The organism is Mycobacterium sp. RTGN5 (assembly GCF_033804465.1).
Classification (GTDB): Bacteria; Actinomycetota; Actinomycetes; order Mycobacteriales; family Mycobacteriaceae; genus Mycobacterium.
The window spans coordinates 1-57,023 of the sequence record NZ_JAPZLA010000008.1; the positions used below are offsets into that span (position 1 = coordinate 1).

A 57,023-nucleotide genomic window follows, 5' to 3' on the forward strand; every position below is an offset into this window, starting at 1 on the left:
ATCAAGGGCGCACCCACTCCGGACGACCTGGACGCGTTGATCACCAAGGTGTGGAAGACGCCGGCGTTCATCTTGACCCACCCGCTCGGGGTGGCCGCCTTCGGCCGCGAGGCCACCTACCGTGGTGTGCCGCCGGTGGTGGTGAACCTCTTCGGCGCCCAGTTCATCACCTGGCGCGGCATCCCGATCATTCCGAGCGACAAGGTGCCGGTGGAGAAGGGCAAGACCAAGTTCATCCTGGTGCGCACCGGCGAGGAACGCCAAGGCGTGGTCGGACTGTTCCAGCCCGGCCTGGTCGGCGAGCAGGCACCCGGCCTATCGGTGCGCTTCACCGGCATCAACCGCTCCGGAATCGCCTCCTACCTGGTGACCCAGTACTCCTCGTTGGCCGTGCTGACCGACGATGCACTTGCCGTGCTCGAGGGCGCTGCGGTGGACCAGTTCCATGAGTACAAGTGAGTACCGGTCGGTAGACGCCGAGGGCGAGCTTCCGATCAGCGAGGCCGAACTGGCGGCGCTGGCCAACCAGCTCTTCGCTGCGAGTTTCCGGCCCGGTAATGACAGTCCGCCGCAAACGGTTCCACCGGCCCCGCGCGGCAACGTGCCCGACACGACGTCCGCGGCCTCCTACGGTGCCGCCGGCGCCGGAGCTGCGCCGGTAGCGCCGCCCGCGGTGTTCACCGAGGCACCCGGGGTGACGCTGCCACCGCCGAGTTCACCTGGGCCCGAACCGATCCCGCCGCAAGCGGTACCGGTGGCTCCACGTGGCAACGCCCCCGGTCTCACCACCCCGCCGCACCTGGGTGAATTCGCCGTGCCCAACGGCATCGTGCCGACGGTTCCGGGAGTCTTGGCCGGACCGGCGCCCAGCGCGCCGGTCGCGCCACGCGGTTCGGCACCGGGGTGGCCGACGGCTACTCCTGCGATTCCCGATATTCCGCTCGGCGTTCTCGCTCCAAGCGATGACGGGGCGAACTACTACTTCATCTCCGGTGCACCAGCGCTGTCCGAACCGGTACCGAAGATCCCGGACCGTCACGAGATCTTCGACGTCAACGCGATCCGTGCCGATTTCCCGATCCTGGGCGAGACCGTCAACGGCAAACCGCTGATCTGGTTCGACAACGCCGCCACCACCCAGAAGCCGCAGGCGGTGATCGATCGGCTGGCGTACTTCTACGCGCACGAGAACTCCAACATCCACCGTGCCGCACACGAATTGGCCGCCCGAGCAACCGATGCCTACGAAGAGGCCCGCGAAGCCGTTCGGCGGTTCATCGGTGCATCCAAGACCGAACAGATCATCTTCGTGCGCGGCACCACCGAGGCGATCAACCTGGTGGCGTACTCGTGGGGTGGCAAGCATCTAGGCCCCGGCGACGAGATCGTCATCACCAACCTCGAGCACCACGCCAATATCGTTCCGTGGCAGATTATTTCGCAGAAGACCGGCGCGATCCTCAAGGTGGCGCCGGTCGATGACGCCGGCAATCTGTTGCTCAGCGAGTTTGAGGACCTGCTGGGGCCGCGGACCAAACTGGTTGCCGCAACGCAGGTTTCCAATGCGCTGGGCACGGTCACCCCGGTGGACAAGATCGTCGAACTCGGCCACCGCTACGGCGCCCGGGTGCTCATCGACGGCGCCCAGTCCATCCCCCACATCCCGATCGATGTCAGCAAGACCGGGGCGGATTTCTTCGTGTTCTCCGGGCACAAGATCTTCGGCCCGACCGGGATCGGGGTGCTGTATGGCACCGAGGAGGCACTCGCCGAGACACCGCCGTGGCAGGGCGGCGGCAACATGATCGCCGACGTCACCATCGAGCGCTCGCTGTATCAGGGTCCGCCGAACAAGTTCGAAGCCGGCACCGGCAACATCGCCGACGCCGTCGGACTCGGTGAAGCCATCCGCTACGTCGAGCGGGTGGGCATCGACCGGATCGCCTCCTACGAGCATGCGCTGCTGGAATACGCGACACCGCGACTGGCCGACATCGACGGGGTGCGCCTGATCGGCACCGCAGACGAGAAGGCCAGCGTGCTGTCCTTCGTGCTGGCCGGCCACGAGCCGCTCGAGGTCGGCAAGGCGCTCAACGCCGAGGGGATCGCAGTCCGCGCCGGACACCACTGCGCCCAGCCGATCCTGCGGCGGATGGGCGTGGAGACCACGGTTCGCCCGTCGTTCGCGTTCTACAACACCTTCGACGAGATCGACGTCTTCCTCAAAGCGGTCCGCCGGATCGCAGAAGGCGGCGCGAACAGCGGTTAGAGGAGAACGGCGTTACCTAACTCACGCGCACCCCCCGCCGTCTGGTATGACTGTCTAAGTAAATTGCCGTCACGGGGAGGACTTGGGCTGGTGAGCGCCCCGACCGAACAACGCGTGGTCTCCGCCGAACAGCCGCATCGACCGGCTTTGGCGAAGTGGATCCGTCGGCTGGCGGTGCCGATCATCCTTGGCTGGGTCGGCCTGATCATCGTCTTGAACACGGTCGTCCCGCAGCTGGACGAAGTCGGCAGGCTGCGCGCGGTCTCGATGTCCCCCAAGGACGCGCCGTCGGTGATCGCGATGATGCGTTCGGGCAAAGTCTTCGAGGAATCCGACTCGGACAGCTCGGCCATGATCGTCCTGGAGGGCGACGAGCCCCTTGGCGACGCCGCGCACCAGTTCTACAACGAGATGGTCACCAAGCTGCGTGCCGACACCACCCACGTGCAGCACATCCAGGATTTCTGGGGTGATCCGCTCACCGAAGCCGGTGCGCTGAGCGCCGACTCCAAAGCCGTCTACGTGCAGGTGGCCTTGGCCGGGAACATGGGCGAGACGCTCGGCAACGATTCAGTCGAAGCGGTCCAGAAGATCGTCAGAGGCCTGTCACCGCCGCCGGGTGTGAAGGTCTTCGTGACCGGTGGTCCGGCACTGCAGGCTGACCAGCAGCTTGCCGGCGACAAGAGCATTCGGATCATCGAGTTCACCACCATCGGTGTCATCCTCATCATGCTGTTGTTCTTCTACCGGTCTTTCGTCACCGTGGGGCTCGTTCTGGTGATGCTGATCCTTGGCCTCATGGTGACCCGCGGCGCGGTGGCGTTCCTGGGTTATCACAACCTGATCGGCCTGTCGCCGTTCGCTACCCAATTGCTGGTAACCCTGGCGATAGCCGCGACGACCGACTACGCGATCTTCCTGATCGGGCGATATCAGGAGGCCAGATCGATCGGCGAGGACCGAGAACAGGCCTACTACACGATGTATCACGGCACCGCGCATGTGGTGCTGGCCTCGGGCATGACGATCGCCGGGGCGACGTTCTGCCTGTCGTTCACGCGGTTGCCGTATTTCAAGTCGCTGGGTGTCCCGCTCGCCGTCGGCATGGTGGTCGCGGTGATCTCGGCGTTGACGTTGGGCGCCGCGATCGTCACGGTGGCCAGCCGCTTCGGGCTGCTGGAACCCAAGCGCGCGATGCGGATTCGGTTCTGGCGGAAGCTGGGCGCGCTTGTGGTGCGCTGGCCCGCAGGCGTTCTGTTCGCGACGATCATGATCGCCTTGATCGGCCTGATCACCCTGCCGGGCTATCAACCGAACTACAACGACCGCAAGTACCTGCCGGCCGACCTGCCGGCCAACGAGGGTTTCGCGGCGGCCGAGCGGCACTTCCCCATCGCCCGGATGAACCCCGAGATGGTGTTGGTCGAGACCGATCAGGACGTGCGCAATTCGGCGGACTTCCTGGTGATCGAGCGGATCAGTAAGGCCATCTCCAAGGTTCCCGGCATCGGCCGGGTGCAGTCGATCACCCGTCCTGCGGGAAAGCCGTTGAAGTACAGCACGATTCCGGCCCAGATCAGCATGGGCGGCACTGGGCAGACGATGAACCGCTCCTACCTGGAAGACCGCATGGCCGACATGCTGGTTCAGGGCAATCAAATGCAAGACACCATCAACACGATGACGCAGATGATCGACTTGATGCAGAGGATGAGCGGCACCCTGCACGACATGGTGACCAAGACCGACCAGACGGCAATCGACATCGCCGACCTGCGCAACCACATCTCCGACTTCGACGACTTCCTGCGCCCGATCCGCAGTTACCTGTACTGGGAACCGCACTGCTACGACATTCCGCTGTGCGCGGCGACGCGGTCGGTGTTCGACACACTCGACGGGGTCGACACCATGGTCGACGACATCCAGTCGCTGCTGCCGGACATGCATCGGCTCGATGCCATGATGCCCCAGATGGTTTCGCTGATGCGGCCGACGATTGAGTCGATGAAGCGGATGCGAATCATGATGCTCACCCAGCAGGCGACCCAGGCCGGCCAGCAGGATCAGCAGGCCGCGCTGAGCCAAAACCAGGCGGCAATGGGGTCTGCGTTCAATGATGCGCTCAACGACGACACGTTCTACCTGCCGCCGGAGATCTTCGACAACGACGAATTCAAGCGCGGCATAAAGAATTTCATCTCACCCAACGGCCACGCGATCCGCTTCATCATCTCCCACGAGGATGACCCGCTGTCGGCCGACGGCATCAACCGCATCGACGCGATCAAGAACGCCGTCTTCGAGGCCATCAAGGGCACGCCACTGGAGGGCTCGAAGGTCTACATGGGCGGCACCGCGTCGACCTTCAAGGACATGCAGGAAGGCAATGAGTACGACCTCTTGATCGCCGGGGTCGCCGCGTTGTCGCTGATTTTCATCATCATGCTCATCATCACCCGCGCGATCGTGGCTGCCGCGGTGATCGTCGGTACCGTCGTGCTCTCGCTTGGTGCGTCGTTCGGGCTGTCAGTACTGCTCTGGCAACACATCTTGGGCATGGAATTGCAGTTCATGGTGATGGCGATGGCGGTCATCATCCTGCTGGCGGTGGGCGCCGACTACAACCTGCTCCTGGTCGCCCGAATGAAGGAAGAGATACCGGCGGGCATCAATACCGGCATCATCCGCGCGATGGGTGGCAGCGGTTCGGTGGTGACGGCGGCCGGCATGGTGTTCGCGTTCACGATGATCTCGATGTCGGTCAGCGCGATGGTGGTGGTCGCCCAAGTCGGCACGACGATCGGGCTCGGTCTGTTGTTCGACACCCTGGTGGTGCGGGCGTTCATGACGCCGGCGATCGCCGCGATGATGGGACCGTGGTTCTGGTGGCCGCAGGCCGTGCGACCCAAACCGCTGTCTAAGCGGCCCCACGGCGCGTTGCTCAGGTAGTCCCCAGTTTCGCTGAGATCAGCGTCGCCAGATCACGTCCCGCCCGTTGCAGCGGCAGTGCCGAGCGCGCCGCCATCGACATGATCACAGCCCCTTCGATTGTCGCGACGACCGTCGTCGCGAGGTCCTCGGCAGCCGTTGGATCAAGTCCGGCCTCCGTGAGCGGCCGCGCAATGAGTCGCACCCACTGCGTGAAGGCATTCGCGGCAGCCTGGGCCGCCGCCGGCGCCTCCGAATCACCCAGTGTCGCAGCGACAATCGGACATCCCGCGCTGTAATCGCTGTCGGCCAATGCAATCTCCCAGGCCCGCACGAATGCCGTTACCGACGCGATCGGATCGCCTTCTTGGACGATTCCTTCGAGCATCGACGAGAAACCCGCGGCAGCGGATTCAGTTGCCGCGGCGATCAATTCGGGCTTTCCCTCCGGAAAGTTCAGGTAGAGCGTCCGGCGCGCCAAACCGCTGTGTTCGAGAATTTGCGAAACGCTCGCGCTACCCACGCCGCGCCGCCGGACCAGTTCGATCGTGGTGTCGATCAAGCGTTGCCGAGCGGACATCGTGGCCTCCAACGGTTGCGGTAGACCAATCAGTCTACTATGGTCCACATTGGTAGATCGATCGGTCTACTTGATCGACGAAAGCAGCCGTCATGACTACGACCAATCAAGCATTACGAAAGTTCCGCCGCGAACGCCTCGTCGGCCGGTACGTCGTGAATCCCACCGTGGCATTGCTGGGGCGCCTCGGCGTACGCACCACATTCGCAACGGAACTCCAGACGATGGGCCGCAAGTCGGGGGGCTGGCGCTCGGTGCCCGTTTCCGCGCGGTTCGACGCGACGGGCGCGTGGGTGATTTCTCAGCACGGCTACCGGTCCGGGTGGGCGCTCAATGTCGCCGACGATCCGCAGGTCCGCATCCGGCAAGGCCAGCGATGGCGCAGCGGTACTGCGCGCTTCGTCCCCGATGACGACCCGATTGCGCGGGTGCGAACCTTCGCGACGTCGCGACTGCTATCGCCCCTTGTGACAGCCACTTTCCGGGCGTTGCAGTCCGACCCCGTCAGCGTCCGCATCGACTTCGTGGACTGACGAGGCGGTCCTCGTGTGGCCCGCGTGGCCTCTGAGACACCTGTGACGGACCTTTTTGAACACGCTCCCGACACCCGCTCGCGGGCGTCGTCGGATGTCCCCGCGGTGGCCTATCTTGGACCGTCCGACCAACTACATCGAGGAGGAAACGGCGTGGACGACGACACCACCTTGTCGGCCGCTGACCTCCTCGAAATCAATCGCGAAATCCAGGGCTCCCCCACCATCCGGCTGCTGGCCACACTCAACCTGAGCGGCTACGCCACCCTGATGGAGCGCCACCTCAGCGCTGGCGTGATGCCAGAAACCGATCTCGTGGTCCGCCTGGAACGCGACCTCGACGAGGTCGGCCGGCCCGGCGGCGAACAGTCCGGCCTTGGCCTGATCAAGAGCTGGGCCAGCCAGGGCTGGCTGCACCGGGTGGCCGACCAGCGCACCGGTGTCGAACGCAACCTCTGTTACCTGACCCAGGACGCTCGTCGCGCCCTGGACTTCCTGCGCGGGCTGCGCCGCCAGGACACCATCGCCACCGGCGGATCGATCAACGGCATCGCCGCCCGCCTCAAGCAGATCGCCCTGCGCGTGGGCAACGACCCGGTCCGGATCCGCGCAGGCATCCAGGCCGAGATCGCCGCACTGCAGACCGAACTCGACGCGCTGGAACGGGGCGAGGACCTCGAAGACCGCTCCGCCGACGTCGATATGACCGATATGTACGACGAGGCCCACGCCATCGCCCTGCAGATGGAACGGCTGATCACCGACATCGGCCAGTACGGCACCATGATCGAGCGGGCCACCGCCGCGCTCGACGAGCCGATCGACAGCAACCTGGAATACCGCGACCGGCAGCGACAGATGTACGCCGACTACCAGACCGCGTGGGATTCCCAGGGCCGCGACAGCCACCGCGCCTTTCTGCGGATGATCAACGACCCCGACCAGCGCGCCGAGTTCGAGGAAGACGTCGCCGCCGTCGCCCATGCGCTGCCCGCCCTTGACCCGGCGCTGCGCAAGGTGATGGCGGGCTTCTTCGAGCTTGTCGGCCAGCAGATCGACGAGGTGGAACGCATCCAGCAGCGCTGCGCGCAGCGGGTGAAGCGGTTCACCGCGTTCGGGACCCTGGAGCAGAGCCGCGGGGTGGCCCGTCAGCTCAACGACGCGATCGGCTCCGCCCGCGCGCTGCTGAAGAGCTCGCTGACCGACTCCCGCCTCGATATCGAACTCCCCCTGGCCCGGCACGCCATCAGTTCGGTTGGCGCACTGAGCTTCCGGATCGGTGACCTGTCCAACCCGAAACCCGCCCAGACCGCTGAGGGCGAGCTCGACCTGTCCAGCTTCTCGGCGCTGACCACCCAGGTCGATGCGCCCGCCATGTCGGAGATGATCAACACCGCGGTCGACGCCGGCGGGCGGCTGTCCCTGCCCGAGGCCGTGGAGATGCTGGATGCGGCCTATCTGGGGCATGTCATCGTGTTGTGGTCCTGGGCGCTCAAACAACCCGACACCGCTCAGCCAGTCGAGACGGTCACCGTGCGGTTCCAGTCGCTGGACGGACGCGACCGCGAGATGGAGGTCCCACACCTGGTGTTCACCGAACCGATCTCCAGCCTGTTGGGAGCCAGCGCATGACCACCGACGCCGACATCGACTTCAGCTCCCTGCCGCAGGTCGACCAGGCCTCCCGCACGCCGCATCAGCGCCGGCCGCGCTTCGACGGCGACGTCAGCGAGCTGCCCGACCGGGCCTGCTGGGCTTTGCAGCAGCTGTTGACCCGCCGCTACATCAGCGCCGAAGCCGATCAGGACCTGTACAGCTGGGTGCTCGAGTACCGCGCGCAGCTGTCGGTACGCCTGTCCGAACTCGACCTGATGCTGCGCATCGTCGACGGCACCGACATCGCCTTCATCGAGCAAGCCCGCTACGAATCAGCCAGGGGCGTCAAGCTTTTGCGCCGCGAGCCGTTGGGCACCTACGACTCCATCCTGGCCCTGCACCTGGCGCAGATGATGCGTGCCGCCGGCGGGCAGGCCGTGCTGATCAGCCGCGAGGAGGTACACGGCCTGTTCTCCGGGGTGCTCAACGACGTCGACCGCGACACCGTCACCTTCACCTCCCGCATCGACGCGGCGATCGCGCGCCTGGCCGGCTTGGACATCTTGCGCAAGACCCGCGACGACGACGACAGCTACACCATCAGCCCGGTGATCAACGCCGTGATGACCGCATCGGTGATCGCCGAGTTGCAGCAGCAGTTCGAGCTGCTACTCAGCGGCGGTGCCGCACCGGAACGCGACGACCAGGAGGCCGGCCAGGATGGCTGAACAGTTCCATTTGTCGCGGCTGCAGATCATCAACTGGGGTGTGTTCGACGGCTACCACGACATCCCGTTCAGTGACGGCGGCGCGCTGATCGCCGGCGCCTCAGGAAGCGGCAAATCCTCACTGCTCGACGCGATTTCGCTCGGCTTCCTGCCGTTCAACCGGCGCAACTTCAACGCCTCCGGCGACAATTCGGCGGCGGGGTCCAACGCGGGTCGGCGCACCGTCGACAAATATGTGCGCGGCGCCTGGGGCCAGCGCAGCGATGCCGGCGCCAGCAAGGTGATGTATCTGCGCGGCGATGGCACCGCATGGTCCGCGGTGGCCGTCAGCTACACCAGCAACACCGGCCGCACCGTCACCGGCTTGGTATTGAAATGGTTGACCGGCGAGTCGCGCTCGGACTCCTCGAGCCGGTTCGTGCTGGCCGACGGCGACCGCGACATCGAGGATGTCTGCAACCGTTGGGCCGCTGGGCGTTTCGACTCCGGGGTGTTCAAGGACGACGAGTGGCGGTTCTCCACCAAGGTCGAGTCGCAGTACCTGGCCCAGCTGTACGCCACCATCGGCATCCGCGCCTCCGACGCCGCCCAGCAGCTGCTCGGCAAGGCTAAGTCACTGAAAAGCGTTGGTGGACTGGAGCAGTTCGTTCGCGAGTTCATGCTCGACGAGCCGAGCAGCCTGACCCGGCTGCCCGACGCGCTCAAGCAAATCGACCCCCTGGTGGAGGCCCGCGAGCTGCTGGCCGTCGCGCAGCGCAAGCGCAAGATCCTCGGCGATATCGAGAAGATCCAGCAGCGTTACGCCTCGGAGTCCTCCGACCTTGGCATCATCGACCTGGTCGACCCGCCGATGGTGCGCGCCTACACCGACCATGTCCGGCTGGCACAGTGCGCGCCGCAGATCCAGTCGCTGGACGCGACCATCGACCAGCTCGGCAATGAGTACGAGGACGTCACCCGTCAGCTCAATCTCGCTAAGGCCGAAGGGGATTCGCTCAACGCACAGATCAGCGGATCCAGCGCCAACCTGGGGCCGCTGCAGTCGCAGGTGGCCGGCGCCGAGGCGCAGGCCGAGCAGGTGTCGCGCCGGCGCGTGGCCTACGAAACGATGCTGAACGCGCAGGACCTCGACGTCCCCGACAGTGCCGACGAATTCTGGAACCTGCGTGAGGAACTCACCACCGGAGTCACCGAGCTGCTGGCCAAACTCGACCGGGGCCGCGAAGCCTCCACCGATGCCGAGTACGCGCAGAAGGCGGCGCGCATCGCCCGCGATGACGCCGCCAAGGAACTCAAGCGCGTCGAGCACGTCGGCTCGGCACTACCCGAATTCGCGATCACCATGCGCGAACACATCTGCGCCGCAGTCGGTGTCGATCCCAGCCAGCTGCCGTATATCGCCGAGCTGATGGACCTGCGGCCCGATCAGAGCCGCTGGCGGGTGGCGGTGGAGAAGGTGCTGCGTGGCGTGGGCCTGCGGCTGCTGGTGCCCGATGAGCAGTATTCCGCGGTGCTGCGGTTCGTCAACGAGACCAACATGGGTGGACGGCTGCAGCTGCACCACGTCCGCGCCAGTTTCGTCGGCGCCGAGGTGAAAGAGGCCGAGTCGAATACGTTGGCCGGCAAGCTGTTCGTCGTCGACCCGACCCACCCGTGCGCCGCCGAAGCCGCCGACGTCATCGCCGCGGCGGGCGACCATATCTGCGTGGACACCCCGGATGTGTTCTCCCGCTTCCGGCGCGCGGTCACCGACGCCGGCCTGTACAAGGATTCCGACCGGCTGGCCATCAAGGACGACCGGCGACCGCTGCGGCAGTCCGACTACATCTTCCAGGGTGAGGTCGCCGCCAAGATCGACGCGTTGACCGTCGACCTCGCCAATGCCGAAGAGGCCTACCAGCAGGCACGTCGTGCCGCCGATGAAATTGCCGCACAACGCCAGCAGTGGCGCGATCGCTCCGCGGCATGCAAGGCGATCTGCGATCAGTTCCCGCAGTGGAATCAGGTCGACATCGACACCGCCGACGGCCACGCCGACCGGCTGCGTGAGCAGTACGAACTGCTGCTGGCCGACAATCCCGACATCGAAGCGCTCAACGCCCGCGCCGACGAGGTGTGGGAGCAGATCCAGACACTGATGACGCGCCGCGGCGCCAGCCAGACCCGCCGCGACGATCTGGACGGCCGGCGCACGCAGCTGCTCGAGCTGCAGGACCGGCTGGCGCCCGCGTTCGTGTCGGAGCCGCTGACCGAGTTGCTGGATCGCTATGCCGCCGATGTGCCGGTGTCGTTGGAGGTGCTCAATCCCGAGCCGCACCGCGAAGCGGTGTTCAACGCGATCCGCCGCGAACGCGAGCAGCTGCGCGAAAGCCGCAGGCGCTCTTACGATGAGCTGGCCCGCATCCTCAACACCTTTGACACCGCTTTCCCCGATGCGATCCCCAACGACAGCGACGTCTTCGACGAGCGGGTGCACGACTACGTGGCGTTGTGCCGGCACATCGACGAACGCGAGCTGCCCGAGGCTTACGAGCGGATGATGCGGCTCGTCACCGAGCAGGCGCCCGACGCCATCCTGACGCTGCACCGGGTGGCCGAGCAGGAAACCCGGCGGATCAGCGAGCAGATCGACCGGGTCAACACCGGCCTGGGTGCCGTCGCGTTCAACAACGGCACCCGGTTGACGCTGCGCGCCACTCCCCGCAGCCTGACCGCGGTGGCCGAACTGACCGAGATCGTGCGGGCCATCTCCCGGCGCATCGCCGAGGTCGGCCTCGGCGACAAGCAGGCGATCCTGGACCAGTACGCCGACATCCTCCGGTTGCGCAACCGGCTGGCGTCGACCGCGCCGGAGGACAAGGCGTGGACGCGTGATGCACTCGATGTCCGCAACCGGTTCACCTTCGACTGCGCCGAATGGGACACCGGCAGCGAGGAACTGATCCGTACGCATAGCAACGCGGGCGACAACTCCGGTGGCGAGCAGGAGAAGTTGATGGCGTTCTGCCTCGCGGGCGCCCTGAGCTTCAACCTGGCGAATCCCGAAAGTTCGGACAACAAGCCGGTTTTCGCGCAGTTGATGCTCGACGAGGCGTTCTCCAAGTCGGATCCGCAGTTCGCCCAGCAGGCGCTGCAGGCGTTCCGCAAGTTCGGCTTCCAGCTCGTGATCGTGGCCACCGTGCAGAACGCCACCACGATTCAGCCCTACATCGACAGCGTGATCATGGTGTCGAAGACCGAAGCCACCAGCCGCAACGCCCGCCCGGTGGCCACTGTGGCGGCCAAGACGATCTCGGACTTCACCACGCTGCGGGCCGAGATGCGCAACTCGGCGGCGCGGGAGCGTGTGCCGGCGACGGTGTGACTCTCCTTCCGACTTCTACTGCGGCGCGGGAGCCGTCGTACGTAATATTCGCAAATGCCGGCCAAGCGGCTCCCCCCGACGGATGTGGTGATCGAGCTCGACAATGTGGACGAGCTGTTCTCCGTCGATCCCCGCGATCTACTCGCTGGCGCGCATCGCATCGACAGCGGGATGGACGAGCTCGTGGAGCGGTTCCTAGCGCAGCGAAAGATCACGCCCGAGCAGCGCATCGTGCTGAACATCGCGGCCGAATGCTCTGACGAAACCGCCGCGACCGTAGCGCTGGCCGTGCGTCGCTACCTTCAGCTGCGGATTCGACGGGCCATCCGCGAACACAACCTGATCTGGCGGCAGGGCAAGCGGTCGCTGTTCAGTGGCTCAATGCTGTTCTTCATCGGCATCGCGCTGTCCTACGCCTTCACCCGGCCGATCATGGGCGACGTGGTGGACGGCCTGCTCGGCAACGGGGTGTTCCTCGTCGTCGCGTGGGTCGGCCTGTGGTATCCGCTCGACTTGTTGTTCATCGCCCGGGAGCAGGCAAAACGGGAGATCCGCGTGCTCGGCGGGATGCTCGACGTGCCGGTCGTCGTCCGTGCCCGCGACCGGACCATGCCGATTCCCGTGACGCCCCATCCCCCGTTCAACCAGGCGTTGCCGCTCAGCCTGAATGCGCGGTTCCGCAAGTTCCGCGGGCCGTCCAAATCGGGGCTTTAGACGCGAAAAGGCCGGGGGCACAACGCCCCCGGCCTTCTTCGCGAAAAGTTACTTCAGACCGGGCAGAGCTGCCTGGATTGCCGCGACCTGGGCCTTGCCGACGGTCTCGGTGTAGTCCTGCGGGACCGGGCTGAGGTCGCCGGGTCCGCTACCGAAGACGATCACCGTGACGGTGCGGTCGACGGTGAACAGCAGAGCTGCCATCGCGGACTTGCCGTCGGGCGACGTTCCGATGGTGACGGTCGCGTCGGGGCTGACCGCGGGCAGCGGCACCGGGGTGCCGGTCACCTGCGACGGAACGCTGTTCGCGGCGCCGGTCAGTGCCGTCGCGGCCTGCTCGGGCGTGTCGGCGATGATGATCGACACGTTGATGGCGTTGGTCCCCGACGTGAAGGTCTGGGTGACGTCCGGCGGCGCGGGATCAAGGGTGGTCTTCGGCGTATCGCCGACCCACGGTGCGCCGATCTCGGGAATGGCTGCGGCCTTGATCAGCAGGGTGTCGTAGTTGTGCTCGCCCGCGGGCGCTGCGACAGCGCTGGTGGTGGTCGACGTCGAGGTGGACGTCGAGGTCGATGTTGAGGTGCTCGTCGACGTTGAGGACGACTTTTCCTCATCCTTACCGCAGCCGGCGACGACCAACCCGAGTGCCACGGCGACTACGCCGACTCGGACGATTCCTCGCGTGCGTACAGGATCCATAACGGCGCGCTCCATTCTGGCCACCCCCCTGTGGAGGGCCAGGTGCAGCCTAAACGACAAGGTGGCACGCCCGCGTTGTTTCACAGATTCGTGCTTTGGAGAACTATCCGAACGCTGCGGTGTGACGTAACTGCCTGCGTGACGTGATACCGAGCTTGGCGAAGACCTTGCGCAGATGCCATTCCACGGTGTGTGCACTGATGAACAACTGGGCGCCGATCTCGGAGTTGGTGTGCCCTTGGGCGGCCAACCGCGCGATCTGTGCCTCCTGAGCCGTGAGCTCAGTACCAGAGCTCACCGTCTGCTTGCGCACCTTCTCGCCCGTGACGACGAGCTCGCGGCGGGCCCGCTCGGCGAATGCCTGTGCACCCATGCGGGTGAACGACGCGTAGGCCTCGCTCAGCTGCGCGCGTGCATCGGTACGACGGTTCACGCGGCGCAACCACTCGCCGTACGAGAGCCGGACCCGCGCGACGTGCGGTCTGATACGCGCCGCTTCGAGGCGTTCAAGCGCCTCGACGAAGAGCCGCTCGGCGTCGTCATCGGCCGCCAGCAACGCGCGGGCGGCAGCCACCACACCTAACCCCCATTCGGTCCCGCTGGTTCCGGGCCGCTGCTCGAGCCGCGGCAGTGCCGCTTGCGCGGACCCTCGGTCCCCGACATGCACCGCGGCTTCGATGAGTTCGAACAGGCACCAGCCGTGAAACCCGAGATCTTCATATTCGCAACATCTTTGAGCAGCTTCTAACGCTTCCTGATAGCGGCTCAGACCGTTGTACAGCACCGCCGCGGTGAATCCGCTGACGCCGATCAGCCGCCCCTCTCCCTTCGCCAGGCCGTCGGCGGCAGCCGCCTCGATCCGTTCGACCGCGTCGGCGGGCACACCCCGCCAGGCGGCCAGAGTCAGAGAGTGATACTTCATCGGCATGTGGCCGGTCGCAGCGGTGATCGCGTCGGCCTCCTCCAGAACCGCAGCAGCTTCGGCGAATTCACCGGTGTAGACGTGAACGCCCGCGCGATACACCAGCGCCGAGGGCAGCACGGCCAGCGCGCCGCCATCGCGGGCACGGCGAACCATATCTGTGGCGATCTGCTGGAGCACCGCATCGTCCCACAGCTCGTGCGCGGCAGACTCCTGCGCAATAGGGAACGGCCAGTGCTGGACGGCGCCGGTTTCGTTCTGCGCGTTCGTATTCCACGACTTGAGCGCGGCGCTCAAATGAACCGAGCCAGCACCTGGGCCGTCGAGGATGCGGTGGGTCATCCCGCTGAGCAGCAGGTCGATCGGGCGGCTCGGCGCTGCGAAGCCCGCAACGGCGTCGCGGCCGGCCTTTGCGACCTCGACCAGTAGCCCGGGCTCCGCCAGCCGGCCGGCGTACATGGCGGCGGTCAGCGCCTCGAGGTAAGTCTCGCGGGCCAGTTCGTCGTCGAGGCCGTCGAGCCCTCGTGCCGCGGTGAGCAACAACGCCGCGGCCTCGCCGGTTTGGGGAGCTCCCGCCTCGCCCGCCCGGCTGCCCATGAACTCCAGTTGCGCCTGCATCCGGACAACCTGCGCCCGTTGCAGGTCGGACAGCGGCGCGAGTTCTGCGATGGCGAGCAACTCTCGGGCGGCCTCGGGTGCGGCCGCTTCCCTCTTGGCATGGGCGGAAGCGATGGCGCGCGTGCCGCGCAAATGCGGATCGGCGGTCAGAGCAGTCGCCCGCTCAAGGAAGGCGGCCGCCGCGGCCACTCCGCCACGGCTCGCAGCTCGACTGGCCGACGCCTCCAGTTCGGCGGCCACCGCGTCGTCTGGGCCGAGAGACGCGTTGGCGCGATGCCACGCCCGGCGATCGGGGTCGGCTTGGGGGTTGGTCGCCTCGGCGAGGGCCCGATGGATTGTGCGACGGTCAGTCACGTCCGCGGCGCGGTAGGCCGCGGACCGCATCAACGGGTGGTGGAAGTGCATGTGCCCACCGAATTTAATGATCCCTGCGGCCTCGGCGGGGCCTAGCGCATCGACGGCGATAGCGAGAGCTGCGGCCGTGCGCAGGAACAACGCCGCATCTCCGGTCGGCTCGGCAGCCGCGACGAGCAGCAGCCGCTGAGTGTCGGGGGGCAGCGCCCGGATCCTGCGTACGAAATCTTCTTCGATCGCAGCGGTCGATGACCGCTTGCCGGATATCCAGAATCCGCCGGCGAGCTCGGTCGGCGTCGCGCTGCGCGGCACCTCCAAGATGGCCAGCGGAATCCCGCGGGTCTCGGCGACGACGCGGTCGCGCACGCGCGGATCGATGCCGCCCAGCGTGACGGCGTCGAACAGGTCCCGAGCGTCGCCGTCGGACAGTCCCTCGACCCGCAGTTCGGGAAGGCCAGCCAGGACGTCCGGACGGTCCCGGACCGCGAAGATGAGTGCAAGGGGTTCAGCCAGCAGACGCCGTGCCACGAACCCGAGGGTTTGCACCGAGACCTGGTCGAGCCACTGCGCGTCGTCGATCACACACAGCAGAGGTTGGGTTCCGGCGGCGGTGGCCAGCAGGCTGAGCACGGCCAGTCCGACCAGGAAGCGATCGGGGGTGACACCCAGCCCGCGCCCGAAGGCGACGTTGAGCGCCGCGCGCTGCGGCTCGGGTAGGACATCGAGGTAGTCGAGCAGCGGTGCGCACAATTGCTGGAGCCCGGCGAAGGCCAGCTCCATGTCGGATTCGACGCCGACGACCCGCAGGACCCGGACGCCGTCCGCGCGCGCCGCCGCGTAATCGAGGAGCGCGGACTTGCCTACGCCCGCCTCACCGCGCAGCACCAACACCTGAGAACCCGACGGGATGCCGGTAATCAGCGCGTCGAGGGTCTGGCATTCGCGGTCGCGACCACGCAGGTTCACGTCTGTCGATAGTAGTGAGGGCGCTATCAGGGAAGCGCCTGCGGCGTCACGAGGAATTTCTCGCCGGTCGCCCGCTTGACATATTCGTTGAACGCCGCGGGCTGGAGCATGCCCGCCAGCGACACCTCCCGGGTGTAGCTACTCGCGAATGTCGTGGTGAGCTCGGCGGCTACCCGAGCACGCAACCGACCAATGGTCTCGGCACCGGCGCTGCCGAGGAACGGGGTCAGCAGCCAGCCGCCGATGCCCCAGGCCATGCCGAAGTTTCTGGTGAGGATCGTCGGGCTGGTGTCGAGTCCGCCGTAGATATAGACCTGCTTGTGGACGGTCGACCCGTAGCGCGAGTACTGCGCTGCCGTGGCGCTGGCCGCTTCTTCCATGCCGTTGAGGATCTGGCTGGCCAGCGTGCCACCGCCGGTGGCGTCGAACGCCAGCGTCGCTTTGGTCGCTTTGAGCGCTTCGACGAGGTCAGCGTCGAACGACGGCGACGTCGAGTTGAGGACATGCGTCGCGCCGAGGGATTTGAGGATCTCTTCTTGCTCGGGCTTGCGGACGATGTTGACCAGCGGTATGCCGTCCTTCTGGCAGAGCTTGACCAGCATTTGCCCGAGGTTCGACGCGGCCGCGGTGTGCACCAGCGCTGAATGTCCTTCGCGGCGCATGGTTTCGGTCATCCCGAGCGCGGTCAGTGGGTTGACGAACGACGATGCTCCGTCTTTGGCGGTTGCGCCGTCGGGGAGGACCAAGCACATTGACGCGTCGACGGCGCGGTACTGCGAGTACATCGCGCCGCCGGCAATCCCCACCGTCTTTCCAACGAGGGCCTGGGCTGCTGGGGATGATCCCGCCGCCACCACGGTGCCGGCACCCTCGTTGCCCACTGGGAGCGACTGGTCGAGGCGCGCGGCGAACGCTTTCAGGGCGCCGTCGCCGAGCGGAGCCGTCACGACGGGACGCTCCGGCGTGCCGGTCACCGTGGCTTTTGTCATGTCGGCGCCTGCGGTGAGCAGACCCAGATCGGACGGGTTGATCGGCGAGGCCTCGACACGCACGAGCACCTCGTTGTCGCCCGGGCGCGGCACGTCGACCTCGTGCAGCGAGAGTTCGAGCGTGCTCGTCGAGGTCACCAACGAACGCAGCTCGAGGGCTTTCTCAGGCAGATCTGCGGCCATGGGTGGTGCCTCGTTCCTGGTTGCGATGGATCCCAGACCATTGGAACCCATGACACCGGACAAATCTTCCCGGATGGCAGCTGATTTTCCTTGTTGCACAGTGGAAATCGGTCTAGCAGAGCGGCGCGTCGGCAAACACGGCAACCCACTCCGCCGAGTCGCCAGAACAACAGCTCAAGATCGACGGGCAGCGCGTAATCCTGTACGCGCGCTCTATCAAGGGTTTACATTCGATGCAGGCGACCGGGGAGGTCATCGTGGAACGCAGTCTTCACCCGCTCGTCACCGCCGGGGCAACCCTGGCCGTCGGCATCGCAATCGCCGTCGCACCGGTCGCGCACGCCAACCCCGAAACCCCTAAATCCCCCGGCAGCGCCGGTGCCCACCACCCCGGCCACACCGGCGCGGTGACCGCCACACACAAACCCACCTCGGCGGTCACTTCCCCGCGCATCGCGAGCTCGCACAACACCACCCCGACCGTGCATCTCCCGGCGGCCTCCGCTGCGACGCCAAAAACCAACGCCTTGGGCGGCAGCAACCTGCTGTCGCTAGGTAATGCGAAGCCGCTTAGCGCCGACAAAGCGGCGCCTTTCCAGACCGTTGTGGAGGCTCTGCTCGGCGCGATCAACACTCCCACCGAGCTCCTGCTGCAGCGCCCCTTGATCGGCAACGGCACCAATGGAGCGGCGGGCACCGGGGAGAACGGCGGAGCCGGAGGGATTCTCTGGGGTAACGGAGGCAATGGCGGGTCCGGCGCCCCGGGCCAAAAGGGCGGCAACGGCGGAGCCACGGGCCTGATCGGAAATGGTGGCGCCGGTGGCACGGGCGGCGTCGCCAATGTTGCGGGGGGCACCGCTGGCACCGGCGGCACGGGGGGCACCGGCGGTCTGCTATTCGGTAGTGGCGGGTTGGGCGGCATGGGCGGATACAACAATTTCGTCAACGGCAGCGCCGGCGCAGGCGGAGTTGGTGGCAATGCCATCGGGTTGTCCGGCAACGGTGGAGCCGGTGGTGGTGGCGGCTACTCCAATTCGAGCACAAACACACCCGGCGGGGCCGGCGGACGCGGCGGCCACGGTGGTCTTGTCTACGGCATCGGCGGCAACGGCGGCAACGCCGGATTCGCAGGCAGCGGCGCCGTGGGCGGCTCCGGTGGTGCGGGCGGCCTGTTATTCGGCGGTGGCGGCGGTGGCGGGGCCGGCTCGTTGACCGGCAAGGGGGGCGACGGCGGGAGCGCCGGGTTGATCGGATTTGGCGGTGCGGGAGGAACCGGTGGCAACCAATATTCGGCAGCGGGGTCCGGAGGAGTCGGCGGTGCAGGCGGCAACGGCGGCAAGCTCCAAGGCGACGGCGGTAACGGAGGACCCGGCGGAGGGGCAATCCTCGGTTCGGGTGCGGCCGGCGGCCCCGGCGGCAGTGCGATAGGGCTGTTCGGCCGCGGGGGCGACGGAGGAGAAGGCGGCGCCGGCGCCACCAACACCGGCGGCCCCGGCGGCCCCGGTGGCAACGGCGGGTTGCTCTTGGGCGCCGATGGCATCGACGGGCCGCAGGGGCCGGGGCTGTAGGCGCCCGCCTACGCCTATGAAGTAGGGCGGGCGGGGCTCGAACCCGCGACCTACGGATTATGAGTCCGCGGCTCTAACCGACTGAGCTACCGCCCCTTGCGCGCATATCGCGGCAACTATGGTCCCACGTTGCGCAAGTGACATCATGGATAGGGTGCCCGCCGTGTCCAGCGTTTTCGCCTCCGACAACGCCGCCCCCGCACACCCGAAGGCCCTCGAAGCCATCCTGGCCGCCAACGACGGCACCACCACCTCTTACGGCGGCGACCCGATCACCCAGCGCGCCTCCGAGCGCGTCAAAGAGATCTTCGACTCCCCCAACGCCGACGTTCTCTTCGCCTTCACCGGCACCGGCGCCAACATCATCGCGCTGGCTTCCGCGGTCCGGCCCTGGCACGAGATCCTCTGCAGCGACATCGCGCATTCCCTGCTCGACGAAGCCGGCGGCCCAACACTCGTCTCCGGCGCCAGCCTGTTCGCGCTGCCCAGCGACGACGGCATCATCGACCCGGCTTTACTGGACCGCCGCATCACCCGCCGCGGCGACGTCCACCACTCCCAGCCCCGCATCGTCACCATCACCCAGTCCACCGAGAACGGGCGGGTCTGGCAGCCCGACGCCATCGCCGAATTCATCGACCACGCCCACGATCTCGATCTGCTGGTCCACGTCGACGGCTCCCGGGTCGCCAACGCGATTGCCGCCCTTGATGTCCCGCCGTCCCAAGCCGTCGGCGATGCCGACGTCGTCACCATCGGCGGCACCAAGAACGGCATGCTGTTCGGCGACGCCATCCTGGTCCGCCGCCCCGAACACTTCACCGGCATCGAGTTCGTCCAGAAACAGATCGGCCATCTGGCGAGCAAACACCGTTATGTCTCAGCGCAATTCGACGCCATGCTCGCCGACGGCACGTGGCTCCAAGCCGCCGCCCACGCCAACGCGATGGCCGCCCGGCTCAGTACCGGTATCACCGGCCTCGGCCTGCATCTGAGCTCCCCCACCGAAGCCAACGAGGTGTTCGTCGATCTCCCGGCCGAGGCGCTGTCCGCCTTACGGCAACACTTCGCCGTGCATTCGCCCGACCCGCACAAGCCGGCGGTAAGGTTCGTCTGTTCGTGGGCGACCACCGACGACGACGTCGACGCCGCACTACGCGCACTCTCGCAAGCCCAGGATCACATCATCTAAGGAGCCACATGCCAGTCACCACGGTGTATCTGGCACGGCACGGCCGCACGGCATTCAACGCCGAGGACCGCATGCGGGGACTGAGCGACCCGCCGCTCGACGAGGTTGGCATCACCGAGGCCCAGAAGCTCGCAAAAGCCCTCGCCGACAAAGGCCCGGCCACCGTGATCAGCAGTCCGCTGCAACGCGCCGTCGCCACCGCGCAATCGATCGCCGACGCGGCCGGCGTGCCCGCGACTGTCGACATCCGGCTCAATGACCGCGACTACGGCCCGCACACCGGCGCCAAACGCGCCGAGGTCATCGCCCGCTACGGCAGCATCGACAACGCCCCCGGCGTCGAGCCACTCGAGGCCGTCCGGCAGCGAGCCATCGCCGCGTTCACCGCACTGGTCGACGAACACCACGGCGGCCCTTTGGTTCTCGTCTCGCATGACGCGTTCAACCGTGCACTACTCGGCCAGCTCGACCCGACCCTGACCGACGCCCCTCAGCGCACCGCATGCTGGAACAAGCTCAGCCGGGTCGACGGCGTCTGGCGCGTCGAAGAATACGATCAGAAGCCGGACTAGAGCTCGGCGAAGACCGTCTGGCCGTCCGCGTCGATGACGTAGCGGTCGGTGCCCTCCGCGACGCGCGCCTGGTCGGCCTTCAACGACACCGCGATCTTGTTGCTCGCGTTGCGCATCACATCCAGCGTCAGCTCGCGGGCCTGCTCATGCGAGAAGTGCTCCCGCACACCGGAAGCCACCGCAGGGCTGATCCGCGCCGGCGACCAGATCAGCGCGTCGGCATAGCGCAGCGCCGCCTTGTGCGCCTCGGTCAGCAGCTCCGAGGACTCGTAGTGCTCGATATCGTCGTACATCGACTCGCTGCCGCCGGCGTCCAGCGCATTGCCCTCGCGCAGCGATTTGCACAGCCGGCAGTCGTGCGCGACCGCCCCGCGCAACCGCACCACCTCCGTGGTCACCGGGTCCAGCGACTTGAGCTTCGCCACCCCCGGCAGCAGCTGGTTGAACAGCACATCGGCGGCGTCGATGCCCGCGTCCCACACCGGCTGCTCAGGCACCCAGTGCACCGGCAGCCCGAGTACCTCCAGCCCGTTGCGCACCCGGGGCAGGAAGTCGGCGAAGAACATCTGGATGACGGCGCCGAACGCGCCCGCGCCCAGCGCGGTGGTCAGCGACTCCCGCTGGCGATCAGAGATCGCCGATACGTCGATGCTGAACTGCTCCGCGAACTCGGCCACCACCTTCTCGGCGTCCGTCTCGGCCGCGCGCACCGGCGTCTGCGCGGGCAGCGGCGTCAGCGACAGCGTGTCACCGCACGTCGCGCGGATCAGTCCCAACAACCGCTGCTGGTCGGCCGGTGACTGCCCCACCAGCGCGGTCAGTACTGCATCAAGATCGTCAGACATCTTTCGATTATTGCGCTTGGCTGACCGAAGACATGTGGAAGTCGGGGATTCGCAGCGTCGGCATCACCGCGCGGGTCGCCCAGTCACCCCATTCGCGGGGCAAAGTCGGCTCGGCCACGCCCGCCTCGGTGGCCCGGCGCAGCAGATCCAGCGGGCTCTCGTTGAAGCGGAAGTTGTTGACCGCCGCGGTGACTTCGCCGTCTTCGATCAGGTAGACGCCGTCGCGGGTCAGCCCGGTCAGCAGCAGGGTGGTCGGATCGACGGTGCGGATGTACCACAGCGTGGTCAGCAGCAGGCCGCGCTCGGTGGCCGCCACCATGTCGGCCAGCTCGGCGCTGCCGCCGGTCATCAGCAGGTTGTCGGCCGGGATCGCCGGTGTGGTCCCGAACTCGATAGCCGCGGCCCGCGGATAGGCCAGCGCGTTGATGACACCGTCGCGGATCCAATCGACCCGCCCGATGTCCATCCCGTTGTCGAACACCGAGATCGTCTCCGAACCGCTGGCCGCCGCGACGAACGGCGCACATTGCAGGCCCGCCGCGAACGGGTCGGAGTACATCGTCAGCGGCAACGCGGAGAGCTTCTCCCCCACCCGGGTTCCGCCACCGGGGGCCGACAACGCACTGCGGCCCTCTTCGGCGCCGCGGCCGTCCATCGACCAGCCCAGGTAGATCATCATGTCGGCCACCGTCGACGGCGGCATCAACGTCTCGTAACGACCCGCGGGCAGCTCGACGGTCCGGTCGGCCCAGCCCAAGCGCAGCGCCAGGTCGTCGAGCAGCGCATCGGTCGAGACGTCGGCAAACCACGGCGTGCTCACCCCCGCCCACGCGCTGGCACCGCCGCGTTTGGCGTTGACCTCCACCGTCCCGGTCGGCTGGGTGAAGCGCCGACGGATCCCGGTCGAGGTGGCCAGGAACGTCGTCTCCACGACGTGATGGGCGTAGCCGTAGAGCCGGTCAGTGCGGCCGAAGCCGCGGGACAACGATGCGGCGACATCGGCGAACACCGCAGCACCGGTCTCCGGCACCGGCGCGTTCCAGTCGTCGGGAGTTCCCTTGCCGGTCAGCAGCGGTGCACTGTCCCTGGCCTCGGGTGCGGCATGCGCGGCCTGCTCGGCGGCGGCGACCAGCCCGCCGATCGCGGCCGGGTTGACGTCGCTGGTGCGGTTCACCCCGGTGTGCGAGGTATCACCTTGGCGCACAATGGAAATCACGGTGGTCGACCGGGTGGTCGAGACCCCGTTGGTGGTCATCGAGTTGCCGGCCCACCGCAGCGAGGCCTCGGCGCGGTCGGTGACGATGACGATGGTTTCGTCGACGGTGGCGGCCTGCAGCGCCAGCTCGACGACCTGCTGTGCGGGGATCATCGGCCGGACTCCTCCCGCGTATTGAGAACGTTGACACCGCGGAACAGCGCCGACGGGCAGCCGTGGCTGACCGCGGCGACTTGACCGGGCTGGGCCTTGCCGCAGTTGAATGCCCCACCGAGGCGCCAGGTCGACGGTCCGCCAACGGCTTCCATCGAATTCCAGAAGTCGGTGGTGGTGGCCTGGTAGGCGACGTCGCGTACCTGACCCTCCAAGCGTCCGTGCCGGATTCGGTAGAACCGCTGCCCGGTGAACTGGAAGTTGTAGCGCTGCATGTCGATTGACCACGATTTGTCGCCGACGATGTAGATGCCGTCGTCGACGCGGGCGATCAGGTCGTCGGTGCTCAGGTTGTCGGTACCCGGCTGCAGGGACACGTTGGCCATCCGCTGGATCGGGACGTGGTGCGCGGAGTCGGCGTAGGAGCAACCATTGGACCGGGCCTGACCCAGCCGCGGTGCGAACACCCTGTCCAACTGGTAGCCGACGAAGACGCCGTCGCGCACCAGGTCCCAGCTCTGCGCGGCCACCCCTTCGTCGTCGTATCCGATTGTGGCCAAGCCGTGTTCGACGGTGCGGTCGGCGGTCACGTTCATCACCGGCGAGCCGTAGCGCATGGTGTTCAGCTTGTCCGGGGTGGCGAACGAGGTGCCCGCGTAGGCCGCCTCGTAGCCGATCGCGCGGTCGTATTCGGTGGCGTGGCCGATGGATTCGTGAATGGTCAGCCACAGGTTGGTCGGGTCGATCACCAAATCGGTGGGGCCGGCGACCACGGTGGGCGCCTTGGTCTTGTCGGCCAGCAGGATCGGCAGCTCCGCGAGCTCGGTGCTCCAGTTCCACACGTCGTCGCCGACCAGTGCCTCCCAGCCGCGGGCCATCGGCGGGGCCAGCGTCCGCATCGACTCGAAGCTGCCCGCGGCGGCGTCGACGGCCACCGCATCCAGCGCGGGCATCAGCCGCACCCGCTGCTGGGTGATCGACGAGCCGAAGGTGTCGGCGTAGAACACCTGCTCCTTGCAGGTGTTGACCATCGCCGAGACGTGGTCGACCCCGTCGGAGGCCAGCAGCCGGCCGGAGTACTCGCCGAGCACCGCGATCTTGTCGGCGGTCGACACCGTGAACGGGTCGATGGCGTAGCTCGATACCCAGGTCACGTCGGCGTAGACCGGTTCGGGTGCCAGCTCGATGCGCTCGGCGTTCAGCGGGGCCAGCGAGGTGGCCACCTCAACCGCGCGGCGGGCGGTCTCGGCGGCGACCTCGGGGGCCAGCTCGGCATGGGAGGCGAACCCCCAGGTGCCGTCGACGATCACCCGCACCGCCAAACCGATCTCCCGGTCGGACACCGCACTCTGCAGTTCACCGTCGCGCAGCTGCACCACCTCGGTGGTGATGGCGTGGATGCGCAGGTCGGCGTAGCTGGCGCCGGCCGCACGGGCCGCCGACAGGGCGGCGTCGGCGAGCTCATGGCGCGGCAGGGCCAAGAAGTCGGCGTCAACATCACGTGGACTCACGTGCTACACCGTAACGGCAGGCCCGGTGAACCCGCTTTAATGGCCAGGGTGACCACTCGGCGTGTGCGCTCCACCCTGCTGGGGTACGCGCTGCTGGCGCCGAGCCTGTTCGGAGTGGTGTGCTTCCTGCTGCTGCCGATGCTGGTGGTGGTGTGGCTGAGCCTGCATCGCTGGGATCTGCTGGGCCCGATCCGCTATGTGGGGCTGGACAATTGGCGCTCGGTGCTCACCGACGCCAGTTTCGGCAACTCGCTGTTGGTGACGCTGGCCTTCATCGCGATCGTCGTTCCCGCCCAGATCGTGCTCGGTTTGGCCGCCGCCGCGCTGCTGGCCCGCGAACTGCCGGGCAGCGGCGTGTTCCGCACCCTGTACGTGCTGCCGTGGGTGTGCTCACCGCTGGCGGTCGGCGTGTTGTGGCACTGGATCCTGGCGCCCACCGACGGCGCGGTGAGCACCCTGCTGGGCCGCCGCATCGAATGGCTCACCGATCCGGGGCTGGCGCTGCCGGTCGTCTCGGCGGTGACGGTGTGGACCAACGTCGGTTACGTGACGCTGTTCTTCCTGGCCGGCATCCTGGCCATCCCCCCGCAGATCCACGCCGCCGCGCAGCTCGACGGCGCGACCAGCTGGCAGCGGTTCTGGCACATCACCCTGCCGATGCTGCGCCCGACGCTGTTCTTCGTCTCGGTCACCGGCATCGTCAGCGCGGCCCAGGTGTTCGACACCGTGTACGCGCTGACCGGCGGCGGGCCGGCCGGACGCACCGATCTGGTGGCGCACCGCATCTATGCCGAGGCGTTCGGCGCCGCGGCGATCGGGCGCGCCGCGGTGATGGCATTGGTGTTGTTCGTCATCCTGGTCGGCGCGACGATCGTCCAGCATCTCTACTTCCGTCGGCGGATCAGCTATGACCTCACGTAACGCGCTGATCTATCTCGGGCTGCTGGCCGGTGCGCTGATCACCCTGGCCCCGTTCGGGTTGAGTCTGCTGACCTCGTTCACCTCCGCGCAGCAGTTCGCCACCGGGACACCGCTGTCGCTGCCGAACCCGCCGACGCTGGCCAACTACGCCGGGCTCGGTGATGCCGGATTCGGCCGGGCGCTGGCGGTCACCGCGCTGATGACGGCGATGATCACGCTGGCGCAGTTGACGTTCTCGGTGCTCGCGGGTTACGCGTTCGCCCGTCTGGAGTTCACCGGCCGCGACGCGTTGTTCTGGGTGTACATCGCCACGCTGATGGTGCCGGGCACCGTCACCGTCGTCCCGCTGTATCTGATGATGGCTGAGCTTGGGCTGCGGAACACGTTCTGGGCGTTGGTGTTGCCGTTTCTGTTCGGCTCGCCGTACGCGATCTTCTTGCTGCGCGAGTACTTTCGCGGCATCCCCGCCGACCTGGTCAACGCCGCCCGCCTCGACGGCGCCAACACCCTCGACGTGATCGTGCACGTGGTGTTGCCCGCCAGCAAGCCGATCCTGGTGACGCTGACGTTGATCACCGTTGTCAGTCAATGGAATTCGTTCATGTGGCCGCTGGTGATCACCAGCGGTGGCACCTGGCGGGTGCTGACCGTCGCGACAGCCGGGTTGCAGACCCAGTACAACGCGCAGTGGACGTTGGTGATGGCGGCGACGACGGTGGCGATCGTGCCGTTGATCGCGCTGTTCCTGGTGTTCCAGCGCCAGATTGTGCGCTCGATCGTCGTCACGGGCCTGAAATGAGCTGGCCGCCACGGTTCTCCACCCGGATGCTGGCCGGGCTGATCACGGTCGCACTGCTGCTGGTGGCCGGCGCACTCGTGCTGGGCCGCACGAGCGAGCCGTCCGGGAAAACGATTGTCACGGTGCGACTGTGGGATCCCGCGGTGGCCGCTGCCTACGCGGAGTCGTTCGCGGAATTTACCCGCACCCACCCTGACATCGAGGTACGCACCGACGTCGTCGCCTACGCCAGCTACTTCGACACCCTGCGCACCGACGTGGCCGGCGGCGGCGCCGACGACATCTTCTGGATCAACAACGCCAACTTCGCCGAATACGCCGACAACAACCGGCTGATGGCGATCGAGCCCAGCGCCGACTGGGACCCGTCGGTGGTCACCCAGTTCACCCGCGGCGGTGCGCTGTGGGGGGTGCCGCAGCTGACCGACGCCGGAATCGCGCTGTACTACAACGCCGATCTGCTGGCCGCCGACGGTGTCGAACCCACCGAACTGGATTCGTTGCGCTGGGATCCCGACCCGAGTGTCGACACCCTGCGGCCGATGTTGAAGCGCCTCACCCACGGCAGGCAGTGGGGCTACAACGCCGCCAACGACTTACAGGCCATCTACCTCAACTACATCGGCTCGGCGGGCGGGGTGTTCTCCGACGGCGATCGGTTCGCCTTCGACAACCCGCAGGCCGTCGCCGCGTTCACCTACATCGTCGGCCTGATCAACACCGATCAGGTCGCGCCGCCGGCGTCGGACACCAACGACAACGGCGACTTCTCCCGCAACCAGTTCCTGTCCGGGCGGATGGCGCTGTTCCAGTCGGGCACCTACAACCTGGCCCAGATCGCCGAACGGGCGCCGTTCCGCTGGGGCGTGGCGCTGTTGCCGGCCGGGCCGGCGGGCCGGGTCAGCGTCACCAACGGCATTGTCGTTGCGGGCAATCCGGCCAGCCGCCATCCCGACGCGGTGCGCCAGGTGCTGGCCTGGCTGGGCGGCACCCGCGGCAATGAGTACGTCGGCCGCCAGGGTGCGGCGATCCCCGCGGTGTTGTCGGCGCAGGCGGTGTACTTCGACTACTGGTCAGCCAAGGGGGTGGATGTGCGGCCGTTCTTCTCGGTGCTCGACGGCCCACGCATGACCGCACCGGGCGGGGCAGGTTTCGCGGCCGGCTATCAGGCGATCAAGCCGTACTTCGACGAGATGTTCCTCGGCAGAACGCCCGTCGCCGATGCACTGGCCGCTGCCCAGCACGCGGCCAACGCCGCCGCCGCGCGCTAAATGCCGGCGAGCACCGTTGCCTGCAGGGCCGCCGACACCACAATGACCAGCGCCGAGATCGTCAGCACCACCCAGTCGGCCCGGCGCGGGCCCGATGGTGCCGCCGAAATCAGGCCGGTCCCACCGCGTGCGGTGATCGCATCGCCCATCTCGTCGGCACGGCGCAGCGCCACCGTGATGCCCGCGGCCATGAGGTCCACCATCTCGATGGCCCAGCGTCGGCGTCGGGCCCGACGGGTCGTCAGCACCGGCCGCGGACGCAGCCGTCGCGCGGCGTAGAGCAGCCGGAATTCATCGAGCAGCATCGGAAAGGCCCGCAGCGACAAGGCAAGTGCCACAGCCCAGTCGTCGACCGGGATGCGGAAGGCCTTCAGCGGCCGGCCCAGCCGCGCCACCGCGGGCGCGACGTCGGCAACATTCGTCGTCCACGACACCAACATGCCCAGCGCCAACAGCACGATCGCGACCACGGTGATCCGCACGAATTTCAGCAAGCCACCGAGCGCGATGTCATAGGCCCCCACGTGGAACTCCGGTGCCCCACCGCCGAGTGTCGCGGTGACCCCGCCCAACAGCAACAGGATCCACAGCCACATGGGCACCGACGGCACCACACCGCGCGGGATGCGTGCCAGCCGAATCGCGATACCAATGAGGATCGTGACCAGCGCCAGCGGCAGCCAATCCGGGTAGAACGCGAGCAGGGCCGAAAAGGCGAGAACGACAATGATTTTGGTGCCTGCCCACAGCTCGTGGATCGGCGAGGTGCCCGGCACCGGGCGCAGGAGCACCACCGGACGGCGCTGACGTGCGGTGGTCATGACGGCCCCTCCGTCAGCACGCCGTCGTTCAGATGCAGGGTGCGCGGGCACAGTTCTTCCAGCCCGACGAAGTCGTGTGAGATCACCACGACGGTCAGGCCACTGTTGCGGCGCAGGTCGCTCAGCAGCCGCAGCAGGCCCTGCTGGCTGGCGGCATCCAGCCCGGCCAACGGTTCGTCGAGGATCAGCGCCTGCGGCGAGCGCGCCAGCAGCCCGGCCATCACCACCCGGCGCATCTGGCCACCGGAAAGCTGATCGATACGACGCCCCGCCAGCGAGGCATCCAAACCCACCTTCGCCAGCGCGGCCGCCACCCGGGCGCGGTCGCGATAGGAAAACCCGGCCGCAGAAGCAACTTCGGTGTCGACTCGGCCGCGCATCAGCTGCAACCGGGCGGCCTGGAACGCGATCGCCACCTCGCCGACGCATTCCGACGCGGGGCGTCCGCGCACCAGGCACGAGCCGGTGGTCGGTGTGGTCAGCCCCGCCATGATCCACGCCAGGGTGGACTTGCCGGAACCGTTGCCACCGTGGATCAGGACGCCGTCGCCCTCGTGCACGGTGAAGCTGACGTCGTCCAGGGCGGGCTTGGCCCACGGTGTGCCGCTGGCATATTCGTGGCTGACATGCTCGAGCTGCAACACCGGCTCGGCCGAGCGCGGCGCGATGCTCACCGTCGGCGCGGGTGCGGCGGCGCTCTCGACCAGGTGGGAGTTGTCCACCGATTCGCTGAGTTTGACGATCCGGTCGGCGGTGTCGGCCTCGTTGTTGTAGTGGGTGATCTGGACCAGCGCCATCTGGTGGCGTTCGGTTAGGCCGGACAACACCGTCAGCAGCGCTTCCCGCCCAAGCTGGTCGACCATGCTGGTTACCTCGTCGGCGATCAGCAACGACGGCTGGCGGGCCAGCGCCGCGGCCACCGCAAGGCGCTGCAGCTCGCCGCCGGACAACCCGCCGGTGTCGCGCTCTTCCATGCCCGCCAATCCGACCTCGTCGAGCAAACTCGCGACGTCGGTCTGCGTTCCCGGTGGCAGGCCCCAGACGACGTCGTCGGCGACTCGCGTTCCCAGGACCTGACTTTCGGGATGCTGCATGATGACCGCCGTCCCGCCCAGCGAACCCAGGCCGACCGCGCCAGGGCGCTCGATCGCTCCAGAGGTGGGTTCGCGGCCGGACAGCAGCAGCATCAGCGTGGTCTTCCCGGAGCCGTTGGCGCCGGTGATCGCCACGTCTTCCCCCGCGTCGACCGCCATGCTCAGCGGCCGCAGCGCGTCGTGCGTGGCGCTGGGGTAGCGGAACCGGGCATCGACCAACCGCACCGGAACCGGTGCGACGGGCCCGGTTTCGTCGCGGATCTCGAGCTTGTGCACATCGGGGATGCCGCTGAGCCGATCCAGCACCCGCGACAACGCCCACCACCCGACCAGCGTCACGATCATGATCGAGAACATCGCGTAGGCCATCAACAGCAGCGGCCAATACTGCAGCGCGACGCTGAAGAGGTGCTTGGCGTCCTGGGCCGCCGGCCGGAACGGCTCGAAGTGCGACACCACCGAGATGACGCCGTCGAAATTGGCGGTCATCGCCTGGAAGGTCAAACTCCGCAGCCGCACCAGGACCGTCAGCGCCGCGATGATGAAGAGCCCGAAGACCACCCCGGCCACCAGACCCACGGCGATGACGGTGGGGGTGCCACGTCCGCGGCGTTTCATGATGCCGGCCAGCCCACCCACATAGGCGCAGTTGACCACCACCATCAAGCCGCTGACACCGGCGATCAGGAACGCCACGACGCTCGCGGCGAACGTCGAAGCCACCAGCACCCGGAGGCGGTAGCGGTAGCCGAGCAGTCCCATTGGGACCGTGGTCAGCAGCGACAGGCCCCCGGCAAACGGAACGACGACCGAAATGATCGACAGCGCGGCCGCGAGTGCGGCCATCACGGAAGCTTGGGCCATCTCCACCGGCGACAGCGAGCCAGTGCGGCGGCGATCAACCGACGGTCCGGAGGGCTGCTGTGCAGGAGCCTCCGGTCTCGTCGCGGTCATCATCCGATTCTGCCAGCCGTTACGGCCGGGCCGTCGGTTCGACCGGCCGCGTCCAGGCCGCCTGTGGACATCCTGTGAGAAATGCCACCGAACCCGTGGACGACAACATAGGATTTCTATGTAAATATGGGACGTATGAGTCCGCAGCCCACCCAGGAACACCGCGGCGCCGCATCCGGTCTGGGATCCGAGCTGCTCACCGTGGTCGCCAGACTCAACCGGCTGGCCACCCAGCGGATCAGACTGCCACTGCCCTGGGCACAGGCCCGGCTGCTCGGCACCATCGACGACCAGGGCGAAGCCCGTATTTCCGATCTGGCCGAACTCGACCATTGCTCCCAGCCCACGATGACCACCCAGGTCCGTCGCCTGGAGGACGCCGGCCTGGTGGCCCGCACCCCCGATCCCGACGATGCGCGTGCCGTCCGCATCCGCATCACCCCCAAGGGTCAGACGATCCTGACCCAGGTCCGGGCAGACCGCGCCGCGGTGATCGACCCGCGTATCGATCGGCTGTCCGAAGAGGACCGCGAAATTCTGTCGACCGCCGTCGGAGCACTGCATCGCCTGCTCGACGACCTCGACAGCTCCCCGAAGTAGTTAGGAGTGAGCCACTCATGTGGCGCCAACCCAAGGCCGTCTGGGCCGTCGCGTTCGCATCCGTCGTCGCCTTCATGGGAATCGGGCTCGTCGACCCGATCCTGAAACCCATCGCCGACAATCTCAACGCCACACCGTCACAGGTTTCGCTGCTGTTCACCAGCTACATGGCCGTCATGGGCGTCGCGATGCTGATCACCGGTGTGGTGTCCAGCCGCATCGGCCCGAAACGCACACTGCTGCTCGGCCTGGTGATCATCATCGCCGGCGCCGGACTGGCCGGGATGAGCGACACCGTGATGGGCATCGTGGGCTGGCGCGCACTGTGGGGCCTAGGCAATGCCCTGTTCATCGCGACCGCGCTGGCCACCATCGTCAACTCCGCGCGCGGCTCGGTGGCCCAAGCGATCATCCTCTACGAGGCGGCGCTGGGGCTGGGCATCGCGGTGGGCCCACTGGTCGGCGGCGTGCTGGGTTCGATTTCCTGGCGCGGGCCGTTCTTCGGGGTGTCGGCTCTGATGGCGGTCGCTCTGGTGGTGACGACCGTGCTGCTGCCCGAAACGCCACGCCCGCAACGCGTGACGACATTGGCCGATCCGTTCCGGGCGCTGCGGCACCGCGGCCTGCTCGGCGTCGCAATCACCGCACTGCTGTACAACTTTGGCTTCTTCACGCTGCTGGCATTCACGCCGTTCCCGCTCGACATGGACGCCCATGGGATCGGGCTGATCTTCTTCGGCTGGGGCCTGTGCCTTGCGTTCACCTCGGTGGTCGTCGCCCCACGGCTGCAGCACCGCTTCGGCACGGTCCGGGTGCTGGTGATCAACCTGCTGTGCTTCTCGGCGCTGCTGGCGGTGATGGCGGTTTTCACCGACGACAAGGCCATCCTCGCGTCCTGCGTGGTGGTGGCCGGCCTGTTCATCGGCATCAACAACACGCTGATCACCGAGACGGTGATGAAGGCCGCACCCGTCGAACGCGGTGTGGCCTCAGCGGCCTACAGCTTCATGCGGTTCGGCGGCGCCGCCGTGGCGCCATGGCTGGCCGGTGTGCTGGGCGAGCAGGTCAGCGTGCACCTGCCGTTCTGGGTCGGCGCGGGCGCGGTGTTGGCCGGCGCCGGTGTGCTGCTACTGACGGCCCGGTACTTGAGCGGTATTGACACGCCGGAGGATGAGCTCGAGGAGATCACCGAGCAGGCCACCGCGGTCACCATCGGCAGCGACAGCTGACTCAGGGCCAACCCCGAGGAGAACGATGCAGTTCTGGTGTGGCACCCCGTTTATGAAGCCGACGGAAGCTGTCGCGGTGGCCCGCATGGTCGACGAGGCCGGCTACGACGGCATGATCTGCGCCGATCACCTGATCTACCCGCGGGACCTGCGCTCGCCGTATCCCTCGCCGACCGGTAAGCCCGGCTGGGCGCCGGAGACCGCGTGGCCGGACACCTGGGTCATGATCGGGGCGATGGCCGCGGTGACGACGCGACTGCGGTTCTCCAACGCGGTCTATATCGCGCCGGCCCGCCCCCTGCTGGAAGTCGCCAAGGTGGTGGCGACGGCTGCAGCGCTGTCCGAGGGCCGGGTGTCACTCGGCGTCGGAATCGGTTGGATGCGTGAGGAATACGAACTGCTGGGCCAGGAATTCGGGAATCGCGGCAAACGCCTCGACGAGATGATCCCGGCCCTGCGCGCGCTGTGGCAGGGCGGCTGGGTGTCCTGGACCGGCCAGCACTACCAAGTGCCGGAGATGATGATCGAACCGCATCCGCCCCAGCCGGTTCCGATCCTGTGCGGCGGCGAGTCCGACGCCGCGCTGCGCCGGGCGGCGTCACTGTGCGACGGCTGGATCGGCACGGCCTACACCTTCGACGACGCGGCGGCCTACGTCGCCAAGCTGGACGCGTTGCGCCGCGAATTCGGCCGCGCCGAAGAACCTTTCGAGATCATGCTGGCGCTCATCGATCCGCCGTCACCGGAGCTGTACAAGCGGGCGCAGGACATCGGTATCACGGCGGTGATGTGTGCCCCATGGATGGCAGATCCCAGTGTCGCCACCGGTAGTGATGTCGAGCGCTTCCGGGGTCCGATTGAACGGTTCGCCGAAACCGTTATTGCCCAATGCCGTTGAGCACTCACATCCAGATGGTGGCCTTCGGGCCTTCCCTGGGCTGAGCCAGTGGGTGGCCGGCGCCGAGCAGGTTGCCGGTGATGATGGCAGAAAAGCGGTTCATTGCGATGTCGAAGATACTGTTGTTCATCGGCTGCTCGATGAAGTGCCCTATCCGTTCGGCAGCAATGAACACCACCATCAGCAGCAGTCCGATCGCAATACCGGCGAACGGGTGGGCGGTTCCATCCAATCGGCTGAATGCCATGATCGCGAAGAACCACGCCAGCGAGCGAATGAAGATCTCGTAGGGCAGCGGGATCGGCTCGTTGCGGATGCGTTCTAGGCCGCTCTGAGCGCTCACCAGCGCGGTGTTGACGCCCATCAGCATCACGCGGGCCTGGTGGTCGATACTGCCCGTGGCGGACAACGCCTGAATGTCGACGGCCTGGCCGGTCATCAGGTCGACGGCGCTGGCGTCCGCCGGGTCCTCCGGGGTCAACTCGACGACCCCGGGAACCGGGGCGATGCCCCGTAGCTCGGCAGCGAGCTGCCAGGCGTAGCGGACCTGACGTCGGCGCATCCGATCCAGAACGACGGCCATTTCGGGTGCACCGGTGTCGACGGAACTCAGGCCGTTGTGGGTGGCGCGGGAGTTGATGATGACATTGCCCCACAGGGTGCGGGCCTCCCACCATCGGTTGTAGGCGATGGTGTTGCGGAAGCCGATGAACACCGAGGCGCCGATACCCAGCACAGACAGCACGGAGGCGGCGTACTCGATCTGCGTCGGGTCAGGAACCGGTATCAGCGCGGCGGCCACCGCCAGGACCGCCAGCAGATCCCAGCGCAGCCGCCACAACACCAGCCAGGACACCTTGAGCGGGCCCAGCTTGCCGACGCTACGAATCACCGCGTCAGCGTATTACCTGGTCGCATCAAAGCAGTGCTTCGACAAGATTTCCGACCAGGTAGGTCGCCGCGATCGCGATGGCCCCGAAGGCCAGCTGTCGTGCCGATCCGAACCACATCGAGCCCTTGGTGAACCGGGCGGCCACCGCACCGGCCACCAGCAGCCCGACGGCGCTGCAGGACAGGCCGACCCACAGTGATTCCGACCCAAGCAGATACGGCAGCAGCGGAATGAGCGCACCCAGCGCGAACATCACGAACGACGAGATGGCCGCCACCACCGGCGACGGCTTTTCGTGCGGATTGACCCCCAGCTCCTGAACGAGGTGGAAGTTCACCGCCCGGTCCTCGTCGCGGTGGATCTCCTCGGTGGCCGTGCGCGCGGTCGCCTCGGTCATGCCCATGTCCACCAACATGGCGACGAGTTCGGTGCGCTCGGCCTGCGGATGGCGTTTGAAGGAGCGCCGTTCGACCCGCACCTCGGAGTCGATTTGTTCGTTGGCCGTCGTGACGGACGTAAATTCGCCGAGCGCCATCGAGAACGCGCCCGCGAGAAGCCCGGAAACGCCACTGAGCACCACGGTGTGAGCGCCGGCGCCGGCCGCCACCCCGGCGATGAGAGCGCTGTTGCTGACCAAACCGTCCATCGCACCGAAGGTCGCGGCCCGTAGCCAGCCACCAGTGACGTCGGCGTGGCGATGATCAATCTCGTGCGGCAGGACGACTTTTTGTTTCGGTGTGATGTCCCTGTCGGACTCGGACATGTGGCCCATTGAACGCCAACCGACCGACTCACATTGACTCAGGTTTGCCTGTGTTTGCCACATCCGCGTTTACGGAAGGGGCCGCGGGGATACTTTCGGGTGATGACCACCACTGCGGAGCACCTCCGTAACGCGCTCGACGGCCGCTGGCGAGACGTCAAGAACGCCGTCCGCACCGAACTTTCCACCCAGGTCTTCAAGCCGCATTACACCCCCAACACGGCCATCGCCCGTGCGAAGGTGGCCGAGCAGATGTCGATCATGGCGGCCGCCGGCGCCGCGGAGGACGGGTTCCGAAAAGAGCACGGCGGCAACGGCGACGTGGGTGCCGCGGTAGTCCGGATCGAAATGCTCGCGATGTCGGACCTGTCGCTGATGGTCAAGGCGGGCGTGCAGTGGGGACTGTTCGGTGGCGCCATCGAGAACCTGGGCACCGAGCGCCACCACAAGGCCTACGTGCAGCGCATCATCGATCTGGACCTGATCGGCTGCTTCGGGATGACCGAGACCGGCCACGGCAGCGACGTGCAATCGCTGGAGACCACGGCCACCTACGACCCGGCGACCGAAGAGTTCGTGATCAACTCCCCCACCCCGTCGTCACGCAAGGACTACATCGGCGGTGCGGCCGAGACTGCCCGAGTGTCAGCGGTTTTCGCTCAGCTGATCACCGGCGGCGAGACGCACGGCGTGCACTGTTTCGTGGTGCCGATCCGCGACGAGGACGGCAACGACCTGCCAGGCGTGACCACGTCGGACTGCCTGTACAAGGGCGGGCTGCCCGGCGTCGACAACGGTCGCATCATGTTCGACAACGTCCGCGTTCCGCGGGAGAACCTGCTGAACAAGTACGCCGACGTCGCCGCTGACGGCACCTACTCCTCGCCGATCGAGAACTCCGGCCGGCGCTTCTTCACCATGCTGGGGACACTGATCCGCGGCCGGGTGACCGTCGGCGGCAGCGCGGGCGCCGCAGCACGGGTAGCGCTCGACATCGCCGTGCGATATGCGTTGGAGCGCAAGCAGTTCAGCGCCCCGGACGGCGAAGGTGAAGTACTGATCATGGATTACCTGGTGCACCAGCGCCGGTTGTTTCCGCTGATCGCCCGCTCATACGCACTGCAGTTCGCGCAGAACGAGTTGGTGGCGAAGCTGCATGAGGTGCAGACCTCAGACAGCCCCGATGCCGAAGAACAGCGTGAGCTGGAATCCAGGGCGGCCGGCCTGAAGGCAGCCAACACCTGGCACGCCAGCGCGGCGATCCAGGAGGCTCGCGAAGCCTGTGGCGGCGCAGGCTATCTCGCCGAGAACCGGCTGATCGCACTGCGCGCCGATACCGACGTGTTCACCACCTTCGAGGGTGACAACCATGTGCTGACGCAGCTGGTTGCCAAGGAGCTGCTGACGGCCTACGCCGACGACATCAAGGGCATGAGCCCGGTGGAGTGGGTGCGCTTCGCCGCCAACTTCGCGGGTGACCGGGTGCTGAAAAGGACTGCCGCCGAGACGATCATGCAAAGGATTCTCGACACTCGTCAGGACAGCGAGGAGGAAGGCAGCCTGTTCAACCGCGGTACTCAGGTGAAGATGTTCGAGGACCGCGAGGAGTATCTACTCTCCTCGGTGGCGCGCCGGCTGCAGAGCAAGGCGAAAGAGATGTCCGCGTTCGACGCGTTCAACTCCGTGCAGGATCACGTGCTCGACACCGCCAAGGCGCACATCGACCGGATCGTGCTCGAGGCGTTCGTGGCGGGCGTCGATGCCTGCGAGGACGAGGAGGCCCGCACCATCCTCGGGCTGGTGTGCGACCTGTACGCGCTGTCGGTGATCGAGGACAACAAGGCCTGGTTCATCGAACACCGCTACCTGTCCACCGAGCGGGCCAAGGCCGTCATCCGCGCCATCAACGAACGCTGCCGAGCGCTGCGGCCGTACGCCGAACTGCTCGTCGACGGCTTCGGCATCCCCGAGCAGTTGCGTTACGCGGAGATGCTGCACCCGGAGAACCTGGACTAACCCGTTCACGCTTTGTTTTGACAATTTTGACAAAACCTTGGGGCTGACCCAGTAACGTCGCGGCCGTGGAATTGAGGCTGCAACGCATCGGTGCGTGGTGCGGAACGATCATGATCGTGCTGTACGGAACGAGTCTTTCCGGGATAGCGCGGATGTTCCCGCCGCTGTCGCCGGTGGCATCGCCGGAAGAGATCGCCGACTTCTACGTCGACCACAAGATCTGGATCCGCATCGGTATCGCCGGGTGCCTGCTGACGTCGGTGATCGCGCTGCCGTTCCTGGCCACCATCGTGCTGCGCATCCGCCGGATCGAGGGCCAGTGGGGCATGCTGTCGATGACGCAGCTGTTCGCCGCGACGATTTTCGTTCCCGCCCTGCTGTTTCCGTTCATCATCATGGCCGCCGCGGCCTTCCGGCCTGACTCCCGGCCACCGGATATCACCCAGGCGCTCAACGACGTGTTCTGGTTGATGTTCATCGGCATCGTCGGGACGATCATCGTGCAGAACATCACGCTGGCGATCGCGTCGTTCATCGACAAGACCGAGCCGCAGACGTTTCCGCGCTGGTATGGCTACCTCAACCTGTGGGTGGCGCTGCTGTCGCTACCGGGCTGCGTGGTCGTGGTGTTCAACGACGGGCCGCTGGCCTGGCACGGGGTGTTCGCGTTCTACATCCCGGGCCTGGCGCTGACGGTGTGGATGTTCTCGACCACCTACGTGCTGAACCGCGGCATCAAGGCCCAGCAGCTCGCCGAAGTGTCATGACGGCGGTGGGACAACCACCAGCTAGCGCGCGACGCGTCCCCGGCGAACAGGGCACCTGGGTATTCCTGTTCGGCGACATGCTGGTATTCGCCGTGTTCTTCGCCACGTTCATGGTCGAACGATCCAAGGCGCCAGAGGTTTTCGACGTGGCACGCAAGACGCTGCACGTCAACATCGGCCTGGTCAACACGCTGGTGCTGCTGACCAGCTCACTGTTTGTGGTGGCCGCGATCGGCGGCCTTCGTAGCGGGGCCCGTGCCATCGCCGCCAGGGCGCTGCTGGTCGCGATCGGCTGCGGCGTGGTGTTCGTGGCACTGAAGGTCACCGAATACGTCCTGCTCGTGGGCGCCGGGCACACCGCGGGCGCCAACCACTTCTACCTGTACTACTTCATCCTCACCGGGCTGCACCTGCTGCATGTCTGTATCGGCATCGGGGTGCTGGCCTTGATGCTCACGCAGACCCGGCGGACCGAGCTGTCCGCGACCCGGTTCGCGGTGATCGAGGGCGGCGGCTGCTTCTGGCACCTGGTCGACCTGCTGTGGATCGTCCTGTTCCCACTCCTGTACCTGGTGAGCTGATGTTGGCCTTGATGCGTAACCGCGCCGGCGCGAGCTGGCTGATCCTGGTGGCCGCCACGCTGGCGTCATGGGCGCTGGGTGCCGACCACGGCACCGGGTCCCTGGTGGCGGTCGGCGTGTTGGCGATCGCCGCGATCAAGGTGCGGCTGGTGGGCCTGGACTTCATGGAATTGCGGCACGCCCCGATCCCGCTGCGGGCAGCGTTCGAGGTGTACTGCGTGGCGCTGTGGGCGCTGCTGTCCGGCCTGTATTTGTGGCTCTGACGCGTGTCGCCTAGTTCTTGATGGTGGTATGAGTTTCGTCGATGACAGTCCCTGCGAACCTCTGCATGTCTTTGTTGATGCTTTTGAGATCGCTTCCCGCAGAAGATGACTTCACGAAGGCGTCGAACAATTTTGCCGCCTGCTTGTACGTTGCCGCATCATGGTTACCAGCGCCGAGGAGGTTCCCTTCAATCGTCCCAAAGTATGTGGTGTTCGTCAGGGCAATAGCGCCTTTGTCGGTGCCAGAAGCGCTGTACGACAACTCTGCTGCGATTTGAGATACCTTGGGGACCAACAGATCACCAATGTCGACAATATCGACGACACTCTTGGTGGAACCGGCCTTGACTCCCAGGTCGTCCAGTGTCTTGGAAATTGGCGCACCGTACAGGACCATGGTTTTCACCGCGCTCCTGCTGTTTCCCACCGCCGCGTAGTTCTGCAGCTGGATGCCACCACCGCTGAAGCCGACCAACATGATTTCCGTCGGCTTCCATTCGCCATACATGGTGTCGATGAAATTGCTGACGGACGGATTCAGTTCACCGAATGCGACTGCGCGATACGCGGCCGCCAGGTCGGTCTCGTTGAAAACGATGCCCGACATGTAGACCACCATCCGCTTGGTCTTCTTGTCGGACCCCAGGACCAGTTGAGCACTGATCACGTTGGCGCCGCCGATGTTCGCGTATAGGTTTTGGGCGTTGGGCGTCAACGTGATTGGCGCGACGTTCACCTTGACCGCCACGTTCGTGGTGCCGCCGTGCGCGTCGCTGATCGTGACAGTGAAACTGTCGGTCTTCACCGCCGCACTCGCATTCGCCGCCCCTGCATCCAAACGCGCCTGTTCGGTCGGCGTGTACGTCAACGAACCGTTCGCACCCATTTCGACGGTGCCCTTCGACGGTGTGGACACGGTGAAGCTCAGGGAATCCTTGTCGGCGTCCTTGGCGGTGACAGTGACGGTGACCGCTCCGGTGGTCGTATTCGGTGTCCCCGCCTTCGCCTTGGCGCTGCTTGGCGCCGCGTTCTTCGGGGCGATCGCCACCGTGACCGGCACGCTGACTGCCGTGCCCACGCTGTTGGTCACGGTGATCGTGAACGTGTCAGTCTTGTCGGCAGAGCTTGCAGACGTGGCCGAGGCGGCATGCCCAGCGGCCGCGGTGGGAGTGTAGGTGAACGCTCCCGTGGTCTTATCGATCGTGACCTTGCCCTTGCTGGGCGTTGTCGCCGAAAACGTCAATGCATTGCCGTTCGGGTCGTTGGCAGTGACCGACCCTTTCACGACGCCCGTCGAGGCAGTGGGATCGCCGACCGAAACCGACACCACCGGAACGGCGTCGGCTGGATACATCGTCAGGACAACGACATCGAAGCGCACCGGGCTCGACGCGTAGAGTCGCCCCTTCGAGGTCACGATGACGTTTTCTGCGTAACGCATGCTCGGGCCGAGGTTGACCGTGTCGATCACTGTGCGACTGGCGATGTCGACAGTGTTCACGACGTCGTCCTCGACCGCGAATAAGTACTTCGCGTCCGGGCTCAACCGGATTTGACGGATCCAATTCGTCGAGCCGGCGTTGAACGTGGCCAGCACGTCACCGGAATTCACGGAGACGATCGCAATATCCTGGTTGCCGTTCTGCATAGCGACGATGGCGAAGGCGCCACCCGGAGTCAGAGCGATGCTCTGTGGACTGGAACCAGCGTCTCTGATGTCAAATGGGGCGACCGCTCCGGTTGCGAGGTCGACCTTCAACAGCTCCGCAGGGTAGCGGTTGGTCGCGGCGACCACAGCGCTCTTGCTGTCCACGGTGACCGCGAGATCGGTGATCGCTCCGTCGAAAGTGACGGTCCGGGTGACCTTTTGCGACGCCGTGCTGATAACGGACACGGCGGCGTTGTAGCCGACCCCGTAGTTGGTGGGGATGCCCCATCCGACGACGACCGACTTGCCGTCCGGCGCCACGGAGATGGACGTCTCATATGCGACGCTCGCACCGAGATTGATCGTCTTCGAGAGCGCGTTCGCCGTGCTGATGATAGCCACGACACCGACGCCGCTAGACGTGCTCGTCGGGCGATAGCCCGCTGCGTACACCCGCCCGTCCGGGGCGACGGCCACGCTGGTGACCGCGAAATCGGTCTTGATCGTCTTGGCGACCTTGTTGGTGGTGGTATCGATGACCACCACCGCACCTGCAGACATATTTGGGGTGACGGAAGCGACGTACACATAGCGGCCGTTGGGGCTCGCCGCCAACGCCTCGGATACGTAACCACCCAGGTTGACCACGGCCGCGACAGTGGGATCAACCGCAGCGCCCGGAACCGCTTGGGCCGCAGCGGGTGTGATGGCCGCGGGCAGGGCCGGAGCGGTCTCTGCCAGCTTGCGCGGCGTGGACCTGATGGAAAGCCGACCCGAGGCGGCCTTCGGGGAAGCAACGGCGCTGGACGTCTGAGGTGCGATGCGCAACCGATTCGAGACGGCGTGCGTGGTGCCCGACGAGTGCGACCTGGTCGCCCCATTCGGTGACGCGGAACCGCTGGCACTGCGGCTCGACGACGATGACGAACCATCCGAGCCAGTGGTGTCGGCGTGCGCGACGCCACTCGCGGTTGCCAGCGCCGCCCCAACCCCCAGTGTGAGCGCCCCAGCGCTCAACCAGGAGTACGCCTGACGTCGACAGACACGAGTTCGATGCCGACTCCTCGGCTTCCCATGCTTCATCGCCACAATGCGCCCCCCTGCCAAATCAGCGAATGCATAGACAACTACCAGCTAATTGACGGGTTTGCACAATGAACACGCGCTGTTGAGCTGCATGAAGTCCGGGGCGTCCGGTGAATCAGGCCCGAGTAAGGCCATCGGTGTCGGTGCTGGCTCCCCCGCTTGGACTCGAACCAAGAACCGTCCGATTAACAGTCGGAAGCTCTGCCAATTGAGCTACAGGGGACTAACTTCTTCCCGCAGGAGCGCGCGTGCGCTGATGCGGACCGGAGAGTGACTTTAGCTTATCGGGCACCCTCGACGCCAAAACGGGTGGGCGGGCGCCAACCCCGTCGCGTCAGGCAGGATGGTGGGGCGGGGTTTCGATGGAGGGAGCGCAGTGATCCGGTTTGTGGCCACACTTGGAGTGGGCTATGTGTTGGGCACCAAGGCCGGCCGTAAGCGCTATGAGCAGATCGTCGGCACGTTTCGCGCGCTCACCGGCAATCCCGCCACCAAATCCGTGATCGACGCCGGCCGCCGCAAGCTCGCCGATCGGGTGTCACCGGATGCTGATCCGAAGATGGTCACGCTCACCGAGATCGACGCCAACACCACCGTGGTGGAACCACAGCGGTCGGAAACGCAATAAGAGCGGGCAGTTAGCCCATCGGGATGCTGATGGTCTGACCCGGCAGCAGCGGACCGGTGGAGATACCCACACCCGGGCTACCGCTGTTGGGGCCGCCGATGCCGACCTGCGGGGTGCCCACGCTGACGTTGTTGTTCGAGTAGCTCAGGCATTGCCCGTCGCCGCGGGAGCCGAACCACGCCAGGCAGGTGCCGGTAGCGGTGGTGGTCGACGAGGACGAAACCGTCAGTTCAGCCAGGGCCGGGATCGCAGCCGCAGCCACGACGAGCGCGCCAACAGCGGCGATACGGCGGGCACGAGTGTTCGCGGTAGTCATATCTGACCTTTCGCCGGAGATAGGCAGTCCGTTAACCATAACCTGCTCACAGTTATCACGCAGTGAGGTCGTCGCCGCTGGCCTGCTCCAGCAGGCTGCGCCGATACGCCTCCAGCGCCACCAGGTCGCCGAACAGCGCGTGATATTCGTCGCCCTGCTCCACTGGCGACATCCGCTGCAGCTTGGACTTGACCTCGGCCACCTGGCGGCCTACCCAGACCTCCTGCAGCCGGGCCAGCACACCGCCGATGTAGCGCGGGAGTCGCTCTTCGTCTTCGACCCGGATCCCCTCGACACCGAGCTCCATGATCAGGCCTTCGGTCACCGCGGCGCCGCACTGTTCACGCACCGTGTCGATCCACTGACCACCGGTGATGCCCGACGCCGTCCCGCCGGCGGCCGCGATCGCGATCCGCACCGCGGTATAACCGGGATGGGTGAAGCTCTCCGCAGTGAGCGAGTCGAAAACCGGCCCGGCCAGCGCCGGGTACTGCAGCGCCGCCTTGAGCGCTTCGCGTTGCGGCCACAGTGTCGGATCGCGGGGGTCGGGCCGCCGCGCCGCGCCGTCGACGGGCGGGGTCGGCCGCCCCGCAGCTTGGCGGCGGTTATCGCCGCGAGCCCCGGGTTTGTGGCCGGCTTCCTCGCGAACCCGGGCGATCACCTGCGCGACGTCGTCCCAGCCGACCCAGCCCGCGAGCTGGCGGGCGTACTCGTCGCGCAACGTCGGGTCCTTGATCTGGGCGACCATCGGCACGCACCGGCGCAGCGCCGACACCCGACCCTCGGCCATCTCCAGGTCGTGCTCGGTCAGCGCGGTGCGGATGGCGAACTCGAACAACGGCGTGCGCCGAGCCACCAGATCGCGCAGCGCGGTGTCCCCCTGCGCGAGCCGCAGATCGCACGGGTCCATGCCGTCGGCCGCGACGGCCACGTAACTCTGGCCGGCCAGGTTCTGTTCTCCCGCGAACGCCTTCAGGGCGGCGGCTCGACCGGCCGCGTCGCCGTCGAACACGTAGATCAGTTCGCCGCGAAAGAACTTGTCGTCCATCATCAATCGCCGCAGCATCGAGAGGTGTTCGTCGCCGAACGCGGTACCGCACGAGGCGACCGCGGTGGTCACCCCGGCCAGGTGCATGGCCATCACGTCGGTGTAGCCCTCGACGACGACGGCCTGATGCCCCTTGGCGATATCCCGCTTGGCCATATCGATGCCGAACAAGACGTTGGACTTCTTGTACAGCACGGTCTCTGGGGTGTTGACGTACTTCGCTTCCATCGTGTCGTCGTCGAAAATCCGGCGTGCGCCGAAGCCGACGGTCTCGCCGCTGGCGCTGCGGATGGGCCACAGCAGCCTGCGGTGGAAGCGGTCCATCGGGCCGCGCCTGCCCTCGCGGGACAGCCCGGCGGCTTCGAGTTCCTTGAACTCGAAGCCTTTTCGGATCAGATGCTTGGTCAGCGAATCCCAGCCCGACGGCGCGAAGCCGCAGCCGAATTGGCGGGCAGCGGCGGCGTCGAAGTTGCGCTCTTTGAGGTACTGCCTGGCCGGCGCGGCCTCCTCGGATTCCAGTGCGGCAGCGTAGAACTCCTGTGCGGCGGCGTTGGCGGACGTCAGCCGGCTGCGGCTGCCGCGGTCACGCTGCACGCTGGTGCCGCCACCGCTGTAGGTCACGGTGTAGCCGATGCGGTCAGCCAGCATCTCCACGGCTTCGACGAAGCTGACGTGTTCGATCTTCAGGATGAAGGCGTAGACATCACCGCCCTCCCCGCAGCCGAAGCAATGGAAGTGGCCGTGGTTGGGCCGCACGTGGAACGACGGCGACTTCTCGTCGTGGAACGGGCAGATGCCCTTCATCGAGTCCGCGCCGGCCCGGCGCAACTGGACGTAGTCGCCGACGACGTCTTCAATGCGGACCTGTTCGCGGATGGCGGCGATATCGCGATCGGAGATGCGACCCTTTCGGTCGCCGCCCGCGCTCACCGCTCCTGCCATCGGCACAGTCTAGAGCCCACGGCCACCGGCGTTGTGCGCGTCGATGCGCTCCAGTCGGCCCTCGGTGAACGACGCGACCTGATCGACGACAACCCGCATGCGGGCCGCGTCATCCACGGCGGCGTTGAACTCGGGCGCGAAGATCGGATCCAGCGTCGCGGGTGCGCCGTCGAGCAGCCAGTGCGCCACCTGGTGGACGCGTTCCCGCTGCCGTCCCTGCAGTTCGAGGTGCCGCGGGTCGGACATGATGAACTGCAGCGCCAGTGTCTTGAGCAGCGCGACCTCGGCCCGCACCGCGCCGGGCACCTGCAGATCCGCCTGATAGCGCACCAGTGGCTGCGGGCCGGCCTGCTCGTGGGTCAGCCGGACCGCCGCCGACGCGAACCGCCCGACCAGTTCACTGGTCAGTCGCTTAAGCGCCACCGACGCCGCGAGAGTCCCGTCGTACTTGCCAACGCCGGCCACCACCGGCAGCTCGGACAGCCGCCGCGCCGCTGCCTCCAGCTCCGCTGCGCTCAGGCTGCTCGACTCCCCCAGCCGGCCCAACGCCGCCGCGGCGTCGTCATCGGCCAGCACCCGCAGGTCGATGCGGCCCGACACCACGCCGTCCTCGACGTCGTGCACCGAGTAGGCCACGTCGTCGGCCCAGTCCATCACCTGGGCCTCCAGGCACGGGCGCTGCGACGGCGCCTCGCCCCGCACCCACTCGGCCAGCGCCCAGTCGTCGGCGTAGAAACCGAACTTTCGTCCGCGCTCACCGCGGAACCACGGGTATTTCGTGACCGCGTCCAGCCCCGCGCGGGTCAGGTTCAGTCCGACGCTACGACCTTGCTCGTCAAGCACTTTCGGCTCGATGCGGGTCAGGATCCGGAAGTTCTGGGCGTTGCCCTCGAAGCCGCCGCAGGCCGCCGCGAACTCGTCGAGTGCCCGTTCCCCGTTGTGGCCGTACGGCGGGTGACCGATGTCGTGGGCCAGCCCGGCCATGTCGACCAGGTCGGCATCGCACCCCAGCGGCACTGCCATCCCCCGCCCGATCTGGGCGACCTCGAGCGAGTGGGTCAGCCGGGTGCGGGGGTTCTCACTCTCCCGGGGCCCGACCACCTGGGTCTTGTCGGCCAGCCGCCGAAAGGCGGCGCAGTGCAGGACGCGGGCGCGATCGCGGGCGAAATCGGTGCGGTGCTCGGTCGACGTACCGGGCAGCCCGGCAGTCTTCGGCGGTTCGTGCACCACCCGCTCACGGTCGGCCTCGTCGTAGTGGCCGTGCTCATTCGTCGTCACCGAGGCACAGTCTGCCAGCCCCGCCCTACTACATTTGACGGTCATGCGCCTCGCTCGTGTGCTCAGCCTGCTCGTGGCCATCCTGACCGCCGCCACCTTGGTCGCGCCCGCCGCGGTGGCCGAGCCACCGTTGCGGCTGCCTGACTACGTCACCGACAACGCCGGCGCACTGAGCGGAGGTCAGCTCGCCAGCGTGCAGCAGGCGGTCGACACGCTCTACCGGGACCGCCATGTGCGCCTCTGGGTGGTCTTCGTCGACTCCTTCGCCCCCACGACCGCGACGGCATGGGCCGACGGCACCCGCAGCCTCAGCGATCTGGGTAGCCAGGACGCGATCCTTGCGGTCGCGACCGGGCAGCGGTCATATGCCTTCCTGGTTCCGTCGGCGGCGGCGGGCGGTGCCACCTCGGCCCAGGTCGACCAGATCCGGCTGAACAAGGTCGAGCCTGCGCTACACAACAGCGACTGGGCAGGCGCGGCGATCGCGGCCGCCAACGGGCTAGCGGGGTTGGGCGCCAGCGGCAGCAGCAGTTCCGGCGGATTCTCGTTGGTACCGCTACTGATCATCGTGGGCATCATCGGCCTGGCGATCGTGCTGCTCCTGCTGTGGAGCCGCCGGCGCCGCAACAAGCGGCACGAAGCCGAGGTGGCGGCCGCCAAGCGGGTGGACCCGACCGACCCCAACGCGCTGGCCTCGGTACCCCTCGATGCCCTCGACGAGCTGTCCCGATCGATCGTCGTCGACGTCGACAACGCCGTGCGAACCAGCTCCAACGAATTGGCCTTGGCCGCCGAGGAATTCGGCCAGCAGCAGGCGGATCGATTCAACCGGGCCGTCGAGAACGCGAAGGCCACCCTGCAGCAGGCGTTCAATGTGCGCCAGCAACTCGATGACACGATTCCCGAAACACCGGCCCAGCGCCGCGATCTGCTCACCCGGGTCGTGGTCGCCGCCGCGCGGGCCGACCGCGACCTGGACGCCCAAACCCAGGCGTTCCACGAACTCCGGGATCTGGTCATCAACGCTCCCGACCGGCTCGACATTCTGACCCAGAAGTTGGTGGATGTCAGCGCCCGCATCGATCCCGCTCAGACGACACTGACCCAGCTGCACAGCGAGTTCGCCGAGACCGCATTGGCTTCGGTGGCGCGCAACGTCGCCGCCGCCAAGGAGCGGCTGGAATTCGCCGACCACTCGATCAGCCGCGCCCGCGAGCTGGTGGCCAAACCGGTTGCCGGCGAGCAAGGTGAACTGGTCGACTGCGTGCGCGCCACGGAATCGGCTCTGCAGCAGGCAAGTTCGATGCTCAGCGCGGTGGACAGCGCGGCCAGCGACATCAGGCGAGCGGTCGCCACTCTGCCTGCGGCGATCGCCGACACCCAGCAGGGCATCAACCAGGCGGTGGCACAGCTGACCGAGGGCGGATTGGCCAACACTTCCGAGCTGACCGCCGCGCGTGATGCCGCAGTGGCAGCGGTGGCCGCCGCGCAGACCGACGGGACCGCCGACCCGTTGGGTGCGTTCACCCAGTTGACCCAGGCCGACGCGGACCTCGACCGGCTGCTGGCCGGCGTCACCGAGGAGCGCGAAACCGCTGAGCGACTGGGCCGGTCGTTCGACCAGGCGCTGTTCACCGCGGAGTCACGGGTGCGCTCGGTGGCGGACTACATCGATACCCGCCGCGGCAGTGTCGGGCCCGAGGCGCGGACGCGTCTCAACGAGGCCGTGCGGCAGCTCGAAGCCGCGCAGGCCAAGCAGAAGTCCAACGTCACCGAGGCCATCGCCCACGCCAACGGCGCGTCGATGCTGGCCGCTCAGGCCCAGCAGCTGGCCAACAACGACGTCCAGTCAGGCCAGCGGACGTACATGAATCACTATGGTGGAGTTGGCGGTTCGTCGAACATGGGCGCGATGATCGGCGGGATCATCCTCGGCAACATCCTGTCCGGCGGACTCGGCGGCGGATTCGGTGGCGGCGGCGGGTGGACGTCGAGCAGCTACGGCGGATCATCGGGATCCTCCGGCGGCGGAGGCGGGATGCTCGGCGGCGGGGGCCGGTTCTAACCGCGCAAGCGTGTCGACAGGTAGTCGACGACCGAGTCGATGCCGATGCGTTCCTGCGTCATCTCGTCGCGCTCACGCACGGTGACCGCGTGGTCTTCGAGCGTGTCGAAATCGACTGTCACGCAATAGGGTGTGCCGATCTCGTCCTGACGGCGGTAGCGCCGGCCGATCGCACCGGCGTCGTCGAACTCGATGTTCCAGTACTTGCGCAGTTCGGCGGCCAGATCCTTGGCCTTCGGGGACAGGTCGGCGTGCCGTGACAGCGGCAGCACCGCGGCCTTGACCGGCGCCAGCCGGGCGTCCAGCCGCAGCACCGTGCGCTTGTCCACCCCGCCCTTGGCGTTGGGGGCCTCATCCTCGGCGTAGGCGTCGACGAGGAACGCCATCAACGAACGGGTAAGTCCCGCTGCGGGTTCGATGACGTAGGGGACGTAGCGCGTGTCGGCGGCCTGGTCGTAGAACGACAGGTCGGTACCGGAATGCTCCGAGTGCGTCTTGAGGTCGAAGTCGGTGCGGTTGGCGATGCCCTCGAGCTCGCCCCACGGGTTGCCCTGGAAGCCGAACTTGTACTCGATGTCGGTGGTACCGGCCGAGTAGTGCGACAGCTTCTCCTTGGGATGCTCGTAGAGCCTCAGGTTTTCGGGGTTGATGCCGAGGTCGGTGTACCACTTCAGCCGGGTGTCGATCCAATACTTGTGCCATTCCGGCGCGGTGTCGGGTTCGACGAAGAACTCCATCTCCATCTGCTCGAACTCGCGGGTGCGGAAGATGAAGTTGCCGGGGGTGATCTCGTTGCGGAAGCTCTTGCCGATCTGGCCGATGCCGAATGGCGGCTTCTTGCGAGAGGTCGTCACCACGTTGGCGAAGTTCACGAAGATGCCCTGCGCGGTCTCCGGGCGCAAGTAGTGCAGGCCTTCCTCGGATTCGATCGGGCCGAGGTAGGTCTTGAGCATCATGTTGAATTCGCGGGGCTCGGTCCACTGGCCCTTGGTGCCGCAGTCCGGGCAGACGATTTCGGTCATCGGGACGTCATCAGGCTCGCCACCCTTCTTCAGGGCGTAGGCCTCTTGAAGGTGATCCTGGCGATGACGCTTGTGGCAGTTGAGGCACTCGATGAGCGGATCGTTGAACACCTCGACGTGACCGGAGGCCACCCACACCTCGCGCGGCAGGATGATCGAGCTGTCCAGGCCGACGACGTCGTCGCGGCCGGTCACCACCGACCGCCACCACTGGCGCTTGATGTTCTCCTTGAGCTCGACGCCCAGCGGGCCGTAATCCCACGCCGACTTGGTGCCGCCGTAGATCTCGCCGGCTGGGTAGACCAAACCACGACGCTTGGCCAGATTGACGACGGAATCAATGACGGACGCCACGATGGGTGCCACTCCTATCTATGGACGACGCAAGGCTTGCGGACGGGCAATAGCCATACAGCCTAACGACCCACCAATCGAACCTTTGACATGCGTGATCGTGCATGGAAAAGTGGGCGTCAAGTGGAAATCGTTTCCAATAACGGGAGGTGACGACATGACCGCACCCGCCCACGGCCGGGTCGACGAACTGTCGTCGCCGCGAGCCGACCTCCTGGAACACGCCGGTGAGCTGTTGCGCGCGCTGGCGGCGCCGGTACGCATCGCGATCGTGCTGCAGCTGCGGGAATCCCAGCGCTGCGTGCATGAGCTCGTCGACGCGCTCGACGTGCCGCAGCCGCTGGTCAGCCAGCACCTGCGGATCCTGAAGGCCGCCGGAGTGGTGGCAGGCGAACGCTCCGGGCGCGAGGTGATGTACCGGTTGGTGGACGATCACCTGGCCGAGATCGTCGTCGCCGCGATCAGCCACGCCGGTGAGGAGCATCCGTGACCGGAGCCGATATTCGTCCGCGCGCCGCCGCGACCGGAGTACGCGCCACCCGTCAGCGGGGGGCGATCATCGCGCTGCTCGACACCGTCGATGAGTTCCGCTCGGCCCAGGAGTTGCACGACGAGCTGCGCCGCCGCGGCGAGAACATCGGGCTCACCACCGTGTACCGGACGCTGCAGTCACTGTCGGCGGCCGATCTGGTGGACATGGTGCGCACCGACACCGGCGAGTCGATGTACCGGAGCTGCGCAGGGGCGGACCATCACCATCACCTGGTGTGTCGCAGCTGCGGTGCGACCGTGGAGGTCAGTGGTCGCGAAGTCGAGGCCTGGGCCGCCGAAGTGGCAGAGGAACATGGGTTTTCGGACGTGAGCCACACCATCGAACTGTTCGGCACCTGCGCTCAGTGCCGCGGCTGAGTGATTTCACGCCGAGATCGACGTTTGGACGCTCCACACTCGAACTTTGGCTGCGAAACGTCGGTTTCGGCGCAAACCCGTTAGTCGACGAGCGCGCGGCGCGCACCGGCGCCGCCGGCCAGCACCATCAGCACCAGTGTCTGCAGCGCGCTGTCGGCCAGTCCCTCGCCGGGAAAGTTGTAGCGCAGCATCACATCCCCGCGCTTACCCGACTGCTCCACAAACGTCACGGTCCCGAGCATCGTCGACTGCGCTTGTGCCGCAACTCGTTTGCGCAAATCGGCGTTGACCGGCAGATCCCAGGCCACCACCTGGGTCACCGAAACCATCTCGATGTCCTCGGTGATCGCGACCGTTCGCAGTGAAGCGAACGTCCCCTCGTAACGCACCGTGAGCGCACCATCGGGTTCCACCTCGACGGGTACCACCGCGGTCAGCACCTCGGCCAGCCTGCCCGCTAAGTCCACGCGATCACGCCCGGCCGAAACGCCGGTTTCGTTCGGCGTATTCCTCGCACGCCGCCCACAGATCCCGCCGGTCGTAATCGGGCCACAGCTTGTCCTGGAACACGTACTCGGCGTACGCGGCCTGCCACAACATGAAGTTGCTCGCCCGCTGCTCCCCCGACGTCCGGATGAACAGGTCGACATCGGGAATGTCGGGCCGGTGCAGGTGCTCGGCGAGCATGGCCTCGCTCACCCGTTCCGGGTCGACCCGCCCGGCCGCCACGTCACGCGCGATTTGCTTTGCCGCCTCGGCGATTTCGGCCCGCCCGCCGTAGTTGACGCAGTAGTTGACCGTGATCACGTCGTTGCCGACGGTCATGTTCTCGGCGATGTCGAATTCCTTGATGACGCTGCGCCACATCCGTGCCCGCGAGCCCACCCAGCGCATGTTGACACCCATGGCGTCGAGGTTCTCGCGGCGCCGTCGCACCACCTCACGGTTGAAGCCCATCAGGAAGCGCACCTCTTCGGCACTGCGCCGCCAGTTCTCGGTGGAGAACGCGTACACCGACAGGTGCTGGACGCCGATCTCGATGGCGCCGCAGGTGATGTCGATCAGCACCGCCTCACCCATCTTGTGGCCCTCGGTGCGGCTCAACCCGCGCTGAGTGGCCCAGCGCCCGTTGCCGTCCATCACGACGGCGACGTGCTTGGGCATCTGGTCGGCCGGGATGGGCGGCGGCACGGCCTTGGACGTGTGCTGCGGTGGGCGGCGCGGGCCGCCCCCTGGCACCGGCGGCAGCTCGGGGAACACCACCGGCCACACCGAGGTGTCGGGGAATACCGGGTAGTCGTCGGGCGCCGGGGGCAGCTGCGGAAATTGGTCTTTCCGCTTGCGTTCAGCCCCCCGCCACGAGCTGGTTACCCGGTTCATCGCCATGGGCTTCATCCTGCCTGAACATCTCCTTACCGTGGTCAGCGGGCTGCCGGTAGACACGCTCCACCAGCGGCAAGGTCCGCAGCTGGCGTTCCAGATGCCACTGCAGGTGCGCGGCCACCAGACCGCTGGCATGACTGCGGTGCGACGCCGACGACGCCTCTGCGGCCTCCCAGTCACCGTCGTGCAGCGCCGACATCAGGTCGATCACCGCCTGCGGCGGGGTGGTCGAGCCGGACGGGCGGCAATGCATGCAAACGCTGCCACCAGCGGCGATGTGGAACGCGCGGTGCGGGCCCGGCGCCGCACAGCGGGCGCATTCGATCAGCGAGGGCGCCCAGCCTGCGATGCCCATGGCCCGCAGCAGATAGGCGTCCAGGACCAGCTCACGGGGCCGCGTCGCATCCGCCACCGCGCGCAGCGCACCGACCGTGAGCCGGTGCAGCGCCGGCGCAGGCGCACGCTCCTCGCCGGCGAGTCGCTCGGCGGTTTCCAGGACCGCGCAGGCGCTGGTGTAGCGGCCGTAGTCGCTGACGATGTCGGTGGCGAAGGCGTCGATAGACACCACCTGGGTGACGATGTCCAGGTTGCGGCCCGGATGCAGCTGGACATCGATATGCGCGAACGGCTCCAGCCGGGAGCCGAATTTGCTGCGGGTGCGGCGCACCCCCTTGGCGACCGCGCGGACCAGACCATTGTCGCGGGTCAGCAGGGTGACGATGCGGTCTGCTTCACCGAGCTTGTGCTGGCGCAGCACAACAGCCCGATCCCGATACAACCGCATCCGAGAAGTTTCCCACCGCAATGCGACATAAGCGCGGACCCGCGCCGTTAGTCTCGACGTCGCCATGACAGCTCACGCGAGTTTGGGCAGGCCGCCGCGGTTTCCCACCATCGGCGAGCAGCTCTATCAACTGGCCAGCGGGACGGTGACCTCCACCGAGCTGGTCCGCCGGTCGCTGCGCGCGATCGCGGCCAGCCAGTCCACCCTCAACGCCTTCCGGGTGGTGCTCACCGAATCGGCCCTCGCCGACGCCGCCGACGCTGACCGTCGTCGCGCCGCCGGCGAGCAGGCACCGCTGCTGGGCATCCCCATCGCGGTCAAGGACGACGTCGACATCGCCGGGGTGCCGACCTCCTTCGGCGTCGCCGGGCCCATCCGGCCGGCCACCGAGGACTCCGAGGTGGTGCGCCGGCTGCGTGAAGCCGGTGCGGTGATCGTCGGCAAGACGAACTGCTGCGAACTCGGCCAGTGGCCGTTCACCAGCGGACCGGCATTCGGCCACACGCGAAATCCCTGGTCGCGCAAGCACACTCCGGGCGGGTCGTCGGGCGGCAGCGCGGCGGCGGTCGCGGCCGGTCTGGTGGCCGCGGCCATCGGATCCGACGGCGCGGGCAGTGTCAGGGTGCCCGCCGCATGGACCCACCTCGTCGGCATCAAACCGCAACGTGGGCGCATCTCGACCTGGCCGATCCGCGACCCGTTCAACGGCATCACGGTCAACGGCGTGCTGGCCCGCACGGTCGCCGACGCCGCCCTAGTCCTCGATGCCGCGTCAGGCAATGTCGACGACGACCTGTACAAGCCGCCGCCGGTGCGGATGGTCGATGCCGTCGGCGCCGCATCCGGACCGTTGAAGATCGCGCTCTCGACACGGTTTCCGTTCACCATCTTCCCGGCCAAGCTGCACCCCGAGATCCGGGCGGCGCTGAACGAGGTCGCCGAACAGCTGGGCATGCTGGGCCACACCGTGATGGCGGGCAATCCCAACTACGGGCTGCGGCTGCCCCTGTCGTTTCTGCCCCGCTCGACGGCCGGACTGCTGGAATGGGCCGACCGGCTGGGTGACGACGTCGTGTTCGACCCCAGGACCGAGGCCAACATGCGGATGGGCCGACTGCTCTCCGGCGCCCTGTTGCGCCGGGCCATGGCCACCGAGCCGATCCTGCACCGCCGCGTCGGGGCGATCTTCCGTTCCGTCGACGTCGTGCTGGCACCGACGACGGCGCAGCCGCCTCCGCCCGCCCGCAAGTTCGACAAACTCGGCGCAGGCGCCACCGACCGCGCAATGATCGCGGACTGCCCGGTGACCTTCCCGTGGAACGTGCTGGGCTGGCCGTCGATCAACATCCCGGCCGGCTTCACCTCCGCCGGCCTGCCCATCGGCGTTCAGTTGATGGGCCCGGCCAACAGCGAGCCGCTGCTGATCTCACTGGCCGCCGAATTGGAGGCCATCAACGGCTGGTCCAACAAGCAGCCCGAGATCTGGTGGAACACCCCGGTGCCGACCGATCACGAATAAATAGCCATTACGGGTAATTGTCGACGCAACAGCCCGTTGGTACTACTTCTTCATGCCCGACACCAAGCACGACAGCGAGAAGCTCGTCCGCGACTTTCTCGGCTCCTGGGAGGACCGCGACCTCGAGGTGATCTGCGCCGCCTTCGCCGACGACGCGATCTATCACAATGTGCCCGTCGCCCCGATCGAGGGCATCGCGGGGATTCGCGCGATCTTCCAGGCGTTTCTGGACGCCTTCGCCGAGGCCAAGCTCGACATCGTCACGCTTGCCGCCGAACCCGGCCTGGTACTCGCCGAGCGCATCGACTACTTCACGATGACCGACGGGCGCAAGGTCGTACTACCCGTCAACGGCGTCTTCGAGGTGCGCGACGGCAAGATCGTCCGGTTCAGCGACTACTTCGATCTCGCCGATTTCGAACGGCAGAGCGGGTTCACGCTCTGAGAGTTTAAAAGCCAAGCTTCCCAAGCTGTTTGGGGTCGCGCTGCCAGTTCTTGGCAATCTTGACCCGCAAGTCGAGGTACACCTTCGTGCCCAGCAGCTTCTCGATCTGAAGGCGGGCCACCGTCCCGACCTCTTTGAGACGGGCCCCGCCCTTGCCGATCACGATGCCCTTCTGGCTGTCCCGCTCGACATAGAGCACCGCGCGCACGTCGATCAGGTCGTCACGGTCGGGGCGCGTCTCGACCTCCTCGATCACCACCGCCAGCGAGTGCGGCAGCTCGTCGCGCACGCCCTCCAGCGCGGCCTCGCGGATCAGCTCGGCCATCAGCGTCTCTTCGGGCTCGTCGGTGAGCTCGCCGTCGGGATAGAACGCCGGGCCGGGCGGCAACTGCGCGGCCAGCACCTCGGTGAGCACGTCGACCTGATCGCCGCGGGTCGCCGACACCGGCACGATCTCGGCGGCGGAGTCACCGACCAGTTCCAGCACGGCCATCAGCTGTTGGGCCACCCGGTCCTTGGCCACCTTGTCGATCTTGGTGACAATGACGACGAACGTGGTCCTGGGTGCCACCTCGCGGATCTGTTCGTAGATCCACCGGTCGCCGGGCCCGATCGTCTCGTCGGCGGGGATGCACAACCCGATGACGTCGACTTGCGAGTAGGTGTCGCGCACCAGGAGGTTGAGCCGCTTGCCCAGCAGGGTGCGCGGCCGGTGCAGCCCGGGGGTGTCGACCAGCACGATTTGAAAGTCGGGGCTATGCACGATGCCGCGAATGGTGTGCCGGGTGGTCTGCGGCTGGTTGGCGGTGATCGCCACCTTGGCACCGACCAGGGCATTGGTCAGTGTCGACTTGCCCGTATTGGGGCGGCCCACCAAACACACGAAGCCGGACCGGAACTCGCTCACTGCGGCGCTCCGGAGCGGTCGGTCACGATGATCGCGGCGGCCGGCGAAAGTTCCCGGACGGCGGCGACACCGTCATCGTCAGCCGAACCGCCGACCAACACCGCAGCCTCCAAACCCGTTGCGCCACTGGACACCGCCGCGGCGAGAGCTGCCTGCAGACCCGTCAGCCGCAACGCCGACAGGGTCACCGGTGCGCCGGCGTAGGTCCGCCCGTCGAGGTCGCGCACCGCGGCTCCTTCGCCCGCTTCGGCGCGCGCCATCGCGCCGCGCGCGAGCACCACCAATTTCTCGTCTTCGGCCGCCAGCGTCTCACTCATTGTCGTCGCCTTCCTCAAGGTCGGTTCGGCTGACCAGTACAGTGCCGATGCGCAGCCGGCCACGATGATCGCGGCCACCCTCGGCGCGGAGCCGCAGCCCGTGGGACACCACCTCGGCGCCGGGCAGCGGAATCCTGCCGAGCTCGAGAGCCAGCAACCCGCCCACGGTGTCGACGTCGAGATCTTCCTCGAACTCGACGTCGTAGAGCTCGCCGACGTCTTCGATCGGCAGCCGAGCCGACACCCGGAACTTGTTGTCGTCCAGCTTCTCCACCGGTGCCACCTCGTCGTGGTCGTACTCGTCGGCGATCTCGCCGACGATCTCTTCGAGCACGTCTTCGATCGTCACGAGACCGGCGATGGCGCCGTATTCATCGACCAGCAGCGCCATGTGGTTGCGGTCGCGCTGCATCTCCCGCAAAAGGTCGTCGAGCGGTTTGGAGTCGGGCACGAAGACCGCGGGGCGCATGATCTCGGACACCTTGGTGTGACGGCCGCTGTCGGACGAGTAATAGGTGCGCTGGACGAGGTCTTTGAGATAGACGACGCCGACGACATCGTCGACGTTCTCCCCGATCACCGGGATGCGGGAATAGCCGCTGCGCACCGCCAATGACGTCGCTTGGCTTGCGGTCTTGTCACTTTCGATCCAGACCATCTCGGTGCGCGGGACCATCACCTCGCGTGCGGCGGTGTCGCCGAGCTCGAAGACCGACTGGATCATTCGCCGTTCGTCGTCGGCCACCACCCCGCGCTGCTGCGCCAGGTCGACCACCTCGCGCAGCTCGATCTCGGAGGCGAACGGTCCGTTGCGGAAACCCCGGCCGGGGGTCAGCGCGTTGCCGATCACGATGAGTAGCCGGCTGATCGGGGTCAGCAGTACCGAGATCGCCTGCAGCGGAACGGCTGACGTGAGCGCGATGGTGTAGGCGTTCTGCCTGCCGACGGTGCGCGGCCCGACACCCATGGCGACGAAGCTGGCCACGGTCATGATCGCGGCCGCCACCACCAGACCCCATTTGAGGCCGAGGTCATCCCACAGGAAGGCCACCAGCAGCACCGTGGCGGCTGCTTCGCACGCAATGCGCAGCAGCACAACAAGATTGATGTAGCGGGGTCGCTCGGCCATGATCCGCGCCAAGCGAAGGGCGCCGGGCCGGTCGTCGCGCACCAGTTCCTCGACCCGGGCGACCGACACCGTGCTGATGGCGGCGTCGATTGCGGCGAACAGACCACCGAGCGCTATGAGGGCGATCGCGCCGAGCAGCGCACTCCAGCCCGTCACGATTCGTCGAAGAACTGTGACTTGTCGAGCAGTCGACGATCCTTCTCGATCTGTCGATCTTGGTGATAGGCCTGAACTTGTTCGCCGACCCACTCCTCGAGCAGCTTGCGCTGCAGGTCGAACATCTCTTTTTCCTCGTCAGGTTCGGCATGGTCGTAGCCGAGCAGGTGCAGCACTCCGTGCACCGTCAGCAGGGCCAGCTCCTGGCCGAGGCTGTGGCCCGCGGCGGCTGCTTGGTCGGCGGCGAACTGCGGGCACAGCACGATGTCGCCGAGCATCGACGGCCCCGGCTCGGGTGCATCCGGGCGACCGCCGGGCTCGAGCTCGTCCATCGGGAAGCTCATCACGTCGGTGGGACCAGGCAGGTCCATCCAGCGCATGTGCAGATCGGCCATCGCGTTGGTGTCCAGCAGCACCATCGACAATTCGGCAGCGGGATTGACGTCCATGCGGCGAATCACGAAGCGGGCGACGCTGATCAGTTCCTCTTCGGAAACGTCGAGGCCGGATTCGTTGGAAACCTCGATAGTCATCTTCTCCTCGCCCCTAACGCCGAGTCGAACGACGTTGGGAGCGGTTCACCAGGCCAGGCTGCTCGGCCTTGGCGTAGGCGTCGACGATCTCCGAGACCAGCCGGTGGCGCACTACGTCGGCGCTGGTGAGCTCGGTGAAGTTGATGTCGTCGATACCCTCGAGGACGTCCTTTGCCGCGCGA

51 protein-coding genes, 2 tRNA genes and 1 pseudogene (1 of these 54 running past the window's edge) are annotated in these 57,023 nt (G+C 66.8%); 28 read left to right on the plus strand and 26 right to left on the minus strand.

The window, feature by feature from the left end; genetic code table 11:
- The 3 genes and pseudogenes from SLQ31_RS27310 to SLQ31_RS27320 all read left to right on the plus strand — a co-directional run.
- Window positions 1–459 (plus strand): annotated as a pseudogene (locus SLQ31_RS27310) (hypothetical protein); the annotation flags it as partial.
- Entirely contained in the window at window positions 446–2,269 is a 1,824-nt protein-coding gene (locus SLQ31_RS27315; RefSeq protein ID WP_319437317.1) for a family 2A encapsulin nanocompartment cargo protein cysteine desulfurase, read from the plus strand. The pseudogene SLQ31_RS27310 and the gene SLQ31_RS27315, both read left to right, overlap by 14 nt.
- Before the next feature lie 90 nt (window positions 2,270–2,359).
- Window positions 2,360–5,221: an MMPL family transporter gene (locus SLQ31_RS27320; protein WP_319437318.1), complete on the plus strand. Its 2,862-nt coding sequence runs from the start codon at window positions 2,360–2,362 to the stop codon at window positions 5,219–5,221.
- On the opposite strand, the gene SLQ31_RS27325 is transcribed toward SLQ31_RS27320, so the two are convergent.
- On the minus strand, window positions 5,214–5,762 hold the full coding sequence (locus tag SLQ31_RS27325; RefSeq protein WP_319437319.1) for a TetR/AcrR family transcriptional regulator: 549 nt from the start codon (window positions 5,760–5,762) through the stop codon (window positions 5,214–5,216). The two genes, SLQ31_RS27320 and SLQ31_RS27325, sit on opposite strands and share 8 nt — an antisense overlap.
- A 110-nt stretch (window positions 5,763–5,872) precedes the next feature.
- Here SLQ31_RS27325 and SLQ31_RS27330 point away from each other — a divergent pair, with 110 nt between their 5' ends.
- The 5 genes from SLQ31_RS27330 to SLQ31_RS27350 all read left to right on the plus strand — a co-directional run bounded on the left by SLQ31_RS27330 (window position 5,873) and on the right by SLQ31_RS27350 (window position 12,715).
- Window positions 5,873–6,313: a nitroreductase/quinone reductase family protein gene (locus tag SLQ31_RS27330; RefSeq protein WP_319437320.1), complete on the plus strand. Its 441-nt coding sequence runs from the start codon at window positions 5,873–5,875 to the stop codon at window positions 6,311–6,313.
- Window positions 6,314–6,466: 153 nt separating this feature from the next.
- Window positions 6,467–7,945 (plus strand): DUF3375 domain-containing protein, encoded by a 1,479-nt coding sequence (locus SLQ31_RS27335; protein WP_319437321.1) that lies wholly within the window; start codon window positions 6,467–6,469, stop codon window positions 7,943–7,945.
- Window positions 7,942–8,637 (plus strand): DUF4194 domain-containing protein, encoded by a 696-nt coding sequence (locus SLQ31_RS27340; protein WP_319437322.1) that lies wholly within the window; start codon window positions 7,942–7,944, stop codon window positions 8,635–8,637. The genes SLQ31_RS27335 and SLQ31_RS27340 overlap by 4 nt, the downstream gene beginning before the upstream one ends.
- The gene (locus SLQ31_RS27345) at window positions 8,630–12,001 is read left to right on the plus strand and encodes an ATP-binding protein (protein ID WP_319437323.1); all 3,372 of its coding nucleotides are present in this window, start codon (window positions 8,630–8,632) and stop codon (window positions 11,999–12,001) included. Before SLQ31_RS27340 ends, SLQ31_RS27345 begins: the two co-directional genes overlap by 8 nt.
- A gap of 54 nt (window positions 12,002–12,055) precedes the next feature.
- The gene (locus SLQ31_RS27350; RefSeq protein ID WP_319437324.1) at window positions 12,056–12,715 is read left to right on the plus strand and encodes a hypothetical protein; all 660 of its coding nucleotides are present in this window, start codon (window positions 12,056–12,058) and stop codon (window positions 12,713–12,715) included.
- Window positions 12,716–12,763: 48 nt separating this feature from the next.
- Here SLQ31_RS27350 and SLQ31_RS27355 read toward each other — a convergent pair whose 3' ends face one another.
- The 3 genes from SLQ31_RS27355 to SLQ31_RS27365 form a co-directional block, all read right to left on the minus strand.
- A complete protein-coding gene (locus SLQ31_RS27355; RefSeq protein ID WP_319437325.1) occupies window positions 12,764–13,366 on the minus strand; it encodes a hypothetical protein in 603 nt (200 codons plus the stop codon).
- Between the two features lie 151 nt (window positions 13,367–13,517).
- The gene (locus tag SLQ31_RS27360; RefSeq protein WP_319437326.1) at window positions 13,518–16,274 is read right to left on the minus strand and encodes an AAA family ATPase; all 2,757 of its coding nucleotides are present in this window, start codon (window positions 16,272–16,274) and stop codon (window positions 13,518–13,520) included.
- Between the two features lie 26 nt (window positions 16,275–16,300).
- Complete coding sequence (locus SLQ31_RS27365) at window positions 16,301–17,446, minus strand: zinc-binding dehydrogenase (protein WP_319437327.1); 1,146 nt, start codon at window positions 17,444–17,446, stop codon at window positions 16,301–16,303.
- Between the two features lie 233 nt (window positions 17,447–17,679).
- On the opposite strand from SLQ31_RS27365, the gene SLQ31_RS27370 reads away from it, so the two are divergent.
- Window positions 17,680–19,014, plus strand: coding sequence for a PGRS repeat-containing protein (locus tag SLQ31_RS27370; RefSeq protein ID WP_413643142.1), 1,335 nt, complete (start codon window positions 17,680–17,682; stop codon window positions 19,012–19,014).
- A gap of 22 nt (window positions 19,015–19,036) precedes the next feature.
- Here SLQ31_RS27370 and SLQ31_RS27375 read toward each other — a convergent pair.
- A tRNA-Ile gene (locus SLQ31_RS27375) sits at window positions 19,037–19,110 on the minus strand.
- Window positions 19,111–19,159: 49 nt separating this feature from the next.
- Between SLQ31_RS27375 and SLQ31_RS27380 the strand changes: the two genes are divergently transcribed.
- Together SLQ31_RS27380 and SLQ31_RS27385 are read left to right on the plus strand one after the other, a co-directional pair.
- The gene (locus SLQ31_RS27380; protein WP_319437328.1) at window positions 19,160–20,206 is read left to right on the plus strand and encodes a threonine aldolase family protein; all 1,047 of its coding nucleotides are present in this window, start codon (window positions 19,160–19,162) and stop codon (window positions 20,204–20,206) included.
- Between the two features lie 8 nt (window positions 20,207–20,214).
- Entirely contained in the window at window positions 20,215–20,778 is a 564-nt protein-coding gene (locus SLQ31_RS27385; protein WP_319437329.1) for a histidine phosphatase family protein, read from the plus strand.
- On the opposite strand, the gene SLQ31_RS27390 is transcribed toward SLQ31_RS27385, so the two are convergent.
- The 3 genes from SLQ31_RS27390 to SLQ31_RS27400 are packed head-to-tail and all read right to left on the minus strand — an operon-like array spanning window position 20,775 to window position 24,503.
- The gene (locus SLQ31_RS27390) at window positions 20,775–21,623 is read right to left on the minus strand and encodes a carboxymuconolactone decarboxylase family protein (RefSeq protein WP_319437330.1); all 849 of its coding nucleotides are present in this window, start codon (window positions 21,621–21,623) and stop codon (window positions 20,775–20,777) included. The two genes, SLQ31_RS27385 and SLQ31_RS27390, sit on opposite strands and share 4 nt — an antisense overlap.
- A 7-nt stretch (window positions 21,624–21,630) precedes the next feature.
- Window positions 21,631–22,992, minus strand: a complete 1,362-nt coding sequence (locus SLQ31_RS27395) for a metallopeptidase TldD-related protein (RefSeq protein ID WP_319437331.1) — start codon at window positions 22,990–22,992, stop codon at window positions 21,631–21,633.
- Window positions 22,989–24,503 (minus strand): TldD/PmbA family protein, encoded by a 1,515-nt coding sequence (locus SLQ31_RS27400; RefSeq protein WP_319437332.1) that lies wholly within the window; start codon window positions 24,501–24,503, stop codon window positions 22,989–22,991. Before SLQ31_RS27400 ends, SLQ31_RS27395 begins: the two co-directional genes overlap by 4 nt.
- A gap of 39 nt (window positions 24,504–24,542) precedes the next feature.
- Here SLQ31_RS27400 and SLQ31_RS27405 point away from each other — a divergent pair, with 39 nt between their 5' ends.
- From SLQ31_RS27405 to SLQ31_RS27415, 3 genes are read left to right on the plus strand one after another with little or no spacing between them, the layout of a single operon-like run.
- Complete coding sequence (locus tag SLQ31_RS27405) at window positions 24,543–25,424, plus strand: sugar ABC transporter permease (protein ID WP_319437333.1); 882 nt, start codon at window positions 24,543–24,545, stop codon at window positions 25,422–25,424.
- On the plus strand, window positions 25,411–26,223 hold the full coding sequence (locus SLQ31_RS27410) for a carbohydrate ABC transporter permease (protein WP_319437334.1): 813 nt from the start codon (window positions 25,411–25,413) through the stop codon (window positions 26,221–26,223). Before SLQ31_RS27405 ends, SLQ31_RS27410 begins: the two co-directional genes overlap by 14 nt.
- Window positions 26,220–27,494, plus strand: coding sequence for a sugar ABC transporter substrate-binding protein (locus SLQ31_RS27415; RefSeq protein WP_319437335.1), 1,275 nt, complete (start codon window positions 26,220–26,222; stop codon window positions 27,492–27,494). The genes SLQ31_RS27410 and SLQ31_RS27415 overlap by 4 nt, the downstream gene beginning before the upstream one ends.
- On the opposite strand, the gene SLQ31_RS27420 is transcribed toward SLQ31_RS27415, so the two are convergent.
- Both SLQ31_RS27420 and SLQ31_RS27425 read right to left on the minus strand, forming a co-directional pair.
- Window positions 27,491–28,315, minus strand: a complete 825-nt coding sequence (locus tag SLQ31_RS27420; RefSeq protein ID WP_319437336.1) for an energy-coupling factor transporter transmembrane protein EcfT — start codon at window positions 28,313–28,315, stop codon at window positions 27,491–27,493. The two genes, SLQ31_RS27415 and SLQ31_RS27420, sit on opposite strands and share 4 nt — an antisense overlap.
- Window positions 28,312–30,363, minus strand: a complete 2,052-nt coding sequence (locus tag SLQ31_RS27425) for a DUF2232 domain-containing protein (protein WP_319437337.1) — start codon at window positions 30,361–30,363, stop codon at window positions 28,312–28,314. Before SLQ31_RS27425 ends, SLQ31_RS27420 begins: the two co-directional genes overlap by 4 nt.
- A gap of 135 nt (window positions 30,364–30,498) precedes the next feature.
- Here SLQ31_RS27425 and SLQ31_RS27430 point away from each other — a divergent pair, with 135 nt between their 5' ends.
- The 3 genes from SLQ31_RS27430 to SLQ31_RS27440 are packed head-to-tail and all read left to right on the plus strand — an operon-like array spanning window position 30,499 to window position 33,090.
- A complete protein-coding gene (locus SLQ31_RS27430; protein ID WP_413643147.1) occupies window positions 30,499–30,963 on the plus strand; it encodes a MarR family winged helix-turn-helix transcriptional regulator in 465 nt (154 codons plus the stop codon).
- A gap of 17 nt (window positions 30,964–30,980) precedes the next feature.
- Entirely contained in the window at window positions 30,981–32,192 is a 1,212-nt protein-coding gene (locus SLQ31_RS27435) for an MFS transporter (protein WP_319437339.1), read from the plus strand.
- A gap of 25 nt (window positions 32,193–32,217) precedes the next feature.
- Complete coding sequence (locus SLQ31_RS27440; RefSeq protein ID WP_319437340.1) at window positions 32,218–33,090, plus strand: TIGR03619 family F420-dependent LLM class oxidoreductase; 873 nt, start codon at window positions 32,218–32,220, stop codon at window positions 33,088–33,090.
- 4 nt (window positions 33,091–33,094) lie between these two features.
- Here the strand turns inward: SLQ31_RS27440 and SLQ31_RS27445 are convergent, their stop codons facing one another.
- Window positions 33,095–33,982 carry a bestrophin family ion channel gene (locus tag SLQ31_RS27445; RefSeq protein WP_319437341.1) on the minus strand — a complete coding sequence of 296 codons (888 nt, stop codon included), beginning with the start codon at window positions 33,980–33,982 and terminating at the stop codon, window positions 33,095–33,097.
- A gap of 25 nt (window positions 33,983–34,007) precedes the next feature.
- On the minus strand, window positions 34,008–34,745 hold the full coding sequence (locus SLQ31_RS27450) for a VIT1/CCC1 transporter family protein (protein WP_319437342.1): 738 nt from the start codon (window positions 34,743–34,745) through the stop codon (window positions 34,008–34,010).
- A gap of 102 nt (window positions 34,746–34,847) precedes the next feature.
- Between SLQ31_RS27450 and SLQ31_RS27455 the strand changes: the two genes are divergently transcribed.
- The 4 genes from SLQ31_RS27455 (at window position 34,848) to SLQ31_RS27470 (ending at window position 38,372) form a co-directional block, all read left to right on the plus strand.
- Complete coding sequence (locus SLQ31_RS27455; RefSeq protein ID WP_319437343.1) at window positions 34,848–36,761, plus strand: acyl-CoA dehydrogenase; 1,914 nt, start codon at window positions 34,848–34,850, stop codon at window positions 36,759–36,761.
- A gap of 110 nt (window positions 36,762–36,871) precedes the next feature.
- Entirely contained in the window at window positions 36,872–37,528 is a 657-nt protein-coding gene (locus SLQ31_RS27460) for a hypothetical protein (RefSeq protein WP_319437484.1), read from the plus strand.
- Window positions 37,525–38,109: a cytochrome c oxidase subunit 3 gene (locus SLQ31_RS27465; protein ID WP_319437344.1), complete on the plus strand. Its 585-nt coding sequence runs from the start codon at window positions 37,525–37,527 to the stop codon at window positions 38,107–38,109. Before SLQ31_RS27460 ends, SLQ31_RS27465 begins: the two co-directional genes overlap by 4 nt.
- Window positions 38,109–38,372 carry a cytochrome C oxidase subunit IV family protein gene (locus SLQ31_RS27470; protein WP_319437345.1) on the plus strand — a complete coding sequence of 88 codons (264 nt, stop codon included), beginning with the start codon at window positions 38,109–38,111 and terminating at the stop codon, window positions 38,370–38,372. The genes SLQ31_RS27465 and SLQ31_RS27470 overlap by 1 nt, the downstream gene beginning before the upstream one ends.
- Window positions 38,373–38,382: 10 nt before the next feature.
- Here SLQ31_RS27470 and SLQ31_RS27475 read toward each other — a convergent pair whose 3' ends face one another.
- Complete coding sequence (locus tag SLQ31_RS27475; RefSeq protein WP_319437346.1) at window positions 38,383–40,668, minus strand: WD40 repeat domain-containing protein; 2,286 nt, start codon at window positions 40,666–40,668, stop codon at window positions 38,383–38,385.
- A gap of 172 nt (window positions 40,669–40,840) precedes the next feature.
- On the opposite strand from SLQ31_RS27475, the gene SLQ31_RS27480 reads away from it, so the two are divergent.
- Window positions 40,841–41,053 (plus strand): hypothetical protein, encoded by a 213-nt coding sequence (locus tag SLQ31_RS27480; RefSeq protein ID WP_319437347.1) that lies wholly within the window; start codon window positions 40,841–40,843, stop codon window positions 41,051–41,053.
- A gap of 200 nt (window positions 41,054–41,253) precedes the next feature.
- On the opposite strand, the gene SLQ31_RS27485 is transcribed toward SLQ31_RS27480, so the two are convergent.
- Window positions 41,254–41,329, minus strand: a tRNA-Asn gene (locus tag SLQ31_RS27485).
- Window positions 41,330–41,482: 153 nt separating this feature from the next.
- Here SLQ31_RS27485 and SLQ31_RS27490 point away from each other — a divergent pair.
- Window positions 41,483–41,734 (plus strand): hypothetical protein, encoded by a 252-nt coding sequence (locus SLQ31_RS27490; RefSeq protein ID WP_319437348.1) that lies wholly within the window; start codon window positions 41,483–41,485, stop codon window positions 41,732–41,734.
- Between the two features lie 10 nt (window positions 41,735–41,744).
- On the opposite strand, the gene SLQ31_RS27495 is transcribed toward SLQ31_RS27490, so the two are convergent.
- Genes SLQ31_RS27495 through SLQ31_RS27505 form a run of 3 tightly spaced genes read right to left on the minus strand, consistent with a single transcriptional unit; the run spans window position 41,745 to window position 45,363 of the window.
- Window positions 41,745–42,050 (minus strand): hypothetical protein, encoded by a 306-nt coding sequence (locus tag SLQ31_RS27495; RefSeq protein ID WP_319437349.1) that lies wholly within the window; start codon window positions 42,048–42,050, stop codon window positions 41,745–41,747.
- A gap of 55 nt (window positions 42,051–42,105) precedes the next feature.
- Window positions 42,106–44,040, minus strand: coding sequence for a DNA primase (gene dnaG / locus SLQ31_RS27500; RefSeq protein WP_319437350.1), 1,935 nt, complete (start codon window positions 44,038–44,040; stop codon window positions 42,106–42,108).
- Between the two features lie 9 nt (window positions 44,041–44,049).
- Complete coding sequence (locus SLQ31_RS27505) at window positions 44,050–45,363, minus strand: deoxyguanosinetriphosphate triphosphohydrolase (RefSeq protein ID WP_413643152.1); 1,314 nt, start codon at window positions 45,361–45,363, stop codon at window positions 44,050–44,052.
- Between SLQ31_RS27505 and SLQ31_RS27510 the strand changes: the two genes are divergently transcribed.
- On the plus strand, window positions 45,362–47,383 hold the full coding sequence (locus SLQ31_RS27510; protein ID WP_319437352.1) for a TPM domain-containing protein: 2,022 nt from the start codon (window positions 45,362–45,364) through the stop codon (window positions 47,381–47,383). The genes SLQ31_RS27505 and SLQ31_RS27510 overlap by 2 nt on opposite strands.
- Here the strand turns inward: SLQ31_RS27510 and SLQ31_RS27515 are convergent.
- A complete protein-coding gene (locus SLQ31_RS27515) occupies window positions 47,380–48,771 on the minus strand; it encodes a glycine--tRNA ligase (protein ID WP_319437353.1) in 1,392 nt (463 codons plus the stop codon). The two genes, SLQ31_RS27510 and SLQ31_RS27515, sit on opposite strands and share 4 nt — an antisense overlap.
- Window positions 48,772–48,916: 145 nt before the next feature.
- Here SLQ31_RS27515 and SLQ31_RS27520 point away from each other — a divergent pair, with 145 nt between their 5' ends.
- A complete protein-coding gene (locus tag SLQ31_RS27520) occupies window positions 48,917–49,249 on the plus strand; it encodes a metalloregulator ArsR/SmtB family transcription factor (RefSeq protein ID WP_319437354.1) in 333 nt (110 codons plus the stop codon).
- On the plus strand, window positions 49,246–49,668 hold the full coding sequence (locus tag SLQ31_RS27525; RefSeq protein ID WP_319437355.1) for a Fur family transcriptional regulator: 423 nt from the start codon (window positions 49,246–49,248) through the stop codon (window positions 49,666–49,668). The genes SLQ31_RS27520 and SLQ31_RS27525 overlap by 4 nt, the downstream gene beginning before the upstream one ends.
- An 80-nt stretch (window positions 49,669–49,748) precedes the next feature.
- Here the strand turns inward: SLQ31_RS27525 and SLQ31_RS27530 are convergent, their stop codons facing one another.
- From SLQ31_RS27530 to recO, 3 genes are read right to left on the minus strand one after another with little or no spacing between them, the layout of a single operon-like run.
- Window positions 49,749–50,135, minus strand: coding sequence for a hypothetical protein (locus SLQ31_RS27530; protein WP_319437356.1), 387 nt, complete (start codon window positions 50,133–50,135; stop codon window positions 49,749–49,751).
- 4 nt (window positions 50,136–50,139) lie between these two features.
- Entirely contained in the window at window positions 50,140–51,048 is a 909-nt protein-coding gene (locus SLQ31_RS27535) for a decaprenyl diphosphate synthase (protein WP_319437485.1), read from the minus strand.
- Window positions 51,014–51,835, minus strand: a complete 822-nt coding sequence (recO, locus tag SLQ31_RS27540; RefSeq protein ID WP_319437357.1) for a DNA repair protein RecO — start codon at window positions 51,833–51,835, stop codon at window positions 51,014–51,016. Before recO ends, SLQ31_RS27535 begins: the two co-directional genes overlap by 35 nt.
- A gap of 64 nt (window positions 51,836–51,899) precedes the next feature.
- On the opposite strand from recO, the gene SLQ31_RS27545 reads away from it, so the two are divergent.
- Window positions 51,900–53,354: an amidase gene (locus SLQ31_RS27545; RefSeq protein WP_319437358.1), complete on the plus strand. Its 1,455-nt coding sequence runs from the start codon at window positions 51,900–51,902 to the stop codon at window positions 53,352–53,354.
- Between the two features lie 52 nt (window positions 53,355–53,406).
- A complete protein-coding gene (locus SLQ31_RS27550; protein WP_319437359.1) occupies window positions 53,407–53,799 on the plus strand; it encodes a limonene-1,2-epoxide hydrolase family protein in 393 nt (130 codons plus the stop codon).
- Window positions 53,800–53,803: 4 nt separating this feature from the next.
- On the opposite strand, the gene era is transcribed toward SLQ31_RS27550, so the two are convergent.
- The 5 genes in view from era to SLQ31_RS27575 are tightly spaced (at most 13 nt apart) and all read right to left on the minus strand, a layout consistent with a single transcriptional unit that may run on beyond the window.
- The gene (gene era / locus SLQ31_RS27555; RefSeq protein WP_319437360.1) at window positions 53,804–54,706 is read right to left on the minus strand and encodes a GTPase Era; all 903 of its coding nucleotides are present in this window, start codon (window positions 54,704–54,706) and stop codon (window positions 53,804–53,806) included.
- Window positions 54,703–55,023: a cytidine deaminase gene (locus SLQ31_RS27560; RefSeq protein WP_319437362.1), complete on the minus strand. Its 321-nt coding sequence runs from the start codon at window positions 55,021–55,023 to the stop codon at window positions 54,703–54,705. The genes era and SLQ31_RS27560 overlap by 4 nt, the downstream gene beginning before the upstream one ends.
- The gene (locus SLQ31_RS27565) at window positions 55,016–56,308 is read right to left on the minus strand and encodes a hemolysin family protein (protein WP_319437363.1); all 1,293 of its coding nucleotides are present in this window, start codon (window positions 56,306–56,308) and stop codon (window positions 55,016–55,018) included. The genes SLQ31_RS27560 and SLQ31_RS27565 overlap by 8 nt, the downstream gene beginning before the upstream one ends.
- A complete protein-coding gene (ybeY, locus tag SLQ31_RS27570) occupies window positions 56,305–56,841 on the minus strand; it encodes an rRNA maturation RNase YbeY (protein ID WP_319437364.1) in 537 nt (178 codons plus the stop codon). The genes SLQ31_RS27565 and ybeY overlap by 4 nt, the downstream gene beginning before the upstream one ends.
- Window positions 56,842–56,854: 13 nt before the next feature.
- Window positions 56,855–57,023, minus strand: partial view of a PhoH family protein gene (locus tag SLQ31_RS27575; RefSeq protein WP_413643159.1) — the end only. It continues 848 nt past the right edge of the window; only the last 169 of its 1,017 coding nucleotides appear in the window; the start codon falls outside the window, past its right edge; its stop codon occupies window positions 56,855–56,857.

Coding starts and splice junctions, on each gene's coding strand:
- recO (WP_319437357.1), bottom strand. CDS start 51,835: ATGCGGTTGTATCGGGATCGGGCTGTTGTGCTGCGCCAGCACAAGCTC.
- SLQ31_RS27520 (WP_319437354.1), top strand. CDS start 48,917: ATGACCGCACCCGCCCACGGCCGGGTCGACGAACTGTCGTCGCCGCGA.
- SLQ31_RS27440 (WP_319437340.1), top strand. CDS start 32,218: ATGCAGTTCTGGTGTGGCACCCCGTTTATGAAGCCGACGGAAGCTGTC.
- SLQ31_RS27460 (WP_319437484.1), top strand. CDS start 36,872: ATGATCGTGCTGTACGGAACGAGTCTTTCCGGGATAGCGCGGATGTTC.
- SLQ31_RS27550 (WP_319437359.1), top strand. CDS start 53,407: ATGCCCGACACCAAGCACGACAGCGAGAAGCTCGTCCGCGACTTTCTC.
- SLQ31_RS27395 (WP_319437331.1), bottom strand. CDS start 22,992: ATGATCCCCGCACAGCAGGTCGTCGAGCTGGCGCTGCAGGCCGCCACC.
- SLQ31_RS27495 (WP_319437349.1), bottom strand. CDS start 42,050: ATGACTACCGCGAACACTCGTGCCCGCCGTATCGCCGCTGTTGGCGCG.
- SLQ31_RS27470 (WP_319437345.1), top strand. CDS start 38,109: ATGTTGGCCTTGATGCGTAACCGCGCCGGCGCGAGCTGGCTGATCCTG.
- SLQ31_RS27450 (WP_319437342.1), bottom strand. CDS start 34,745: ATGTCCGAGTCCGACAGGGACATCACACCGAAACAAAAAGTCGTCCTG.
- SLQ31_RS27345 (WP_319437323.1), top strand. CDS start 8,630: ATGGCTGAACAGTTCCATTTGTCGCGGCTGCAGATCATCAACTGGGGT.
- SLQ31_RS27510 (WP_319437352.1), top strand. CDS start 45,362: ATGCGCCTCGCTCGTGTGCTCAGCCTGCTCGTGGCCATCCTGACCGCC.
- SLQ31_RS27435 (WP_319437339.1), top strand. CDS start 30,981: ATGTGGCGCCAACCCAAGGCCGTCTGGGCCGTCGCGTTCGCATCCGTC.
- SLQ31_RS27315 (WP_319437317.1), top strand. CDS start 446: ATGAGTACAAGTGAGTACCGGTCGGTAGACGCCGAGGGCGAGCTTCCG.
- SLQ31_RS27425 (WP_319437337.1), bottom strand. CDS start 30,363: ATGACCGCGACGAGACCGGAGGCTCCTGCACAGCAGCCCTCCGGACCG.
- SLQ31_RS27380 (WP_319437328.1), top strand. CDS start 19,160: ATGGATAGGGTGCCCGCCGTGTCCAGCGTTTTCGCCTCCGACAACGCC.
- SLQ31_RS27480 (WP_319437347.1), top strand. CDS start 40,841: ATGCGCAACCGATTCGAGACGGCGTGCGTGGTGCCCGACGAGTGCGAC.
- SLQ31_RS27410 (WP_319437334.1), top strand. CDS start 25,411: ATGACCTCACGTAACGCGCTGATCTATCTCGGGCTGCTGGCCGGTGCG.
- SLQ31_RS27535 (WP_319437485.1), bottom strand. CDS start 51,048: ATGAACCGGGTAACCAGCTCGTGGCGGGGGGCTGAACGCAAGCGGAAA.
- SLQ31_RS27365 (WP_319437327.1), bottom strand. CDS start 17,446: ATGGCCGCAGATCTGCCTGAGAAAGCCCTCGAGCTGCGTTCGTTGGTG.
- SLQ31_RS27415 (WP_319437335.1), top strand. CDS start 26,220: ATGAGCTGGCCGCCACGGTTCTCCACCCGGATGCTGGCCGGGCTGATC.
- SLQ31_RS27330 (WP_319437320.1), top strand. CDS start 5,873: ATGACTACGACCAATCAAGCATTACGAAAGTTCCGCCGCGAACGCCTC.
- SLQ31_RS27465 (WP_319437344.1), top strand. CDS start 37,525: ATGACGGCGGTGGGACAACCACCAGCTAGCGCGCGACGCGTCCCCGGC.
- SLQ31_RS27350 (WP_319437324.1), top strand. CDS start 12,056: ATGCCGGCCAAGCGGCTCCCCCCGACGGATGTGGTGATCGAGCTCGAC.
- SLQ31_RS27370 (WP_413643142.1), top strand. CDS start 17,680: ATGCAGGCGACCGGGGAGGTCATCGTGGAACGCAGTCTTCACCCGCTC.
- SLQ31_RS27505 (WP_413643152.1), bottom strand. CDS start 45,363: ATGACCGTCAAATGTAGTAGGGCGGGGCTGGCAGACTGTGCCTCGGTG.
- SLQ31_RS27560 (WP_319437362.1), bottom strand. CDS start 55,023: ATGAGTGAGACGCTGGCGGCCGAAGACGAGAAATTGGTGGTGCTCGCG.
- SLQ31_RS27405 (WP_319437333.1), top strand. CDS start 24,543: ATGGCCAGGGTGACCACTCGGCGTGTGCGCTCCACCCTGCTGGGGTAC.
- SLQ31_RS27455 (WP_319437343.1), top strand. CDS start 34,848: ATGACCACCACTGCGGAGCACCTCCGTAACGCGCTCGACGGCCGCTGG.
- SLQ31_RS27385 (WP_319437329.1), top strand. CDS start 20,215: ATGCCAGTCACCACGGTGTATCTGGCACGGCACGGCCGCACGGCATTC.
- SLQ31_RS27545 (WP_319437358.1), top strand. CDS start 51,900: ATGACAGCTCACGCGAGTTTGGGCAGGCCGCCGCGGTTTCCCACCATC.
- dnaG (WP_319437350.1), bottom strand. CDS start 44,040: ATGGCAGGAGCGGTGAGCGCGGGCGGCGACCGAAAGGGTCGCATCTCC.
- SLQ31_RS27340 (WP_319437322.1), top strand. CDS start 7,942: ATGACCACCGACGCCGACATCGACTTCAGCTCCCTGCCGCAGGTCGAC.
- SLQ31_RS27420 (WP_319437336.1), bottom strand. CDS start 28,315: ATGACCACCGCACGTCAGCGCCGTCCGGTGGTGCTCCTGCGCCCGGTG.
- ybeY (WP_319437364.1), bottom strand. CDS start 56,841: ATGACTATCGAGGTTTCCAACGAATCCGGCCTCGACGTTTCCGAAGAG.
- SLQ31_RS27390 (WP_319437330.1), bottom strand. CDS start 21,623: ATGTCTGACGATCTTGATGCAGTACTGACCGCGCTGGTGGGGCAGTCA.
- SLQ31_RS27430 (WP_413643147.1), top strand. CDS start 30,499: ATGAGTCCGCAGCCCACCCAGGAACACCGCGGCGCCGCATCCGGTCTG.